Source organism: Methylobacterium sp. FW306-05-D (assembly GCF_058782155.1).
Genome location: NZ_JBYSXL010000015.1, coordinates 1 through 53,786, shown reverse-complemented (window position 1 = coordinate 53,786; position 53,786 = coordinate 1). Strand labels below are relative to the sequence as shown.

General features: G+C 69.9%; 57 protein-coding genes, 1 tRNA gene and 1 other RNA gene (1 of these 59 running past the window's edge). 27 read left to right on the top strand and 32 right to left on the bottom strand.

Annotation, left to right across the window (positions count from 1 at the left end; translation table 11 throughout):
- The 3 genes in view from AC3WLN_RS08125 to AC3WLN_RS08115 are tightly spaced (at most 55 nt apart) and all read right to left on the bottom strand, a layout consistent with a single transcriptional unit that may run on beyond the window.
- A protein-coding gene (locus tag AC3WLN_RS08125; RefSeq protein ID WP_492480514.1) for an ROK family protein crosses the window boundary here: on the bottom strand, positions 1-39 show its 5' portion. It extends 1,038 nt beyond the left edge of the window; only the first 39 of its 1,077 coding nucleotides appear in the window; it begins with the start codon at positions 37-39; its stop codon lies off the left edge, out of view.
- A gap of 55 nt (positions 40-94) precedes the next feature.
- The gene (locus AC3WLN_RS08120; RefSeq protein ID WP_492480513.1) at positions 95-481 is read right to left on the bottom strand and encodes a photosystem reaction center subunit H; all 387 of its coding nucleotides are present in this window, start codon (positions 479-481) and stop codon (positions 95-97) included.
- 51 nt (positions 482-532) lie between these two features.
- Positions 533-961 carry a response regulator gene (locus AC3WLN_RS08115; protein WP_492480512.1) on the bottom strand — a complete coding sequence of 143 codons (429 nt, stop codon included), beginning with the start codon at positions 959-961 and terminating at the stop codon, positions 533-535.
- Between the two features lie 168 nt (positions 962-1,129).
- Here AC3WLN_RS08115 and AC3WLN_RS08110 point away from each other — a divergent pair, with 168 nt between their 5' ends.
- From AC3WLN_RS08110 to AC3WLN_RS08090, 5 genes are all read left to right on the top strand, one after another.
- Positions 1,130-1,801 (top strand): YoaK family protein, encoded by a 672-nt coding sequence (locus AC3WLN_RS08110; RefSeq protein WP_492480511.1) that lies wholly within the window; start codon positions 1,130-1,132, stop codon positions 1,799-1,801.
- A 33-nt stretch (positions 1,802-1,834) separates the two neighbouring features.
- Entirely contained in the window at positions 1,835-2,836 is a 1,002-nt protein-coding gene (locus AC3WLN_RS08105) for a WD40 repeat domain-containing protein (protein ID WP_492480510.1), read from the top strand.
- A gap of 5 nt (positions 2,837-2,841) precedes the next feature.
- On the top strand, positions 2,842-3,126 hold the full coding sequence (locus tag AC3WLN_RS08100; RefSeq protein ID WP_492480509.1) for a hypothetical protein: 285 nt from the start codon (positions 2,842-2,844) through the stop codon (positions 3,124-3,126).
- Between the two features lie 92 nt (positions 3,127-3,218).
- On the top strand, positions 3,219-3,746 hold the full coding sequence (locus AC3WLN_RS08095) for a DUF2937 family protein (RefSeq protein WP_492480532.1): 528 nt from the start codon (positions 3,219-3,221) through the stop codon (positions 3,744-3,746).
- Positions 3,747-3,857: 111 nt separating this feature from the next.
- Positions 3,858-5,096, top strand: a complete 1,239-nt coding sequence (locus AC3WLN_RS08090) for a peptide ABC transporter permease (RefSeq protein WP_492480508.1) — start codon at positions 3,858-3,860, stop codon at positions 5,094-5,096.
- Positions 5,097-5,101: 5 nt separating this feature from the next.
- Here AC3WLN_RS08090 and AC3WLN_RS08085 read toward each other — a convergent pair whose 3' ends face one another.
- A complete protein-coding gene (locus AC3WLN_RS08085; protein WP_492480507.1) occupies positions 5,102-5,524 on the bottom strand; it encodes a metallopeptidase family protein in 423 nt (140 codons plus the stop codon).
- A complete protein-coding gene (locus AC3WLN_RS08080) occupies positions 5,521-6,249 on the bottom strand; it encodes a pyrimidine 5'-nucleotidase (RefSeq protein WP_492480506.1) in 729 nt (242 codons plus the stop codon). The genes AC3WLN_RS08085 and AC3WLN_RS08080 overlap by 4 nt, the downstream gene beginning before the upstream one ends.
- Positions 6,250-6,653: 404 nt before the next feature.
- Here AC3WLN_RS08080 and AC3WLN_RS08075 point away from each other — a divergent pair, with 404 nt between their 5' ends.
- From AC3WLN_RS08075 to AC3WLN_RS08060, 4 genes are all read left to right on the top strand, one after another.
- The gene (locus AC3WLN_RS08075) at positions 6,654-7,208 is read left to right on the top strand and encodes a SiaB family protein kinase (protein ID WP_492480505.1); all 555 of its coding nucleotides are present in this window, start codon (positions 6,654-6,656) and stop codon (positions 7,206-7,208) included.
- A gap of 14 nt (positions 7,209-7,222) precedes the next feature.
- Positions 7,223-7,609, top strand: a complete 387-nt coding sequence (locus AC3WLN_RS08070; protein WP_492480504.1) for a DUF1987 domain-containing protein — start codon at positions 7,223-7,225, stop codon at positions 7,607-7,609.
- Entirely contained in the window at positions 7,606-8,478 is an 873-nt protein-coding gene (locus AC3WLN_RS08065; protein ID WP_492480503.1) for a GGDEF domain-containing protein, read from the top strand. Before AC3WLN_RS08070 ends, AC3WLN_RS08065 begins: the two co-directional genes overlap by 4 nt.
- A 146-nt stretch (positions 8,479-8,624) precedes the next feature.
- The gene (locus AC3WLN_RS08060; protein ID WP_492480502.1) at positions 8,625-10,163 is read left to right on the top strand and encodes a SpoIIE family protein phosphatase; all 1,539 of its coding nucleotides are present in this window, start codon (positions 8,625-8,627) and stop codon (positions 10,161-10,163) included.
- Positions 10,164-10,182: 19 nt separating this feature from the next.
- Here AC3WLN_RS08060 and argB read toward each other — a convergent pair whose 3' ends face one another.
- The gene (gene argB / locus AC3WLN_RS08055) at positions 10,183-11,079 is read right to left on the bottom strand and encodes an acetylglutamate kinase (RefSeq protein WP_244013842.1); all 897 of its coding nucleotides are present in this window, start codon (positions 11,077-11,079) and stop codon (positions 10,183-10,185) included.
- 248 nt (positions 11,080-11,327) lie between these two features.
- Here argB and AC3WLN_RS08050 point away from each other — a divergent pair, with 248 nt between their 5' ends.
- Together AC3WLN_RS08050 and AC3WLN_RS08045 are read left to right on the top strand one after the other, a co-directional pair.
- Positions 11,328-11,537 (top strand): hypothetical protein, encoded by a 210-nt coding sequence (locus AC3WLN_RS08050; RefSeq protein WP_492480501.1) that lies wholly within the window; start codon positions 11,328-11,330, stop codon positions 11,535-11,537.
- A 169-nt stretch (positions 11,538-11,706) separates the two neighbouring features.
- Positions 11,707-11,982 carry a hypothetical protein gene (locus tag AC3WLN_RS08045; protein ID WP_492480500.1) on the top strand — a complete coding sequence of 92 codons (276 nt, stop codon included), beginning with the start codon at positions 11,707-11,709 and terminating at the stop codon, positions 11,980-11,982.
- Positions 11,983-12,011: 29 nt separating this feature from the next.
- On the opposite strand, the gene AC3WLN_RS08040 is transcribed toward AC3WLN_RS08045, so the two are convergent.
- Positions 12,012-12,788: an MOSC domain-containing protein gene (locus AC3WLN_RS08040; RefSeq protein ID WP_492480499.1), complete on the bottom strand. Its 777-nt coding sequence runs from the start codon at positions 12,786-12,788 to the stop codon at positions 12,012-12,014.
- Between the two features lie 229 nt (positions 12,789-13,017).
- Here AC3WLN_RS08040 and clpB point away from each other — a divergent pair, with 229 nt between their 5' ends.
- Positions 13,018-15,648, top strand: a complete 2,631-nt coding sequence (gene clpB / locus AC3WLN_RS08035; RefSeq protein WP_492480498.1) for an ATP-dependent chaperone ClpB — start codon at positions 13,018-13,020, stop codon at positions 15,646-15,648.
- Between the two features lie 72 nt (positions 15,649-15,720).
- Here clpB and AC3WLN_RS08030 read toward each other — a convergent pair whose 3' ends face one another.
- Positions 15,721-16,071 (bottom strand): hypothetical protein, encoded by a 351-nt coding sequence (locus tag AC3WLN_RS08030; RefSeq protein ID WP_492480497.1) that lies wholly within the window; start codon positions 16,069-16,071, stop codon positions 15,721-15,723.
- 196 nt (positions 16,072-16,267) lie between these two features.
- Here AC3WLN_RS08030 and AC3WLN_RS08025 point away from each other — a divergent pair, with 196 nt between their 5' ends.
- A complete protein-coding gene (locus AC3WLN_RS08025) occupies positions 16,268-17,713 on the top strand; it encodes a short-chain fatty acid transporter (protein WP_492480496.1) in 1,446 nt (481 codons plus the stop codon).
- A 35-nt stretch (positions 17,714-17,748) separates the two neighbouring features.
- On the top strand, positions 17,749-18,402 hold the full coding sequence (locus tag AC3WLN_RS08020; RefSeq protein ID WP_492480495.1) for a carboxymuconolactone decarboxylase family protein: 654 nt from the start codon (positions 17,749-17,751) through the stop codon (positions 18,400-18,402).
- A 109-nt stretch (positions 18,403-18,511) separates the two neighbouring features.
- Here the strand turns inward: AC3WLN_RS08020 and AC3WLN_RS08015 are convergent, their stop codons facing one another.
- The 5 genes from AC3WLN_RS08015 to rpmH all read right to left on the bottom strand — a co-directional run bounded on the left by AC3WLN_RS08015 (position 18,512) and on the right by rpmH (position 22,294).
- The gene (locus tag AC3WLN_RS08015) at positions 18,512-18,886 is read right to left on the bottom strand and encodes a DUF423 domain-containing protein (RefSeq protein ID WP_492480494.1); all 375 of its coding nucleotides are present in this window, start codon (positions 18,884-18,886) and stop codon (positions 18,512-18,514) included.
- On the bottom strand, positions 18,883-19,533 hold the full coding sequence (gene yihA / locus AC3WLN_RS08010; RefSeq protein ID WP_108038500.1) for a ribosome biogenesis GTP-binding protein YihA/YsxC: 651 nt from the start codon (positions 19,531-19,533) through the stop codon (positions 18,883-18,885). The genes AC3WLN_RS08015 and yihA overlap by 4 nt, the downstream gene beginning before the upstream one ends.
- 136 nt (positions 19,534-19,669) lie before the next feature.
- Positions 19,670-21,511, bottom strand: coding sequence for a membrane protein insertase YidC (gene yidC / locus AC3WLN_RS08005; protein ID WP_492480493.1), 1,842 nt, complete (start codon positions 21,509-21,511; stop codon positions 19,670-19,672).
- Entirely contained in the window at positions 21,504-22,076 is a 573-nt protein-coding gene (rnpA, locus tag AC3WLN_RS08000) for a ribonuclease P protein component (RefSeq protein WP_492480492.1), read from the bottom strand. Before rnpA ends, yidC begins: the two co-directional genes overlap by 8 nt.
- Before the next feature lie 83 nt (positions 22,077-22,159).
- Complete coding sequence (gene rpmH / locus AC3WLN_RS07995; RefSeq protein WP_055947927.1) at positions 22,160-22,294, bottom strand: 50S ribosomal protein L34; 135 nt, start codon at positions 22,292-22,294, stop codon at positions 22,160-22,162.
- Between the two features lie 551 nt (positions 22,295-22,845).
- On the opposite strand from rpmH, the gene rcdA reads away from it, so the two are divergent.
- Positions 22,846-23,376, top strand: coding sequence for a protease adaptor protein RcdA (gene rcdA / locus AC3WLN_RS07990; RefSeq protein ID WP_492480491.1), 531 nt, complete (start codon positions 22,846-22,848; stop codon positions 23,374-23,376).
- A gap of 135 nt (positions 23,377-23,511) precedes the next feature.
- Here the strand turns inward: rcdA and rpmE are convergent, their stop codons facing one another.
- Positions 23,512-23,766: a 50S ribosomal protein L31 gene (gene rpmE, locus AC3WLN_RS07985; protein WP_463770790.1), complete on the bottom strand. Its 255-nt coding sequence runs from the start codon at positions 23,764-23,766 to the stop codon at positions 23,512-23,514.
- Positions 23,767-23,960: 194 nt separating this feature from the next.
- Here rpmE and AC3WLN_RS07980 point away from each other — a divergent pair, with 194 nt between their 5' ends.
- On the top strand, positions 23,961-25,808 hold the full coding sequence (locus AC3WLN_RS07980) for an ABC transporter transmembrane domain-containing protein (protein WP_492480490.1): 1,848 nt from the start codon (positions 23,961-23,963) through the stop codon (positions 25,806-25,808).
- A gap of 34 nt (positions 25,809-25,842) precedes the next feature.
- Here the strand turns inward: AC3WLN_RS07980 and AC3WLN_RS07975 are convergent, their stop codons facing one another.
- Positions 25,843-26,625, bottom strand: coding sequence for a HesA/MoeB/ThiF family protein (locus tag AC3WLN_RS07975; RefSeq protein ID WP_492480489.1), 783 nt, complete (start codon positions 26,623-26,625; stop codon positions 25,843-25,845).
- Between the two features lie 95 nt (positions 26,626-26,720).
- Here AC3WLN_RS07975 and dapE point away from each other — a divergent pair, with 95 nt between their 5' ends.
- A complete protein-coding gene (dapE, locus tag AC3WLN_RS07970; protein ID WP_492480488.1) occupies positions 26,721-27,938 on the top strand; it encodes a succinyl-diaminopimelate desuccinylase in 1,218 nt (405 codons plus the stop codon).
- On the opposite strand, the gene truA is transcribed toward dapE, so the two are convergent.
- The 4 genes from truA to recR all read right to left on the bottom strand — a co-directional run bounded on the left by truA (position 27,878) and on the right by recR (position 30,896).
- Positions 27,878-28,681, bottom strand: a complete 804-nt coding sequence (truA, locus tag AC3WLN_RS07965; RefSeq protein ID WP_492480487.1) for a tRNA pseudouridine(38-40) synthase TruA — start codon at positions 28,679-28,681, stop codon at positions 27,878-27,880. The genes dapE and truA overlap by 61 nt on opposite strands.
- 19 nt (positions 28,682-28,700) lie before the next feature.
- Complete coding sequence (gene fmt / locus AC3WLN_RS07960) at positions 28,701-29,630, bottom strand: methionyl-tRNA formyltransferase (RefSeq protein WP_492480486.1); 930 nt, start codon at positions 29,628-29,630, stop codon at positions 28,701-28,703.
- Positions 29,631-29,655: 25 nt separating this feature from the next.
- A complete protein-coding gene (locus AC3WLN_RS07955; protein WP_492480485.1) occupies positions 29,656-30,171 on the bottom strand; it encodes a peptide deformylase in 516 nt (171 codons plus the stop codon).
- Between the two features lie 119 nt (positions 30,172-30,290).
- Entirely contained in the window at positions 30,291-30,896 is a 606-nt protein-coding gene (gene recR / locus AC3WLN_RS07950) for a recombination mediator RecR (protein ID WP_492480484.1), read from the bottom strand.
- A gap of 439 nt (positions 30,897-31,335) precedes the next feature.
- On the opposite strand from recR, the gene AC3WLN_RS07945 reads away from it, so the two are divergent.
- Complete coding sequence (locus AC3WLN_RS07945; RefSeq protein ID WP_492480531.1) at positions 31,336-32,952, top strand: phosphoenolpyruvate carboxykinase; 1,617 nt, start codon at positions 31,336-31,338, stop codon at positions 32,950-32,952.
- A gap of 66 nt (positions 32,953-33,018) precedes the next feature.
- Here the strand turns inward: AC3WLN_RS07945 and AC3WLN_RS07940 are convergent, their stop codons facing one another.
- The 5 genes from AC3WLN_RS07940 to ffs all read right to left on the bottom strand — a co-directional run bounded on the left by AC3WLN_RS07940 (position 33,019) and on the right by ffs (position 37,940).
- Positions 33,019-33,381, bottom strand: a complete 363-nt coding sequence (locus AC3WLN_RS07940) for a hypothetical protein (protein WP_492480483.1) — start codon at positions 33,379-33,381, stop codon at positions 33,019-33,021.
- A gap of 109 nt (positions 33,382-33,490) precedes the next feature.
- Complete coding sequence (locus AC3WLN_RS07935) at positions 33,491-35,263, bottom strand: CHASE3 domain-containing protein (RefSeq protein ID WP_492480482.1); 1,773 nt, start codon at positions 35,261-35,263, stop codon at positions 33,491-33,493.
- Between the two features lie 248 nt (positions 35,264-35,511).
- Complete coding sequence (locus AC3WLN_RS07930) at positions 35,512-35,832, bottom strand: YbaB/EbfC family nucleoid-associated protein (protein ID WP_463770759.1); 321 nt, start codon at positions 35,830-35,832, stop codon at positions 35,512-35,514.
- A gap of 68 nt (positions 35,833-35,900) precedes the next feature.
- Positions 35,901-37,775 (bottom strand): DNA polymerase III subunit gamma/tau, encoded by a 1,875-nt coding sequence (locus AC3WLN_RS07925; protein WP_492480481.1) that lies wholly within the window; start codon positions 37,773-37,775, stop codon positions 35,901-35,903.
- Positions 37,776-37,843: 68 nt separating this feature from the next.
- Positions 37,844-37,940, bottom strand: an RNA gene (ffs, locus tag AC3WLN_RS07920) — signal recognition particle sRNA small type.
- Between the two features lie 176 nt (positions 37,941-38,116).
- Between ffs and AC3WLN_RS07915 the strand changes: the two genes are divergently transcribed.
- Positions 38,117-38,590, top strand: coding sequence for a DUF5991 domain-containing protein (locus AC3WLN_RS07915; protein ID WP_492480480.1), 474 nt, complete (start codon positions 38,117-38,119; stop codon positions 38,588-38,590).
- Between the two features lie 55 nt (positions 38,591-38,645).
- On the opposite strand, the gene AC3WLN_RS07910 is transcribed toward AC3WLN_RS07915, so the two are convergent.
- Positions 38,646-38,909, bottom strand: coding sequence for a PepSY domain-containing protein (locus AC3WLN_RS07910; RefSeq protein WP_463770752.1), 264 nt, complete (start codon positions 38,907-38,909; stop codon positions 38,646-38,648).
- 162 nt (positions 38,910-39,071) lie between these two features.
- Here AC3WLN_RS07910 and AC3WLN_RS07905 point away from each other — a divergent pair, with 162 nt between their 5' ends.
- Positions 39,072-40,607, top strand: a complete 1,536-nt coding sequence (locus AC3WLN_RS07905; RefSeq protein ID WP_492480479.1) for a YifB family Mg chelatase-like AAA ATPase — start codon at positions 39,072-39,074, stop codon at positions 40,605-40,607.
- Positions 40,608-40,700: 93 nt separating this feature from the next.
- Here the strand turns inward: AC3WLN_RS07905 and scpA are convergent, their stop codons facing one another.
- Both scpA and AC3WLN_RS07895 read right to left on the bottom strand, forming a co-directional pair.
- Positions 40,701-42,866 carry a methylmalonyl-CoA mutase gene (scpA, locus tag AC3WLN_RS07900; RefSeq protein WP_492480478.1) on the bottom strand — a complete coding sequence of 722 codons (2,166 nt, stop codon included), beginning with the start codon at positions 42,864-42,866 and terminating at the stop codon, positions 40,701-40,703.
- Positions 42,867-43,036: 170 nt separating this feature from the next.
- Positions 43,037-43,945: an N-formylglutamate amidohydrolase gene (locus AC3WLN_RS07895; protein ID WP_492480477.1), complete on the bottom strand. Its 909-nt coding sequence runs from the start codon at positions 43,943-43,945 to the stop codon at positions 43,037-43,039.
- 207 nt (positions 43,946-44,152) lie between these two features.
- Between AC3WLN_RS07895 and cpdR the strand changes: the two genes are divergently transcribed.
- From cpdR to AC3WLN_RS07875, 4 genes are all read left to right on the top strand, one after another.
- The gene (gene cpdR, locus AC3WLN_RS07890) at positions 44,153-44,509 is read left to right on the top strand and encodes a cell cycle two-component system response regulator CpdR (protein WP_003603128.1); all 357 of its coding nucleotides are present in this window, start codon (positions 44,153-44,155) and stop codon (positions 44,507-44,509) included.
- A 94-nt stretch (positions 44,510-44,603) separates the two neighbouring features.
- Positions 44,604-44,861 (top strand): glutaredoxin 3, encoded by a 258-nt coding sequence (grxC, locus tag AC3WLN_RS07885; protein WP_492480476.1) that lies wholly within the window; start codon positions 44,604-44,606, stop codon positions 44,859-44,861.
- Complete coding sequence (locus AC3WLN_RS07880; RefSeq protein WP_492480475.1) at positions 44,858-45,706, top strand: carbon-nitrogen hydrolase family protein; 849 nt, start codon at positions 44,858-44,860, stop codon at positions 45,704-45,706. The genes grxC and AC3WLN_RS07880 overlap by 4 nt, the downstream gene beginning before the upstream one ends.
- Positions 45,707-45,742: 36 nt before the next feature.
- Positions 45,743-46,234 (top strand): DUF1178 family protein, encoded by a 492-nt coding sequence (locus AC3WLN_RS07875; RefSeq protein WP_492480474.1) that lies wholly within the window; start codon positions 45,743-45,745, stop codon positions 46,232-46,234.
- Positions 46,235-46,237: 3 nt separating this feature from the next.
- Here the strand turns inward: AC3WLN_RS07875 and AC3WLN_RS07870 are convergent, their stop codons facing one another.
- On the bottom strand, positions 46,238-46,726 hold the full coding sequence (locus AC3WLN_RS07870; protein WP_492480473.1) for a disulfide bond formation protein B: 489 nt from the start codon (positions 46,724-46,726) through the stop codon (positions 46,238-46,240).
- Positions 46,727-46,728: 2 nt separating this feature from the next.
- Positions 46,729-47,310, bottom strand: a complete 582-nt coding sequence (locus tag AC3WLN_RS07865) for a YqaA family protein (RefSeq protein WP_492480472.1) — start codon at positions 47,308-47,310, stop codon at positions 46,729-46,731.
- Positions 47,311-47,464: 154 nt separating this feature from the next.
- Here AC3WLN_RS07865 and AC3WLN_RS07860 point away from each other — a divergent pair.
- Positions 47,465-47,549 (top strand) — tRNA-Leu (locus tag AC3WLN_RS07860).
- A gap of 10 nt (positions 47,550-47,559) precedes the next feature.
- Here AC3WLN_RS07860 and AC3WLN_RS07855 read toward each other — a convergent pair.
- A complete protein-coding gene (locus tag AC3WLN_RS07855; protein ID WP_492480471.1) occupies positions 47,560-48,273 on the bottom strand; it encodes a glutamine amidotransferase-related protein in 714 nt (237 codons plus the stop codon).
- 369 nt (positions 48,274-48,642) lie between these two features.
- Here AC3WLN_RS07855 and AC3WLN_RS07850 point away from each other — a divergent pair, with 369 nt between their 5' ends.
- Positions 48,643-50,295 carry a sensor histidine kinase gene (locus AC3WLN_RS07850; RefSeq protein ID WP_492480470.1) on the top strand — a complete coding sequence of 551 codons (1,653 nt, stop codon included), beginning with the start codon at positions 48,643-48,645 and terminating at the stop codon, positions 50,293-50,295.
- Between the two features lie 112 nt (positions 50,296-50,407).
- The gene (locus AC3WLN_RS07845) at positions 50,408-50,839 is read left to right on the top strand and encodes a response regulator (RefSeq protein ID WP_492480469.1); all 432 of its coding nucleotides are present in this window, start codon (positions 50,408-50,410) and stop codon (positions 50,837-50,839) included.
- Between the two features lie 127 nt (positions 50,840-50,966).
- On the opposite strand, the gene eat is transcribed toward AC3WLN_RS07845, so the two are convergent.
- The gene (eat, locus tag AC3WLN_RS07840) at positions 50,967-52,343 is read right to left on the bottom strand and encodes an ethanolamine permease (protein ID WP_492480468.1); all 1,377 of its coding nucleotides are present in this window, start codon (positions 52,341-52,343) and stop codon (positions 50,967-50,969) included.
- 73 nt (positions 52,344-52,416) lie between these two features.
- Positions 52,417-53,616 (bottom strand): ceramide glucosyltransferase, encoded by a 1,200-nt coding sequence (locus tag AC3WLN_RS07835; RefSeq protein ID WP_492480467.1) that lies wholly within the window; start codon positions 53,614-53,616, stop codon positions 52,417-52,419.
- Between the last annotated feature and the right edge of the window lie 170 nt (positions 53,617-53,786).

The following is a 53,786-nucleotide window of genomic DNA, read 5'->3' as shown; positions in this document are numbered from 1 at the left end:
CGCGATGCCCGCCTCGCGGATCTGAGTGTCCTTCGCCATGCCGCTCCGCCTGCCCTCTGCCTCGTCTTTACGCGCAGCCCAACGCGCGGGACGCTCATTTGGGTTTAGCGGTTTCGCCCGGGGTCGGCGCTTTCGGTTCGCGGGCTTCCATCAGGTCCTCGGCCTTGTCCTCGTCGGTGTCGCCACCGCGCTCGATGGTCTTCTCGGGGTTGGCGGCCAGGGCCCGCACGATCTCGACCAGGCGCTCGCATTCGGCGGCGTACTTGTAGGTCTCCAGCACGATCGCCGCGTCGCGCAGGGTGCGCAGGTCGCGCACCGTCTGCTTGTTGGCGGTCTCGCGCAGCTCGGATTTGGCCGCGATTGCCTCCTCGAGCTTGGCGCCTTTCACGTCGCAGGCGGCCGAGGCCGTGGCGGTGCCGGCGAGGAGGACGAGGAGAGGGGCGAGGAGGGAGGCAACGCGAGGGGTAGACAGATTGCGCATCGGAAGGCTCCGGGCTCCGGCGACCGAACCCGCGCCGTGCGCGGTCCGGTCTCAACCGTGGTGGGGGTGGGAACGCAGGATCTCGTTGGCGAGCGCCACGAGATGGCTCAGGCGGTAGGGCTTCGGGACGAAGATGGACCGGGTGACGGCCTCGGCCTGGGAGAGATGGCCGCGCCCGCCCGAGGTGTAGACCACGGGCAGGTTCGGCAAGTGGCGGCGCGCGCGATGCGCGAGGGTGATCCCGTTCGTGTTGCGAGCCAGGTCGATATCGGTGAAGAGCAGGTCAACGCGCTCCCGCGCCAGGATATCCTCTGCCGCGTCGGCATCGGCGGCGGTGAGGACGCGGTAGCCCTCGTCGAGCAGCGCCTCGGCGGCGAGCTCGCAGACCATGGCCTCATCCTCGACAACCAGGACGGTCTCGGCGGCGGCGCGCGGGCTGAAGGCGGGATGGACGGGAAAGGCGCAGGCGAAGGAAATCATGACGCAACTCCTACTCACCCGGTGTGAGCCCCTGGGGGCCGGGCCGGATCGCAAGGCAAACGGGTCGCCGAGGCGCTTCGTTCGCCGCCGATCACTCCAATTGCGCCGACTTGGTAAGCGAAGCTTTAACCCTGTGGCGGCGGTGGTGAACGAGCGTGCTCCCCGTCCATGACCCGTCCCTGGCACCTCGGCTTCGGCCTCCTCCTCACGGCCCTGGCCGGCTACGTGGATGCCCTCGGCTTTATCCGGCTCGGCGGCCTCTACACCTCGTTCATGAGCGGGAACACGACCCAGTTCGCGGTCTCCCTGGGGCACGGCGACCCGCGCCACGCCATCCTGCCGGCCTTGCTGATCGCCGCCTTCCTCCTCGGAGGCCTTTGCGGTGGCGGCCTCTCGGCCCTGACGCCCACGCGCTGGGTCACGCCGGTCATTCTCGGCTTCGAGACCGCGATCGTCGGTGCCGCCTTCGAGGCCGCCACGGCCGCGCCGGATTCCGGTATCGCCTCGCTGATGCTAGCCCTGGCGATGGGGGCGCAGAATGCTGTCCTGTCCCACGTCCAGGGTTTCCGCGCCGGGACGACCTTCGTCACCGGCGCCCTGTTCGGCTTCGGCCAGAAGCTGGCCTTGGCCCTCGCCCGGCGCGGTGCGCGCACGGCCTGGATCGGCGACGCCGTCGTCTGGTTCGCGCTCCTCGTCGGATCGGTGGCCGGGACGGTCGCCTACGGGAAGCTGGCGTTGTATGCCCTCGCCATTCCCGCCGGCATCGCCGGCCTCCTCGCGCTCGTCGCGACGGTCCTGACGGCGCGCGCGGTGCCGGCGAAGGCCGCCGTTGCGAAGTGAGCCCGCGAGCCCCTGGTTGAGAGATCCGCTGCGATGAGTGCCCCCTCCCTCCTCGATCACGTGACGCCGCTGGCGGCCGGCGCCCATGTCACCGCCACGGTCTGGCTGAAGGACACTCTCGCCCTGGCGCTCGGCGACGGGGGCGTGCTCCTGGCCTCCGGCGCCGATATCCGCCGGGTCGAGGCGCATCCGGAGGCCGGCATTCTCGTGGCGGCCGGCGACGGGCGCCGCCTCGTCACCGGCGGCGACGACGGCCGGGTGGTGGCGACCTCCGACACGGGCGATGTCGTGGAGGTCGCGACCGCGAAGAACGGTGCCTGGATCGACGCCCTCGCGCTGCATCCTGAGGGCGGCCTCGCCTACGCGGCCGGGCGCAACGTCGTCGCCCGCGATGCCAAGGGGCGGGAGAAGGCCTTCGCCGCGCCCTCCACCGCCCGCGGCCTCGCCTTCGCGCCGAAGGGCTACCGCCTCGCGGTCTCCCACTACAACGGCGCCACCCTCTGGTACCCGAACCTCGACACCGCCCCCGACTTCATCGAGTGGAAGGGCTCGCATATCGACGTGACCTGGTCGCCGGACGGCCGGTTCGTGGTGACGACGATGCAGGAGAATTCGCTGCATGGCTGGCGCCTCCAACCCGATCGCGGCCATATGCGGATGTCGGGCTATCCGGCGAAGGTGCGCTCGGTTTCCTGGTCGGGCGACGGGCACTGGCTTGCCACCAGCGGTGCGGAGGCTGCCATCGTCTGGCCGTTCGACTCCAAGGAAGGCCCGACCGGCAAAGCGCCGCGCGAGTGCGGCGTACGTCCCGCGCGGGTCTCGCGCGTGGCGTTCCACCCCAAGGCCCTGGTCCTGGCCATCGGGTACGAGGACGGCTGCATCCTCCTCGTGCGCTTCTCCGATGCCTCGGAACTGCTGGTGCGCCACGCGGTGAAGGGCAGTGGCATCTCGGCCCTGGCCTGGGACGGCCGCGGCAGCCGCCTCGCCTTCGGCTGCACCGACGGTCAGGCCGGTCTCCTGACCCTGCCGGCCTGACCGCGATGGCGCTGTTCGGCTTCGGCAGCCGCCGGCCCCCGGCGGACCAGGGCACCCGGGAGGCGATCGCCGCCTGGGTCCGCCGCAATGGCGGGCTGGCGGAGAGCGTCGTCGTCAAGGCGAGCGAGATCGTCTGCGCCGACCCGGCCTGTCCGGGCACCGAGACCGTCATCCTGATCCTCGCGTCCGGGCGCCCGACCCGCGCCCTGAAGATCGCCCGGCCCATGCCCGAGGTCACCGAAGCCGACATCACCGCGGCGTTCGCACAGGAGAGGTCCGCTTCGGAGTGAAGAGAGCTCCGCTCCGGAGCCTCGAGTCTCCGGCCGGAACCCGCCGCGGCGTCGTGCCCTTGTCCCATAACGTCACGCTCGTGGAGAGGCCGGTGTTTCGCGTCCTACGCACCCTGGGGCTCGCCCTGGCACTCATCGGCGGTGCCGTCGCCGCGCAGGCGCCGGAATTCGCCCAGCAATATGCGCAGCGTCTCGGCGGCACCCTGGACGAACTGCGCCGGGTGGTCTCCGGCTTCGAGGCCGATGCCGCCGCCACCGGTCGCAGCCGCGAGGATGCGGTGGCACGCCTGCGCGGCGACGGCGACCCCCTGGTCGCCCGCCGCGGCGAGGCGGCCCGCCAGGACATCGCGCGTCTCGCCGCCCTGGATCGGCAGCGGCGGGACCTCTCGGAAGCCGGTGGACCCCTCGGTCGCGTCGTCGCCCTGGTGCGCGATCCGGACCTTTCCCTCGCTCGGGCCACCTACCAGGATTATACGCCCGCCATCCCCACCACCGCCGATGGCCTCACCGCGGGTCTCGTCGGATTTCTCGCGACCTGGGCGGGCTGGCGCATCCTCGCTGATCTCTGCCGGCGCTTGGTCGCGGGCCGAAGCCGGCGCTCTGTATCCCGGCCGGCGTGAGGGCCCGACTGTTGCACGACGTCTACAGCTTGGCCCTCCCGGCTGCACTAGGGTCTCGCCGTTAGCGCGCGGGCCTCATCCTGGCGCCGTTTCACGGCCTCCATCGAACCCATGGCGCGCGCTCCCTCCACCTCGGTCGATCCCGCTCTCGATGCCGCGGCGCTGCTGCGGCGGATCGGCTTCATCGGCCTGTTCGTGATCATGCCGGTGGCGGCACAGGTCGCCCGACGGGCCGTGGTCATCCTGGCGCCGATCTCCATCGCGCTCCTGCTTCTGGCCAGCGCCATCGACGGCCGGGCCCGCCCGGTCGGCATGGCCTCCACCCGCCTGCTGCGGTCGCCCGCCTTCCTGGCCGGTTGCCTCGTGATCCTATGGTCGGCACTGTCGCTGATCTGGACGCCGTTCCTCAGCCTGGCCACCGAACGGCTGCTCAACGTGGTCGCGACGCTTCTGATGACGATGGCGGGGTACCTCGCCCTGCCGGACCGCATGCGCTCGGCCAACCTCTACCTCCTGCCGGTGGGTGTGGCGGCGGCGGCCGTCTTCGCCATCGGCCTCGGGCTCACGGGGCAGGGACCGTTCGGCCAGGGCCTGCTCGGACCGGACGAGGACGCGATCCTCGATCGCGGCCTGATCCTCCTCGTCCTCTTCGTCTGGCCGGCCGTGTCCTGGCTCCGGTCGCGCGGGCGCAACGGCGAGGCCCTCGGACTCGCGCTGCTCGTCTCGGTCGCGCTGATCGTCTCACCCGGGCCGACCACCCTGGTCGGCCTGGCGATCGGCGCCGTCGCTTTTGCTCTCGCCGCGTTCCGGCCGATCCTGGCCCCGCGGCTCCTGGGCGTCACGGCGGCTGCCCTGCTGGTGCTCGGCCCGATCCTTCCCTTCGTCGCCCGACCGATCGGCGCGACGGTCTTCGGCGGCCGTGCGCCCAGCGTGCTCAGCCTGAAGGCCTGGCAGACCATCGTCACCAGCGAGCCGCTGCGTCTCGTCACCGGACACGGACTCGAGACGGCCCTGCGCGGGCGCTACGTCAACCTGCTGCCGATGAACGCGCCGCGCACCCTGCTGTTCGAGCTCTGGTACGAACTCGGTCTCGTGGGGGCCTTCGCGGCCGCCTTCGCTCTGCACGCTGCGATCCGCCGGGCCGGCCGCGAGGCGTCCGTGCTGGTGCCGGGTGCTATGGCGGCCTTCGCCTCGGCCTTCCTGATCGCCTGCATCGGCGTGGGTATGACGGTGATGTGGTGGCTCACCACCTTGGCTCTGGCCGTCCTGGTCTTCGTGGCGGTGGAGCGCGGGCAGTTCCGCACCCGCCGACCCAAGGCCAGCTTGCTTCCCTCCGCCCAGAAGGCCTGACCCCCTCAGGGATCCGCCGCCGCCTCGATCGCCTCCATGTCGGCATCCGACAGGCCGAAGTGGTGTCCGATCTCGTGGACGAGGACATGCGTGACGAGGTGCCCGAGGGACTCGTCGTGCTCGGCCCAGTCATCGAGCAGGGGTCGGCGATAGAGCCAGACCTGGTTCGGCATCTGGCCGGTCGCCGTCTCGCCGCCCTGCGCGAGGCCGATGCCCCGGAACAGGCCGAGGAGGTCGAACGGGCTCTCGCAATCCATCTCCCGCAAAGTCTCGTCGTCGGGAAAGTCCTCCACATGGATCACGAGCCCGGCGCAGAGGTTCCGGAATGCCAGCGGCAGATTGGCGAAGGCGGCATGGGCCAGATCCTCGATCGTGCCGAGGTCCGGCGCCCGGGCCGATGCCCAGTCCGGGCCGGTCCCGCCGCTCATGCGAGTTCCGGCAGCACGCGCTGCGCCAGGAATTCGGCGAGATCGCTGGTGATGTGGTCGATATGCGGCTCGCGCACCGCCTCCTGCTCGAAGGCCTCGCGGAAGGGGTCGATCGTCGGGGGGACCACCAGCACGGTGGACATGCCGATGTCGTGCGGCACGATGAGATTGCGGGCGATGTCCTCGAACAGGGCCGCACGGCGCGGCTCGACCCCGTGCCGCTTGAGAAAGCGCTCGTAGGTGGAGCGCTCGGGCTTCGGGATGAAATCGGCGTCGGCGATGTCGAACACGTCCTCGAAGTGGTCGAGGATGCCGAGCTTGGCCGCCACGCTCTCGGCATGCCGGCGCGATCCGTTGGTCAGGATCAGCTTGCGGCCGGGCAGGCGCTCGATGGCATCGCCCAGTGCCGCGTCGAGGCGGATCGACGAATGGTCGATGTCGTGGGCGAAGTCGAGGAAGTCGTGCGGGTCGATCGCTGCCTCCACCATTAGCGCCTTCAGCGTCGTCCCGTAGCGGTGGTAGAAATACTTCTGCAGAGCTCGGGCGGAGAGCCCATCGAGCCCGTAGAGCCGCATCACGTAAAGGGTGATGCGCTCGTCCACCTGCGGCCAGACGCGGGCATCGCTCGGGTACAGCGTGTTGTCGAGATCAAACACCCAGGTGTCGACGTGGCGAAAGCCGCGGGATTGCGCCGTGGTGAAGTGGGTTTCGCCGGGAAGGAACACGATAGGTCGATGTGGTTCGATGAGAGCCGCGAAGCCCGGCCGCAGAAGATGGGGACCGGGCGCCGCGATGGGAAGCGGAGCGCTACCTTTTCAGAGCATGGCCTTACGCCGCCCGCAAGCGGCCGAGCCGGCGCCGGTCCCTCGATCGGCCGGTCGACAGAGGGCGCGCAGACACACGGAATCTGTCCGGCCGAGATGCAATGACCTCTGTTTAGGCAAAACTGCTCGATCTGGATTCGAAATAGGCAGATTTACAGCGTTTTCAGTCCACATTTGCTTATATGCGTAAAGACGTTTCCCAGGTGGCACTTTAACCCGACATATACGAACGCGGCGCTATTTCTTCGAGACGGTACAGCGCGCGGCGCGGCCGCTGCCGGTGTCGAGAGGCAGGAGAAATTGCATTGCTCGCTCGCGATTTCATGAACTTCTTCGACGCCTCGCGGCGTCAGGGCGTGATCCTCTCCTTCGGCGGCGACATTTCCGAGAACGTCCTCTTCTCCCTCGGCGAGGTGCTCAAGCTGCGCATGAGCCAGGGCGAGACCGATGCTTCGGTCGCCAAGCGCGTCTTCGCGGTCTTCGTGGAGCAGGCCCAGAACGTGATCCGCTACTCGGCCGACAAGGTCGTGAAGCCGGGTGGCCCTCAAACGGGCCTCATTAGTCACGGCGTGATCGTCGTCGGGATGGAAGGGGGGCGCTTCTACGTCGTCTGCGGCAACGAACTGCCCGTTACCGACGTGTCGCCGCTGCGGGCCCGCCTCGATCACATCGCGAGTCTCAGCAGCGACGAACTCAAGGCGTTCTACCGGGAGAAGCTGCGCCAGCCGCCGGACGAGGGCAGCCTCGGCGGCAGCATCGGCCTGATCGAGATCGCCCGGCGCTCCAGTGCGCCGGTCGAATACGACTTCCAGGAGCTCGGCTCCGGACGCAGCTTCTTCTGCCTCAAAGCCTATATCTGACGGGCCGATTAACCATGGACCGAATTCAGCTAGCCGCTACGGAACGCTCGCCGCGGGTCGATTTCGACTTCGCGACCGGGCATCTCTCCCTGCACGGCGAATCCTACCCCGAGGATGCGGCGGCCTTCTTCGGGCCCCTGCTGCAGGCCCTGCGGGCCTACCTGACGGACGCGTCCGGGCCTGCGATCGTGTTCGAGGTGGGGCTCGCCTACTTCAACTCGTCCAGCGCAAAGGCGCTGATGAACCTGTTCATGCCCCTCGAAGACGCGGCCGAGGAGGGGCGTTCGGTGACGGTACGCTGGCGCTTCGCCGACGGCGACGAGACCATCGAGGAGGCGGGCGAGGACTTCGCCGCCGACTTCTCCTTCGCTCGCTTCGAAATGGTGAGGGAGGCCGCATGACCCACGCGATCAGAGCCGTTGCCAGCGCCGTCGAGACGGCTGCCGAGGCCGCCGCCGATTCCTTCAGCCTCTACGACGCCGAGGAAGCGGTCCTGACCCGCACCGAGGCGATGCTCTCCGGGCTCTCCGATGTGGCCGGTGGCGTCCAGGCGCTCGCCGACGCCTATCGCCGGGGCTACCGGGAGCAGCGGCGGCTGGTCCGGATGAGCGACCGGATGCAACTCGACCTTCAGAAGGCCAACAATTCCCTCGCCCAGCAGCGCCGCGACCTTCAGGTCCTGAACGCCGCCCTGTCGAGCGAGATCGAGCACCGGACCCGCCTCGAGGCCGAATTGCGGCGCCTCGCCGACACCGACGACCTCACGGGCGCCCTGGCACGGCGCCGGTTCATGGAGATCGCGGCGCGCGAGTGGCAGCGCCACGACCGCAGCGGTGCCCCGGTCTGCATCCTCATGCTCGACCTCGACCGGTTCAAGCTCCTCAACGACAGTTTCGGCCACGCCGCCGGCGACGCGGCACTGATGTCCTTCGTGGCGACCTGTCGGGCCAGCCTGCGCACTCTCGACTTCATCGGCCGTACCGGCGGCGAGGAATTCGCCATCGTTCTCTCGGATACGTATCTGGAGGCGGGCGTCGCCTTTGCCGAGCGCCTGCGTGAGGCGGTCGCCGCGACGCCGGTGCCGACGATGGACGCCGCCATACGGATCACCGTGAGCATCGGCGTCGCCCAGGCCCAGCCCGGCGAAAGCCTCGAGACCGCGATGCAACGGGCCGACGCGGCTCTCTACGTGGCCAAGAGAACTGGCCGCAACCGCGTCGCCATGAAGCCCGACGAGCCCAAGGCCCAGGGGGACGCGACCTGCCCATGATCGCCGACTCCGACGCCGCAGGCCTTGGGCCTTCCAAATCTGCCCGGATCCGGGGCGGTTCGCTGCGCGGGGCCGGGCCCCGGCGCAGCAGCGATTTCCTGTCCGCGGCGGGCTTCGTCGACGTCCCGGGCGCGGAACCGAGCTCGATGCGTCCGGGCGCCCTGCGCGGCTCGGCCCAGGGCCGCGACCTCGACAGCCTCGCCCACACGCTCTTTCTCCGGATCTACCCCGTCATCGCTGTCGTCGTGCTGGTGACGCAGATCGCCATCGCCTGGGTGAATTATCACGATCAGTTCCGCCTCTATACCGAGCGCGCGGGCCTGATGGCGTCGCTGACCGCCAAGGCGATCGCGAGCCCGGCCTGGAGCGCCAGCCCGGAGGTCTATCGTCGTCCGATGGAGGCGCTGACCCTCGACCCGGCCTTTCGCGCCGCGACCCTGCGCGATGCCGCCGGCACGGTGGTGATGACCCTCGGCGAACCGAAGCGCGGGCGATCGTTCGAGCAGATCACCACCCAGGCCGACCTCGTCGCTGCCCCCGGCGAGGCGTCCGCGGGACGGCTGACCCTGTCGATCTCCGCCGAGGACCTGCGCGGCAACGCCGAGAAGCAGGCCGTGCTGGCCGTCGGCACCAGCCTGATCCTGATGCTCGCTTTCGTGGTGACCCTGCACGCCAACGTGCGCCGCCACGTGCTGGCCCCCCTGAAGCGCCTGCTGGTGGCCATGCGCGAGGTCGAGCACAAGCGCTGGGTGACGGTGGAGCTCGACGGAGCCTTCCGCGCCAGCAACGAGATCGACGTCATCTCCCAGGCCTTCAACCGCATGGTCGACGGGCTGCGCTCCGGTGACGAGGCCAAGCAGTTGCTGCAGCAACTGGAACAGGCCCACCGGAAGCTGGAGCAGGCCAACCACCTCGTGATGGAGAGCATCGGCTACGCCCGGCGCATCCAGAGTTCGGTCCTGCCGGACCGCTCCGCCCTCGACGGCACGGGCCTCGACGTGGCGGTGCTCTGGGAGCCGCTGCACTTGGTCGGCGGCGACTACTTCTGGCTCGAGGAGATCGACGGCCTCGGGATTCTCCTGGTCGCCGATTGCACCGGGCACGGCGTGCCGGGCGCGTTCCTGACCCTGATCGTCGCCACCGCCCTCGACCGGCTGATCCACGAGCGCGGCCTGCGCGACCCGGCCGCCATCCTGGAAGCGCTGGACGGAATGGTCCGGACCCAGCTGCGTCAGGACGGACGCGGCGCGGAATCCGACGACGGGCTCGATTGCGGTCTCTGCATCTGGGATCCGGCCACGTCCGAGATCCGCTTCGCCGGCGCCGGTACGGCGCTGACCACCATCGACGGCGCGGCGGTGACCCGCATCCGGGGCGCCAAGCGCGGCCTCGGCTATCCGCAGCGTCCGGGCGAGCGCCAATCCGTCGAGGAGAGCCGCCTGCATGTCACGCCGGGCATGACCCTCTATCTCATGACCGACGGCATCACGGACCAGATGGGCGGCTCCGGGCCGGCGCGCCGCCTTCTCGGCCACCGCGGCGTCACCGAGATCCTGGCCAACCACCAGGCGGCTCCGCTGGCGGAGCAGGTAGCGATCCTCGACGCGGCGCTCGCCGACTATCGGGCCGGCGGGAGCCGGCGGGACGACATGACCCTGGTGGCCTTTCGGCCCCGCGCCGTGTGAGGGCGGGGCAGGGTACGCTTCAGCCCCGGCGGATCAGGGTGCCGGCACCGTAATCGGTGAACAGTTCCAGCAGCACCGCGTGGCTGACCTTGCCGTCGAGGATGACCACCGCCTCGACGCCCTGCTCCAGGGCGTAGATGCAAGTCTCTACCTTCGGGATCATGCCGCCCGTGATGGTGCCGTCCGCGATCAGGCGGCGGCAATCGTCGATCGACAGCTCCGGGATCAGCTTCTTGTCCTTGTCGAGGACGCCCGGAACGTCGGTGAGCAGCAGCAGGCGCTTGGCCCGGAGCGCGCCCGCGATCGCGCCCGCGAAGGTGTCGGCGTTGACGTTGTAGGTCTGCCCGTCGGCGCCGAACGCCACCGGCGCCAGGACCGGGATCAGCTCGGCCTTTAGCACCGCGTCGAGGACGCCGCGCTCGACATGCTCGGGCTCGCCGACGAGGCCGAGATCGACCTCCTGCTCGGTCTGGCTCTCCGGATCGATGATCGTGCGGGTGGCCTTGCGGGCCCGCACCATGTTGCCGTCCTTGCCGCAGAGGCCGACGGCCCGGCCGCCCTCGGCCGAGATCCAGCCGACGATCTGTTTGTTGATCGAGCCGGCCAGGACCATCTCGACTACCTCGACGGTGGCCTCGTCGGTGACGCGCAGGCCGCCGCGGAACTCCGATTCAATGCCGAGCCGGCCGAGCATCCGCCCGATCTGCGGGCCGCCGCCATGGACCACGATCGGCTTCAGGCCGGACTGCTCGAGGAGCACGATGTCCTCGGCGAAATCCTCCGCCGCCGCCCGGTCACCCATGGCATGGCCGCCATACTTGATGACCACGATCTCTTGGTCGTAGCGCTGCATGTGCGGCAGGGCCTGGACCAGGACCTCGGCGCGCACATGCACGTTGGGCAGCGGTTCTTTCATCGTGGGGCTCGTCCTCGATGGTGCGTCGGGCACCGCGCGCGACGCCGGGCTTCTAGCGCAGCAAGGCGACGCTGCGAAGCAGCGCGGAGACGAATTTCGCATCCGGGCAGGGAGTTTCGCCGGGGTTCGGCAGGGGGCGGGGCGCTGCCGGCCGCGGCGTCGGTGGTACCGCACTTGCAACCGCTTATTGTTAAGTGTTCCTTAAGGTTGATAAGTCATGATCATCCCATCGCCGGGGATTCTGCACCATGCTTAATGCCGATCCGTACCAGCCGCGTCCCACCCTGCTGAACCCGCACCACATCGCCAGCGCGGTCGATCAGCTCGGGCATCAGGCCGCCTCGCCGTCGGAGGTCTGGCGGCTCCTCACCGATCGCTTCACCGTCGATCTCGATGCCGTCGCGGCCGTTCTGCCGCGCTCGGAGCCCGAGCCGCACTGGCTGCAGACCCGCCGCTGAGCGCCCGACGGGCCGTCCGCTCCACCCGAGAAACCACCCTGGCACACGCCGTGCTTGGCAGCTTCCAACAACAACGACGCGGGGAACACCAAGGCAACGATCACGCGGCCGCTCGCACGCCGGAGCCACACCGCGGACCTTATTCGCCATCTCGAACAAGGGGTCCGTCATGTCCGAACTGCTTTCCGTCGCCCTCGTCTGCGCCGCGACGCTCCTCGCCAAGGATTGCTCGCGCGACACCGCCCTCGACGTCATCGTCGCGCCTGCCCGGACTCCGATGGAGTGCCTGATGCATGGGCAGGTGGCGGCGGTCTCCACCGGACTGACCGGGGGCGAAAACCGCTACCTCAAGGTCACCTGCGAGCGCCGCCACGCCGACCTGCGTCACCTGCGCCGGGCCGGTTACGCCGCCGCCATCGTCCTCGTACACCGCGACGCGATCTAGCCGCGGGCCCTGTCCAGGCGAGAACGGGTCTAGGCGAGGGCGAGCGCCTCACCCGCCGTCAGCACGCCACCCTCCAGCACCTCTGCGTAGACGCCGCAATCGGTGTGGCCGAGATGCTGGGAGAGGGTTCGCGGGATCGCGAGGTCGCGCTGGCCCGTGACCGGGTCGACATTCGTCGCCGCGCAACGCTGCGTCCGCTTGTGGATGCGCAGGTGCACACCGCCCGGCGCGGTGAGCGTGCGGCCGACGAGGTCGAGTTCGGCCCAGGGGGCGAGACCCGTGACGTGGAGGTTCGCCCGGAAGCGGAGCGGGTCCACCGCCGCACCGGTCAGGGTCTCCAGTGCGGCGACGCTGGCGAGGTTCAGGAGCGAGACGAAGCCGCGCGGCGAATCCGTGAAGCGGTACCCGGCGGGTGCCGCGAGAACGCGGGCAGGGCCCCGCAGGGAGCCCGGCATGAAGCCGGTGAGAAAGGCTTCGATCGCCGCGCGCCCTTCCGGCTGAGCGAGGTCGCCCCGAGCCACGATCGCGCCGCCTTGACGGATCGTCAGCGTCCCGTCCTCCGGATCGTAGCGCGTGTCGAGCTGCGCCAGCGCCTCGTCGCGCATCAGCATCAGGAACTTGATCTTGGGCTGATGCACCGGGGCAGCAGGGTCGTAGCCCGAGGGGCCGTTTTCCACCGCGAACAGCCGGTCCCCGGGAAAGTAGTCGCCCGTCGTGAGCGTCGCACGTGCCATCGGCTCGGGCGAAAGGCCCTTCACGGGGTAACGGTACAGGGCGTCGAGGTGGAGGCGGGGCGTATCGGTCATGCGTCGAGCGTGGCCCTGAAATGCGTCCTTGCGCAAGCCTTCGCGCATCCGCGCCCGATCGCGTCCCAGGCCCTTGTGGTGCTGATATGCAACACCACATCCCCATCACCGGCGGCCATGTGGCGCCGGGGTCTCCAGCGGCACCGGCCGAGGGGACGACGTTTCGGCGACCGTCCGTGCCGCGAAGAGCGGGCGGCGGGTCGAGCCGACTCGGGGAGGTGGGACACAGATGAATTTCGAGATCTATACCGAGCGCGCCCGCGGCTTCGTCCAGGCGGCTCAGAACCTCGCGATGCGCGAGGGTCATCCGCAGTTTCAGCCGGGCCACATCCTCAAGGTCCTGCTCGACGATCCCGAGGGCCTCTGCGCCGGCCTGATCGACCGGGCCGGCGGCCAGTCGCGGGTCGCCCTCGCGCAGACCGAGGCTTGGCTCGCCAAGCAGCCGAAGGTGTCCGGCAACGCGTCCCAGCCGCAGGCGACGCGCGAACTCGTGCGCCTGTTCGATACCGCCGAGAAGGCGGCCGAGAAGGCCGGCGACAGCTACGTCACCGTCGAGCGCCTGCTGCTCGCCCTCGCGGTGGAGAAGGACACCGAGGCCGGCCGTGCGCTGGCGGCGGCCGGCGTCACCGCCGCCTCGCTCAACGGGGCCATCAATGCCCTGCGCAAGGGCCGCACCGCCGACAACGCCACGGCCGAGAACGCCTACGACGCCCTCAAGAAGTACGCCCGCGACCTCACGGAGGCGGCGCGCGAGGGCAAGCTCGACCCGGTGATCGGCCGCGACGAAGAGATCCGCCGCACGATCCAGGTGCTGTCCCGGCGCACCAAGAACAACCCCGTCCTGATCGGCGAGCCCGGCGTCGGCAAGACCGCCATCGTGGAGGGTCTGGCGCTCCGCATCGTCGACGGCGACGTGCCGGAATCGCTTCGCGACAAGAGCCTGCTCGCCCTCGACATGGGATCGCTCATCGCCGGTGCCAAATACCGCGGAGAATTCGAGGAGCGGCTGAAGGGCGTGCTCTCCGAGGTCACGGCGGCCGAGGGCGGCATCATCCTGTTCATCGACGAGATGCATACCCTGGTCGGAGCCGGCAAGGCGGACGGGGCGATGGACGCCTCGAACCTCCTCAAGCCCGCGCTGGCCCGCGGCGAGCTGCACTGCGTCGGGGCGACCACCCTCGACGAGTACCGCAAGCACGTGGAGAAGGACGCGGCCCTGGCCCGGCGCTTCCAGCCCGTCTTCGTGTCGGAGCCCACCGTCGAGGACACGGTCTCGATCCTGCGCGGCATCAAGGAGAAGTACGAGCAGCACCACGGCGTGCGCATTCAGGATGCGGCGCTGGTGGCGGCCGCGACCCTGTCGAACCGCTACATCACTGACCGCTTCCTGCCCGACAAGGCGATCGACCTGATGGACGAGGCCGGCTCGCGCCTGCGCATGCAGGTCGATTCGAAGCCCGAGGAGCTCGACAACCTCGACCGCGAGATCGTGCGCCTGAAGATCGAGGGCGAGGCCCTGAAGAAGGAGACCGATACCGCCTCCCGCGACCGCCTGGTGCGGCTGGAGAAGGAACTGGCGGACCTTGAGGAGCAGTCCGCCGCGATCACCTCGCGCTGGAAGGCCGAGAAGGACAAGCTCGGGGCCGCGGCCGAACTCAAGCGCAAGCTCGACGAGGCCCGCAACGAGTTGGCCACGGCCCAGCGTCAGGGCCAGTACCAGCGCGCGGGCGAACTGGCCTACGGCGTGATCCCGGGGCTGGAGCGCCAGCTCGCCGAGATCGAGGCCCAGGCCGAGAGCGCCATCGTTCGTGACGGCATGGTCGAGGAGGCGGTGACGCCGGCCCACATCGCGGGCGTCGTCTCGCGCTGGACCGGGGTCCCCGTCGACAAGATGCTGGAGGGCGAGCGCGACAAGCTGCTGGCCATGGAGACGGCGCTGGGCGAGCGCGTCGTCGGGCAGCGTGAGGCGGTGGAGGCAGTGGCGACCGCCGTGCGCCGCGCTCGCGCCGGTCTCCAGGACCCGAACCGGCCGATCGGCTCGTTCATCTTCCTGGGGCCCACGGGTGTGGGCAAGACCGAGCTGACCAAGGCCCTGGCCGGCTTCCTGTTCGACGACGACACCGCCCTCGTGCGCCTCGACATGTCGGAATACATGGAGAAGCATTCCGTGGCCCGACTGATCGGAGCGCCTCCGGGCTATGTCGGATACGAGGAGGGGGGCGCGCTGACCGAGGCGGTCCGGCGCCGTCCCTACCAGGTCGTGCTGTTCGACGAGATCGAGAAGGCGCATCCGGACGTGTTCAACGTCCTGCTGCAGGTGCTCGACGACGGGCGACTGACGGACGGCCAGGGGCGCACGGTGGACTTCCGCAACACGCTCCTGATCATGACCTCGAACCTCGGCTCGGAATACCTCGTCAATCAGGGCGAGGGCGACGACACCGAGGCCGTGCGCGAGGAGGTGATGGGGGTGGTGCGCAGCCACTTCAGGCCGGAATTCCTCAACCGGATCGACGAGATCATCCTGTTCCACCGCCTCAAGCGGTCGGAGATGGGGGCGATCGTCGACATCCAGCTGAAGCGCCTGCAGAAGCTCCTCGACGAGCGCAAGATCACCCTCGACGTTGAGCCCGAAGCCCGCGACTGGCTCGCCGACAAGGGCTACGACCCGGCCTACGGCGCGCGCCCCCTGAAGCGGGTGATCCAGAAGGCGGTGCAGGACCGGCTGGCGGAGCAGCTCCTGTCGGGGCTGATCCACGACGGCGAGGCGGTGCCGGTGAAGGTCGGCCCCCTCGGGCTGAAGGTCGGCAAATCGGGCCTCAGCACCGAGCGCCGTCCGGAGAGCGTCACCCTGAACTGAGGTCGAGCGCCATCGGGAAACGATCGGGCCCGCGACGGCTGATGCCGTCACGGGCCTCGTCGTGTGAGCCCATCACTGCCCGGAATGCAGGATCATGCGCCGGAGGCGGCCGTCCAGGTCCCGGAACCGGACCGAGATGCCGCGCCCGACGCAGCCCTGGAAGCTGTCGCCGGCAAAGAAGCCGCGGGCATTCTGCTCGCGGCAGCTCATCAGCGGCGGCACCAGGACGGCGCCGAGGCCGATGGCCAACACGAGCGCGATGTTGAGGATCACCGCGATGAGCCAGCCGAGCGGCGAGAGGAACGGCTTCTCGAAGTCCGTCCGGCCCCGGTCCGGGCGGGTCAGGTCGCGGACGGACCCGGTTGCGCGCCGCCGCTCGGCCATCCGCGTATCGAGGTCCCGGAACTTCGAGATTTCGGCCACGGACACGGTCTCCCAGGCGAGGTCTGCGTCGATCCTACGGAGGAGCCCTCAAGGAACTCTGAAGCTCGGGCACTGACATTCACGCGGAACCGTCCGCACCAAGGCTGTGCACCGGCGCGAATACGTCTTGAGCCGAATCGGCATTTGCGGAGAATGCCGGCGCCAAGGCCACGTTTCTCGTTCCCAGGACCTCCCGATGTCGATCCCTACGCCGGAGCGTCGCGCCGATCCGGCCGCGACGGACAGTGCCCTGTCGCGAGCGGGTATCCGCTTCACCGCCTGGGCCGAGAAGTGGTTTCCCGACGCCTTCATCTTCGTGGCCATCGCGGTGGTCATCGTCGCCCTCGGCGCGCTCGCCAACGGCGCCCCGGCTCCGGCCATCGCCAAGAGCTTCGGCGACGGGTTCTGGAGCCTGATCCCCTTCACCATGCAGATGGCCTTCGTGACCATCGGCGGCTACGTCGTGGCCACGGCACCCCCGGTCCAGGTGCTGATCGACCGTCTGGCGGGCATCCCGAAGACCGGGCGCGGCGCCGTCGGCTTCGTCGCCGCCGCCACCATGCTGTCGTCCTTCCTGAGCTGGGGCCTCAGCCTGATCTTCGGCGGCCTCCTGGCGCGGGCGCTCGCCCGGCGGACGGAACTGCGCATGGATTATCGCGCCGCGGGAGCGGCTGCCTATCTCGGCCTCGGAGCGACCTGGGCCATGGGCCTCAGCTCCTCGGCGGCCCAGCTCCAGGCGAACCCGGCGAGCCTGCCGAAGGCACTCCTGCCGATCACCGGCGTGATCCCGTTCAGCGAGACCATCTTCCTCTGGCAGTCGATGCTGATCGCCCTGGTCCTCTTCGTGATGTCGGTGATCATCGCCTACGCCTCGGCGCCGCGCCCGAACACCGCGGTGACGGCGGAGGACCTCGGCGTCAGTGTCGCCCGCGAGAAGACCGATCTCGGTCGTCCCGAGCAGCCGGGCGAGTGGCTGGAACACTCGCCGATCCTGACGATCCTGCTCGTGGCGATTGCCGGCGCCTGGATCTACCAGGAATTCGCGCGCCAATCCTGGATCACCGCGATCTCGAACCTCAACACCTACAACCTGCTGTTCATCACCCTCGGCCTGCTGCTGCACTGGCGCCCGAAGCGCTTCCTCGTGGCGGTCTCCAAGGCCGTGCCGGCCACCGCCGGCATTCTGATCCAGTTTCCGCTCTACGCCGCCATCAGCGCCATGCTGACCGGGCCGAAGAACGCCGCCGGCATCTCGGTCTCCGAGGTGATCACCCACGCCTTCGTCAGCCTGAACACCACCGGCAGCTTCCCGATCTCGATGGGCGTCTACTCGGCGGTGCTCGGCTTCTTCGTGCCGTCGGGCGGCGGCAAGTGGCTGCTCGAGGCACCCTACGTGATGCAGGCCGCCAACGAGCTGCAGGTCCATCTCGGCTGGGCCGTGATGGTCTACAACGCGGCCGAAGCGCTGCCGAACCTGATCAACCCGTTCTGGATGCTGCCGCTGCTGGGCATCCTCGGACTGAAGGCGCGCGACATCGTCGGATTTAGCTTCCTGCAACTCCTCATCCACCTGCCGGTGGTGCTGTTCCTGCTCTGGGCACTGGCCTTCACGCTGACCTATCACCCGCCCGTGATGCCATAGCCGTCAGCGCAAGCCTGGCGTAGGGAAGGATCTGCATGCCTCTCGCCATCCTGACGATCCTGTCGACCCTGCTGCTCGGGAGCCTGTCCGCCGTGGCCCAAGATCGCCTGTCGGAAGATCGCCTGTCGGAAGATCGCCTGCCGGACATTCCGGCCGATGCCCTGACCGATGCCCAGAAGAAGGCATCGGCGGACTTCCTCGCCGCGCGTGGGACGCCGGTCTTCGGGCCGTTCGTGCCCCTCCTGCGCAGCCCTGAATTGATGACCAACGCCAGCACCATGGGGTTGCACCTGCGCTACCGCAGCGTGCTGCCCCTGCGGCTGAGCGAGTTCATCATCCTCATCACCGCGCGGGAATGGACCCAGCAGCTGGAATGGCACATCCATGCGCCGATCGCCCTGAAGGCCGGCCTCGATCCCGCCATCGTCGCGGCGATCCAGGAGGGCCGGCGGCCGGACGCGATGGGGCCCGAGGAGACGCTGGTCTATGCGTTCTCGACGGAACTCCACCACAACAAGGCGGTGAGCGACACAACCTACGCGCGTGCGGTGCAGACCTTCGGCGAGCAGGGCGCCGTCGAGATGGCGGGCATCAACGGCTACTACACACTGCTCGCCATGAGCATGAACATGGCGCGCACGGCTTTGCCGAAGGGCGCCACGCCGCAGCTGCCGCCGCTGGTGCGCTGAGCGCGGACGGTCGGTTCTTCTGCCGAGGTGCAGGCGGACCGGCACATCGCCGATGATCGTGACCATGGCCGGGGTCGTTCACGCCCAAACGGAACGGTACATCCAAAACTCAACCGCGCCGCGCCGGAACGAGGGCGCCGATGGCGGCGAGCAGCCAGCCGGCCATCAGCACCGTGCCGCCGATCGGCGCCGCCATGGGAAAGAGCGGGGCGCCGTGGAGCGCGCGCAGGGCCAAGTCGCCGGAGAACAGCACCAGCCCCACGACGAGAGCGCAGGCCGCGACGCGCGTGATCGGCCGGTGCGTCGTGCCGGTGGCGGCCAGGGCCACGAGCGCGAGGATCGCGGGGGCGTGGAACAGCAGGAATTGCGCGGCGGTCTTCAGGCTGTCGGCACCGCTGACATGGGCCGCCGCCGCACTCGCCGCCACGCCGAGAAGGCCGGCCAGCGCCCCGAGCGCCAGGAGAACGCGATCGACGCCGCTCACGCGCCGCGCTCCCGGAGCAACCTGGCGACGCTCGCCCGCAACTCGGGCACACCCCGGTCGTCGCGGCTGGAGGTGAGCAGGATCTCCGGATACGCCGCCGGACGCCGGGCGATGGCGGCCTGCACGCCGGCGATCCGCGCATCCATCTCGGACTTCTTCAGCGCGTCGCCCTTGGTCAGCACGATCTGGTAGCTGACGGCGGCCTTGTCGAGGCCGTCGAGGACGTCGGTGTCGATGCTCTTTAGGCCATGGCGCGAATCGATCAGCATGAACACCCGGGCGAGGTTCGAGCGGCCCTTGAGGTAGTCGTGGATCAGGTCGGTCCAGGCCTCCACCTTGGTCTTCTCCACCGCCGCGTAGCCGTAGCCCGGCATGTCGACCAGGGTCAGGCGCCCGCCGATGTCGAAGAAGTTGAGCTGCTGGGTCCGCCCCGGCGTGTGCGAGGTCCGCGCCAGGGTGTTGCGCCCGGTCAGCGCGTTGACGAGGCTCGACTTGCCCACGTTGGAGCGGCCCGCGAAGGCGATCTCGACGCCCTTCATCGGCGGCAGGGCGGGCACGTTCGGCGCTGAGGCGATGAAGTCCGCCGCCCCCGCGAACAGCAGGCGTCCCGCCTCCAGGAGGGCGGCATCGTCTTCGGCTTGGGACATCGGGCGGCTCCGGACGGATGAGGCGCATCCGCCGCCCTCGCGAGCCGACACACCGGAAACAGGAAGTCCTCCCCGTCGCCGGACGGGGAGGACTGGATCGGTTGGAGCCCATCCGGCCGCGAGGCCGGAGAGGGGCTCAGCTCTTGGCGACGGCGTTCTTGCGCTTGAACATCCCGCTCAGGTTGTCCCACAACTCCACCTTCACACCGTTGCGGCGCATGATGACGTATTGCTGGATAACCGACAGGGTGTTGTTCCAGGCCCAGTAGATCACCAGGCCGGCCGGGAACGAGCCGAGCATGAAGGTGAACACGATCGGCATGAAGGTGAAGATCTGCGCCTGGACCGGGTCCGGCGGCGCGGGGTTCATCTTCATCTGGATGAACATCGTGATGCCCATGATGATGGGCCAGATGCCGAGGTGGATGAAGTCGGGCGCCGCGAAGGGCAGCAGGCCGAACAGGTTGAGGATGTTCGTCGGGTCCGGCGCGGCAAGATCCTGGATCCACCCGAAGAACGGCGCGTGCCGCATCTCGATGGTGATGAACAGGACCTTGTACAGCGCGAAGAAGACCGGGATCTGGATTAGCACCGGCCAGCAGCCGGCGACCGGATTGATCTTCTCCTTCTTGTAGAGCTCCATCATCGCCTGCTGCTGCTTCATCTTGTCGTCAGCATAGCGCTCGCGGATCGACGCCATCTCAGGCTGTACGGCCTTCATCTTGGCCATGGACTGGTAGGACTTGTTGGCGATCGGCAGGAACAGCAGCTTCAGGCAGAAGGTCACCACCAGGATCGACACGCCGAAATTGCCGAACAGGTGGAAGAAGAAGTCCAGCGCCCGGAACATCGGCTTGGTGATGAAGTGGAACCAGCCCCAGTCGATCAGCAGGTCGAACTGCTTGATGTTCTGGTTCGCCTGGTAGGCGTTGATGGTGTTCACCTCCTTGGCGCCGGCGAACAGTTGCTGCGTCGCCGCTGCCGAGGCGCCGGGCTGCACCACCTGCACGTTGCCGAGGACGTTGGCCTGGTACACCTTGGTGGCGCCGTCCGTCCGCTCCGTGAAGCTGCCGGTATAGGGCGCGGACTGGTCGGGGATCGCGGCGGCGGCCCAGTACTTGTCGGTGATACCGACGAAGCCGCCGGTCACGCCCGTCCAGGTCTTGCCCTTGGTGCTGGCATTGCCGAGGGCCGGCTCCTTCGCGAGGTGGTCGTAGGTGTATTCCTGCAGGCCGTCGGCGCCGAGGATGCCGATCAGGCCCTCGTGCAGCACGTAGTAGCCTTGGGTGTGTGGCTTACCCCAGCGCGAGACGAGGCTGTAGGGGTACAGGCTGACCGCGTTGCCGCCCTTGTTCTCGACCTCGTCGCGAACCGTGAACAGGAACTTGTCGTCCACCGCGACGATGCGCTTGAAGAGCAGGCCGGCGCCGTTGTCGTAGCTCAGCGTCACGGGCTTGCCCGGCGCCAGGGTGGTGGCGTCGGCCGTCCACAGGGTGTCGCCGGTGGGCAGCGGGCCAGCATTCTGGCCAACCCAGCCGAACTCGGCGTAGTACGGGTTCTCGGTGCCGGTGGGCGAGAGCAGCACGATGCGCGGGCTCTTGTCGTCGACGGTCTCGTGATAGTTCTTCAGCGAGACGTCGTCGATGCGGCCGCCCTTGAGGGCGATCGAGCCGGCGAGCGCCGGGGTGTCGATGGTCACGCGCGGCGAGCGCGCGATCGCCGCCTCGCGGGGCACGATGCCGCCGCCGGCGCCGGTGGCACCCGGCAGGGTTCCGGGGACGGGATTGGCCGGACCACCTTCCTTGGGAGCGGCGCTCGGCACGCCGTCCGGGCCGGCGGCCTGGGTCGCCGCCTTGTTCTGCAGGGCGGCCTGGCGCTGCTGCTCCACGCGCGGGGCGGCGACGAAGTAGTTCCAGCCGAGCAGGACCGCCAGCGACAAGGCGATCGCGACGATCATGTTCGTCTTGTCATTACCCATCGGTCGGTCCGTCGCATGCGTTGGAAAGAGGGGAGGGCGCGTTCGCGCGGGCCGGTCCCGGACCGGACGCCGCAGCGGAGGCCGTCGCGCCCGAGGCCAATACCGGAGCCGCCGCCGATGCGCCAGACGCGGGCGCTCCTTTGCCGCGTCCGCGGCGGGTGGGCCGCACGGGGGACGAGTCGGATTTCGGGCCTTGCGGCTTCGTCACCACGGCGACGGCACGGCGCAGGTCGTCGATGAGGGTCTCGAAGGGGGCGTGCAGGGCCGGACGTCGTGCCACCAGCACCACGTCGGCCCGGCGCACCGGCAGGTCGCCGGCGGCCTGCGCCACCGCGGCACGCAGCCGCCGCCGGATGCGATTGCGCTCCGTGGCGTGGCCGACCCGCTTGGTGATGGTGAAGCCGATGCGCAGGCCGTCTCCGGCCAGATCGTCCGAGGCACCGTCCGCGGGCGCCTCGACGGTACGGACGAGGCCCTGCGCCGACAGGCGTTCGTTGTGGAAGCGGCGCCCCCCGGCCGCGGCCAGAAACTCGGAGCGTCGCGTAAGCCGTCCGATCGTCGACATGGCCGATCCGATCTCGCAGCCGGTCTCTTGGCCCGAGGCCGAACGCATGATGTGGCGCGCCGCCCGTGACGGCGCCGCCGATCTCAGGCCGAGAGCTTCTTGCGACCGTGGGCGCGGCGGGCCGCGATGACCTTGCGGCCGCCGGCGGTGGCCATGCGGGCGCGGAAGCCGTGACGACGCTTACGCACGAGCTTGCTGGGCTGGTAGGTTCTCTTCATGGCGCGATCTCCGAATGGCCGAGGATCGATCCGGGCCGCACCGAAGGCCGCGCCGGATATTCACTCGCCCTGAAATGTGTCTGCAAGCGCGAACAGCGCCCCTCAAGGGCGCCGCGTCGCGATGGCGCGGCTTATGGGGCAAGGTCCCGCGCAAGTCAATTCCGGAGCGTGCCGAAACGGCATGGTTCGCCCTCCCGTTTCCCTCGCGGCGACACGGACTCCGCGAACCCTTCGTTAACCAATCCGCGCGATCCTGTGATCCTGTTCGGTCCTCCCGAACAGCGCGCGGACCTCCGGTTCGCTCGCTTGGACTGCTCCCGAAACTCACCTCCCAGGCCGCCCCGCAACGGGCGGCCTTTTTTCGTCTCCGGAACTCCGCGGCCCGCCGACGGGATCAGGAGCCAGGGCACCGATCCGTCCCGGTAACGTTAACGATCGGTAAAGGCCGCGGACCGGGGCGTTCGGCGCTAGAGTTGCGCAGACAGGTGCAAACGCACCGCCTTTGTCCCATCTCGGGACGCAATCGGTCCGGTAGCGGCACAGGAGGCACCATGAGCGGGTTCGACGTCATGTTCCGGGACGAGCGCGACTGGGTGAATTTCGGTGATACCTACGTCACCTCTGAATCCTTCAAGGTGCTCTTTCGCGAGGGCATGAACCTCGTCGAGGAGGCTGCGGCCTACCTCGACGGCACGGGGCGCGAGGAATCCCGGCTGATGTCCCGCGACGGCACGCTGAGCTATGCCAGCGAGAGCATGCGCCTCACCACGCGGCTGATGCAGATCGCTTCATGGCTCCTGGTGCAGCGCGCGGTCTCCGAGGGCGAGCTGACACCCGCCGAGGCGATGCAGGAGAAGACCCGGGTGCGGCTCACCACGCCCGAGACCTTCCGCAGCGACGTGTTCGGCGTTCTGCCCCCGACCTTGCAGGACCTGATCGTGCGCTCGCGCCGGCTCCACAGCCGGATCCTGCACCTCGACGGTCTGATCGCGGACGAGCGCCCGACCCCGCAGCCGCAGGAGAGCCCGGTGGTCGCGCAGCTCAGCCTGCTGCGCTCCGCTTTCGGTGCAGCCTCCGCTTGACGCACGAGCCGCGCGCCCGGCCTTGTACCGGGCGAGGGGACCCTGAACGCAGAACGGGCGGCACCGTGGGTGCCGCCCGTTCTGCGTTGTCCCGAGGGCGCCGCCACGTCGTCGCGGCGGCGGACCGAAGTGTTCTTACTTCTTGCCGAAGGAGAGAGCGCCGAAACGCGTGTTGAAGCGCGACACGCGGCCACCGCGATCGAGCATCTTCTGCTCGCCGCCGGTCCAGGCCGGGTGCGTGTTCGGGTCGATGTCGAGGTTGAGGGTGTCGCCCTCCTTGCCGTAGGTCGACCGGGTCATGTACTCGGACCCGTCGGTCATCACGACCTTGATGAAGTGGTAGTCGGGATGCTCGGTACCCTTGGCCTTGTCGGCCGCGCTCTTTGCCATGACGAAATCCTTGAATAGCCAAGCCGACCGGCCCGTCTGGCGGCCCGCGGCCATAGATCACGCGCAATCGGATGAAGGCGCGCCTATACCTCACGCACCTTCGCCCGACAAGCGTGCGCCGATCGAAGAGGCCGATTGCCGGTCGCTTTTTCTGCAAGTCGCTCTTCCTGCAAGACCAATGATGACGAGGCACCATGGCGCGCGGCCGTGACAAGAAAATCCCCGGGGAGGCCCGGCCGAAGGCACCGCTCGGCTCGCTGCGCCCGCTGATCCCCTTCGCGATGGTCTATCGCGGTCGGATGCTCGCGGCCTTCCTGGCGCTCCTGGCCGCCTCGGGCGCGACCCTGGTGGTTCCGATCGCCCTGCGCCGGGTCATCGATCACGGCTTCTCGCCCGAGGGCCACGGCTTCATCGACACCTATTTCGCCGCGCTGATCGTGGTCGTGGCGGTCCTCGCCCTGTCGAGCGGCGCGCGCTACTACACCGTCGCGACGCTGGGCGAGCGCGTCGTGGCGGATCTGCGCACCGCCGTGTTCCGGCGCCTGACCCAGCTCGACCCCGCCTTCTTCGACCGTTCGCTGTCGGGCGAGATCATCTCGCGCCTCACGGCGGACGCGACCCAGGTCAAGGCGGTGTTCGGCGTCTCGATCTCGATCCTCCTGCGCAACGCGTTCCTGTTCACCGGTGCGGTGGTGATGATGGTGATCACCAGCCCGAAGCTCTCCGTCCTCGTGCTCGCGGCGATCCCCCTCATCGTGTTCCCGCTGATCCTCTCCGGGCGCGGCGTGCGCCGCCGCTCCCGGGCGGCACAGGACCGCCTCGCCGACGCCTCGGCCTATGCCGCCGAGGCGGTGAACGCGATCCGCACGATGCAGGCCTTCGGAATGGGCCGGACCACGGCCGCCCGCTTCGCCGGCGCCGCCGAGAATGCCTACGGCGCGGCCCGCGATTCGATCCAGGCGCGGGCGCTCCTCACCGGGGTCGCCATCTTCCTCATCTCGGCGAGCGTCGTCGGGGTGATGTGGTACGGCGCGCAAGGCGTCCTGGCCGGCACCATGACGGCCGGGCAACTCTCGCAGTTCGTGCTCTACGCCGTGTTTGGGGCCAGCGCCCTCGGCCAGCTCTCGGAGGTCTACGGCGAACTCGCCCAGGCCGCCGGCGCCGCCGAGCGCCTCGGCGAGATCCTGGCCGCCGAATCGACCATCCGGGTTCCTTTCGAGCCGCTCACCCTGCCGGTTCCGGCCAGGGGCGCCGTCGCCTTCGAGGCCGTGCGCTTCCACTACCCCACGCGGCCGGACCACCCCTCCCTCGACGGCATCAGCTTCACCATCGCGCCGGGCGAGCGCGTCGCCCTGGTGGGACCCTCCGGCGCCGGCAAGACCACGGTGCTGCAGCTGCTGCTGCGCTTCTACGACCCGCAATCCGGCTTCGTCCGGGTCGACGGCATCGACATCGCCCGGGTCGATCCGGACTCCTTGCGCGAGCGCCTCGCCCTGGTGCCGCAGGACCCGACGGTGTTCTCCGGCTCCGTGCTCGAGAATATCCGCTACGGCCGCCCCGAGGCGACCGAGGCGCAGGTCCAGCGCGCCGCCGAGCTCGCCCATGCCGACGGCTTCATCCGGGCCCTGCCGCAGGGCTACGCCACCACCGTGGGCGAGCGCGGCGTCACCCTGTCCGGCGGCCAACGTCAGCGGGTGGCGATCGCCCGCGCCATCCTCAAGGATGCGCCGATCCTGCTCCTCGACGAGGCGACCTCGGCCCTCGACGCCGAGAGCGAGCGCGCGGTGCAGACTGCACTGGACACCCTGATGCGCGGGCGCACCACCCTGGTCATCGCACACCGCCTCGCCACGATCCGCAAGGCCGACCGCATCCTCGTCCTCGACGGCGGCCGCATCGTTGAGAGCGGCACCCACGAGAGCCTGCTGGCGCAGGGCGCTCTCTACGCGCAGCTGGCGGCGCTGCAGTTCACCGACGCCCACGACGACGGGATGCGCTCCCGCGAGCCGCGTCCGCTGCTCGACGCCCTGCCGGCCGAGTAGGGCGGCCCGGGGTGGAACCGGTCCGGAACGGGGGTCAGGCCTCCGCGCCGGTCCCGTTCAGGGGGTTGGCCTCGTCCCAGCCGTAGCCGAGGGTCTCGAAGCGCATCGCGCGGGTGTCCACCATGAGCAGGCGGCCGACAAGGGGCTCCCCGAATGCCGTCACCGTGCGGATCACCTCCAGGGCCATCAGCGAGCCCATGATGCCCGCCAGCGCGCCGAGGACGCCGGCCTCGGCACAGGGCGCGACGCTGCCGGGCGGCGGCGGATTCGGGAACAGGCAGCGATAGGTCGGGTTCGGGCGACCGCGCGCGTCGGTCTCATAGGGCCGCAGGGTGGTGAGCGAGCCGTCGAAGCGCCCCAGCGCCGCCGTCACCAGGGGGCGTCGGGCGTGGAAGCAGGCATCCGAGACCGCATAGCGCGTCGCGAAATTGTCGGACCCGTCCGCGACCACGTCGTAGGCGCCGATAAGCGCCTGCGCGTTCTCCGGCGTCAGTCGCGACGGATGCGCCTTCACCGCCACGTGTGGGTTGAGGCGCGCGACGGACTCGGCCGCGCTCTCGACCTTGAGGCGGCCGATATCCGGGGTTGCGTGGATCACCTGGCGCTGCAGGTTCGACAGGGAGACGGTGTCGTCGTCGACGATGCCGATCGTCCCGATCCCGGCGGCGGCGAGGTACTGGATCAGGGGGGCGCCGAGCCCGCCCGCGCCGATGACGAGGACCCGGGCGGCCTTCAGCCGGGCCTGGCCCGGGCCGCCGACCTCCGGCAGCACGAGGTGGCGGGCGTAGCGTTCGACTTCGTCGGGAGAGAAGGCCATGGCCCGCAGATAAGCTCCACCGGCGCGCGGTGAAAGCCCAGCCGCGAATTGCACCCCCGCGCACCGGCGCTTATGGCCGTGCGCACAAGGACATCATGCGAAGAGTCCCGCCCGTGCCGAACGCGCCCCTCGACCGCTCCCCCGTCGCCCTCGCCCAGAGCCTGATCCGCTGCCCGTCGGTGACCCCGGAGGAGGGGGGTGCGCTCGCCTGGCTCGCCGAAATCCTCGAGGGCGCCGGGTTCACCGTCGAGCGCCCGCGCTTCTCGGAACCGGGGACCCCCGACATCGACAATCTCTACGCCCGCATCGGCACGCGGGCGCCCTACCTGCTGTTCGCCGGCCATACCGACGTGGTGCCCCCCGGCGACCTCGCCCGCTGGCGCCACGGCCCCTTCGCCGGAACCGTGGAGAACGGGGTGCTGTACGGGCGCGGGGCCGTCGACATGAAGGGCGGCATCGCCTGCATGCTCGCCGCCGCCCTCGACTATCTCGACGTGGCGGGCCCGGACTTCCCCGGTTCGATCGGCTTCCTCGTCACCGGTGACGAGGAAGGGCCGGCGATCAACGGCACGGTGAAGCTCCTCGACTGGGCCAGGGCCCGGGGCGAGCGCTTCGACCATTGCCTCCTCGGGGAGCCGACCAACCCGGATTCCCTCGGCGACATGATCAAGATCGGCCGGCGCGGCTCCCTCACCGGACGGCTGACCGTGCACGGCCGCCAGGGCCACGTCGCCTATCCGGACCTCGCCGAGAATCCGATTCCCGGCCTGCTGCGCCTCGTCTCGGCGCTTCTCGCCGCGCCCCTCGACGCCGGAACCCAGCATTTCGGCGCCTCGAACCTCGAATTCACCACCATCGACGTCGGCAACACGGCCACCAACGTCATTCCGGCCGAGGCGCACGGCACCTTCAATATCCGCTTCAACGACCGCTGGACCGCCGAGACCCTCGGCGCCGAGATCCGGGGCCGCCTCGCGGCCGCCGCCGGGCGCAGCGTGCGCTACACCCTCGACCTCCTGCCGTCGAACGCGCCGGCCTTCCTCACCGAGCCCGACGCCTTCACCGAGCTCGTGGCCGGCGCCATCGCCACCGAGACCGGCCGCCGCCCGGTGCTCTCGACCACGGGGGGCACCTCGGATGCGCGCTTCATCAAGGATGCCTGCCCGGTCATCGAGTTCGGCCTCGTCGGCCAGACCATGCACCAGACCGACGAATGCGTGCCGGTGGCCGACCTCAACCGCCTGACGGCGATCTACACCCGGGTGCTGGCGGCGTATTTCGGGGCCTCGAACCCAGTTGGATCGACGGTGTAATCCACCCCCACCAGCGTCAGCCCGCAGGCGGGCGCCAGCGGACCGCAGCGGCTGCGGTCGCGGCTGGCCAGGATGTCGGCGACGTCGTCGGCGGTGATGCGGCCGCTGCCGGCGAGCATCAGCGTGCCGACCATCGAGCGGACCTGATGGTGCAGGAAGGCGCGGGCCGAGGTCGCCACCACGATCTCGTCGTGCAGGCCCATGGGCATCGCCGCCACGTCGAGCTGGTCGAGGGTTCGAAGAGGGCTCCTGGCCTGGCATTCGGCGGCGCGGAAGGCCGTGAAGTCGTGCAGGCCGAGGAGGCGGGTGGCGGCCTCTCGCATCCGCGCGACGTCGAGGGGCCAGGGCACCTGCCAGACATGGGCGCGGTTGAGCACCGGCGGGCTGCGCCGGTTGAGGATGCGGTAGCGGTAATGTCGGCGGGTAGCGGAGTGGCGGGCGTTGAACGCGGCGCCGACGATCTCCGCGCTGAGGACCGCCACCGGATTCGGACGCAGATGCGCGTTGAGCGCGTCGCGCACCACGTCGGTGCGCCAGTCCCGTTCGAGGTCGAGATGCGCCACCTGATGCGTGGCGTGGACGCCCGTATCCGTGCGGCCGGCGCAGGTCAGGCCGGTGGTCTCGCCGGAGAAGCGCTTGACCGCCGACTCGATCGCTCCCTGGACGGAGGGCTGTGAGGTCTGGCGCTGCCAGCCGCAGAACGGGCTGCCGTCGTACTCGATGACGAGCTTGTAGCGCGGCATCAGGTTCGGCCCGGTTCGGTCATGCGAGCCGCATTCCGGGCGTCCGGTGGGTGCCGCGCAGGAATTCGGCCCCGGTGCTGGTGCCGCCCTTGCCGGCGCGGCGCAGGGCATTGAGGCGGACGGCGCCCTCGCCGCACGCGACGGTACCGTCCGCGTCGAGGAGCATGCCGGGAGCGCCGGTACCGGGAACGGCGTCGGCCGCGAGGACCTTCACACGCTCCGGTCCCTTGCCGAAATCCGCCTCGAAGAAGGCGCCAGGGAAGGGCGACAGGCCGTTGATGTGGTCGGCGACCGCGCGGGCCGGTCGGCTCCAGTCGATGCACGCCTCGTCGTTGGTGATCTTGTGGGCGTAGACGACGCCCTCCTCGGCCTGGGGCCGGAAGGTCAGGTCGCCCCGCTCCAGCGCGTGCAGCGCCTGCGCCATCAGGTCGGCCCCGAGCGGCATCAGCGCGTCGTGGAGTTGGCCCGCCGTCATGCCGGGGGTGATCGGACGCCGGGCCTCCAGCGCCACGGGCCCGGTGTCGAGGCCGGCCTCCATCCGCATGATGCCGACGCCGCTCTCCGCATCCCCGGCCATCACCGCCCGCTGGATCGGCGCGGCGCCGCGCCAGCGGGGCAGCAGCGAGCCGTGCAGGTTAAGGCAGCCGTGGCGCGGCAGGTCGAGGATCGTCTGCGGCAGGAGCAGGCCATAGGCCACCACCACGGCGACATCGGCTCCGTGGCCGGCGAAGGTCGCGGCGGCCTCGGGCCCATTGAGGCTGGCGGGTGTCAGCACGGGCGCGCCGAGGCTTTCGGCCATCGCCTGCACGGGGGAGGGCTTGAGGGCCATGCCGCGCCCGGCCTTGGCCGGCGCACGGGTGTAGACGGCGGCGATCGCGTGGCCGTCGGCGGCGACGCGCGCCAGGGTCGGCACGGCGAAATCCGGCGTACCCATGAAGACGACGCGCATGGCTCTTGAACCCTCGAAGCCGGTCTCAGACGTCGCCGCGCTTGGCTGCCTTGGCGAATTTCTTCACCACCCGGTCGCGCTTCAGCTTCGACAGGTGGTCGATGAACAGCACGCCGTCGAGGTGGTCGATCTCATGCTGGATGCAGGTGGCGAGCAGGCCATCCGCCTCGATCTCCTGCTCCTCGCCCTGGAGGTCGCGGAACCGCACGCGCACCCGGTCGGGCCGCTCGACCTCGCCGTAGAATTCCGGGATCGACAGGCAGCCCTCGTCGTAGATCCGCTTCTCCTCAGAGGCCCAGACGATCTCGGGATTGAGGAAGACCTGCGGGTGGCGGTCGTTCTCGTCCTTCGAGGTGTCGATGGTGACGACGCGCTTCGGCACGCCGATCTGGATCGCGGCGAGCCCGACGCCGGGGGCGTCGTACATGGTCTCCAGCATGTCGGCGGCGAGCGTCCGGATCTCGTCGGTCACGGGGCCGACCGGCTCGGAGGCAAGGCGCAGGCGCGCGTCGGGCAGGATCACGAGGGGGCGGATGGTCATGGGGCGATCGGACTTGAAACGGGGGCGGGGCGGGCGGCGCCGGGAATCCCCCGCAGATACGGATGTGCCGGAGGCCGGTCAAATACCGGGCCCAGATACAGGGTCCTTGGGCAGAGGTCTCAGAACGGCGTCCGGCTCCGGATCGCTGCGGTCAGCGTGCCCTCGTCGAGGTAGTCGAGTTCGCCGCCGACCGGGACACCGTGGGCGAGGCGGGTGACCTTGAGGCCATGCGCCTTCAGGGATTCGGTGACGTAATGGGCCGTGGTCTGCCCATCGACGGTGGCGTTCAGCGCCAGGATGATCTCGCGCATGGCCGGATCGGCGGCACGGGCCACGAGGCTGTGGAGGTTGAGATGCTCGGGTCGCACGCCGTCGAGGGCCGAGAGGACGCCGCCGAGCACGTGGTAGCGGGCCGTCACCGCACCCGAGCGCTCCAGGGCCCAGAGGTCCGAGACGTCCTCCACCACCACCAGGGTCGCCGGGTCGCGGCTCTCGTCGCAGCAGATCGTGCAGGGGTCGCGGGTGTCGACGTTGCCGCAGGTCTGGCAGACGACGATCCGCTCGGAGGCCACCCGCATCGCCTCCGCCAGCGGTGCCAGCAGCGTCTCCCGCTTCTTGATCAGCTGCAGGGCGGCGCGGCGGGCGGAGCGGGGCCCCAGGCCCGGCATGCGGGCCAGAAGCTGGATGAGGCGCTCGATCTCGGGACCGGCGACGGCTTGTGCCATGGACGAATATACTCGTGACGGTTGAGACACCCACACGGCGCACTGCGTAGGAAGCGGGCGGGTGAAGCGCGGCGGCGGCCCGGGCCCGGCGCGTCCGATCGCGCCCGACCCGTTTCACGGTCCCCTAATTAGTGTCTCCAGGCCGATTTTTCGCCCCCGTCGACGCCGAATCGCACCAAAAAGCGGCCCGGTTCGGTCGCCTGCGAACGAATCTTCGACGGTAATCCTGATCATGTAAGTTTTTTTGTCGGCCAACAGGCGGATTGACGGCAAATGATCCGTGTCTATGCAGGAGAAGCGCGGTCTCGGAGCGGTGAACCTGCGCGCGGTGGCCCTGACCAACCGCGCGGACACTCCGAGAACCGGCGGATATGGAGAGCCGGTACGGCTCCCTGTCTATGGGGCGGCGACGCGATCAGGGGCCGGAGGAGAGATGAGCGTGACCAATATCGGCGAGTTCAACGCAGCGCACGGGTCCGAGGCCATCGGCCTGCGCAACCTGAAGGCGGTTCACTGGAACCTCGACGTTCCCCGCCTCTACGAGGAGGCCCTGGCCCGCGGCGAGGGGCAGCTGGCCCGCGGCGGCGCCTTCGTGGCGACCACCGGCTCCCATACCGGCCGCTCGCCCAAGGACAAGTTCGTGGTGCGCGACGCCGCCACCGAGAACGAGATCTGGTGGGACAACAACGGTGCGATCACGCCCGAGCAGTTCGAGACCCTGTATGCCGACTTCCTCGCCCATGCCGAGGGCCGCGAGCTCTTCGCCCAGGACCTGCGCGGCGGCGCCGATCCGTCCCACGGGGTCAATGCCCGGGTGTTCACCGAGTTCGCCTGGCACTCGCTGTTCATCCGCAACCTGCTGATCCGGCCGGACCGCGCCACCCTCGCGCACTACGTGCCCGAACTCACGATCATCGACCTGCCGAGCTTCCAGGCCGAGCCGCACCGGCACGGCTGCCGCTCGAAGACCGTGATCGCCATCGACTTCGCGCGCAAGCTCGTCCTCATCGGGGGCTCGGCCTATGCCGGCGAGATGAAGAAGTCGGTCTTCACCTACCTCAATTACATCCTGCCGAAGTCGGGCGTGATGCCGATGCACTGCTCGGCCAACGCGGCCCTCGACGAGGCCGGTGACTCGGCCCTATTCTTCGGCCTGTCCGGCACCGGCAAGACCACTCTCTCCAACGATTCCTCGCGCCAGCTTCTCGGCGACGACGAGCACGGCTGGAGCCGGGACGGCATCTTCAATTTCGAGGGGGGCTGCTACGCCAAGACCATCCGGCTCTCGCGCAACGCCGAGCCGGAGATTTACGCCACCACCGAGCGCTTCGGTACGGTGATGGAGAACGTGGTGATCGATCCCGAGACCCGGATCCCGGATTTCGACGACGCCTCGCTCACCGAGAACACCCGCTGCGCCTATCCCCTCGACTTCATCGCCAATGCCAGCGCCACGGGGCGGGCCGCGCATCCCAAGAACATCGTCATGCTGACCTGCGATGCCTTCGGCGTGATGCCGCCGATCGCCAAGCTGACCGGCGCCGAGGCGATGTACCACTTCCTCTCCGGCTACACCGCCAAGGTCGCCGGTACGGAGCGCGGCCTCACCGCACCCGAGGCGACGTTCTCGACCTGTTTCGGCGCGCCGTTCATGCCGCGCCACCCGAGCGTCTACGGCAACCTGCTGCGGGACCTGATCGCCCATCACGAGGTGGATTGCTGGCTCGTCAACACCGGCTGGACTGGCGGCGGCGTCGGCACCGGTCGCCGCATGCCGATCCGGGTCACCCGCCGCCTGCTCAGCGCCGCCCTCGACGGCTCGCTCGCCCATGTCGAGTTCCGCCGAGACCCCTATTTCGGCTTCCAGGTGCCCGTCGCGGTGCCGGGCGTCGAAACCGAGGTTCTGTCCCCGATCGACACCTGGACCAACAAGGCGGCCTTCCACGAGACCGCGACGCGCCTCGTCACGATGTTCCAGGAGAACTTCAAGCGCTTCGCCGCCCACGTCGACGCGGATGTCCGCGCCGCCGAGCCGGTGCTCTCCGCAGCCGCCTAAGCGCCGCGCGAGTCGGGACGCGGAGCGTGGCCTCCGCGTTCCGGGCCGAATCCCGAGGCCGCGCCGCTAGGATTTCGGCGCGGCGTCGGCATCTGGATCGTCGTCCCCGGAATCGTCACACCCCAGGTCTTCGTCGCTCGGGGCTGCATCGCACAAGACATCCGGCGCGTCCCTGCGGGCTTCGCTAAAGAGAACGCCGACCTCGTTCTGTGCAGACCAGATCCGACGCACCCGGTAGGCAGTCTTGCCCGGTCCGAGGAACAGATCGAAGCTGTCCGGTATCTCGACTTCCGCGCAGAAGACCACACGGGCTCCGATCGGAGACAGGTTCCGCACCAGACAAGGCAATGTTTCCGGTGATGTCCCGTCGAGGGAAACACGACCGGCAAGATGTGTCAGGGCGCGAACGGCCTTGCGATGCTCATTCATGTCTTCGAGAAACGCCGATATCCGTTAAGATACCGACACGCCGATCGTCGGAAAACCGATCCATCCTCACGGCGCCGGGTCGCGCGGCGGCTTCCCCCCAGTCGCGAACTCAGGCGGCTTCCCGCACCATGGCCTGGCGCACCTTCAGGGCGAGCTGCTCCAGGGTATAGGGCTTGGCCAGCAGCTGCACATCGGCGTCGACGAGGCCGTTATGCACGATGGCGTTGCGCGTGTAGCCGGTGGTGAACAGCACCGGCAGGTCCGGCCGGCGCGCATGCACGGCATCGGCCAGTTCGCGCCCGTTGACCTCGGGCATGACCACGTCGGTGAACAGCAGCGCGATCTCGGGATGCGCGTCGAGCTTCTTCAGGGCATCCCCGGCCCCGTCCGCATGGATGACGGTGTAGCGCAGGTCGCGCAGGGCCTCGACGGCGAGGTGGCGCACGCCGTCCTCGTCCTCGACCACGAGGATCACCTCGCGCGGCGAGCCCTCGGGGAGCATGGTCGGCGTGATAGGCTCCAGCTCCGCGGCGTCGCCGAAATGACGCGGCAGGTAGAGGCGCACCGTCGTCCCCCGGTCGGGCTCGGAATAGATCGCCACGTGGCCCCCGGACTGGCGGGCGAAGCCGTAGACCTGGCTGAGGCCGAGGCCGGTGCCCTGGCCCACCGGCTTGGTGGTGAAGAACGGGTCGAAGGCCTTGGCGGCGACGTCCGGCAGCATGCCGCTGCCGCTGTCGGTCAGGGCCACCAGGACGTACTGCCCGGCCGGAACGCCCGGATTCTGCGCGGCATAGGCCGCATCGAGATGGACGTTGTCGGTCTCGATGATCAGCCGTCCGCCCTTCGGCATCGCGTCGCGGGCATTCACCGCGAGGTTGAGGATCGCGTTCTCGAGCTGGTTGGCGTCGGCCTTCGTGGTCCAGAGGTCGGGCGCCGTGACGGTCTCGATCCGGATCGCCTCGCCGAGGCTGCGGCGCAGCAGGTCGGACATGGCGGCGATGAGGCGATTGCAGGCGATGGCCTCCGGGGCCAGGGGCTGCTTGCGGGCGAAGGCCAGGAGCCGATGCGTCAGCGTCGCGGCTCGGTCGGCCCCCTTGAGCGCCTGCTCGGCATAGCGCTCCACCGCGCGGTCGCCGCGCTCCAGCCGCCGCTTGAGCAGACTGAGATTGCCGATGATGATCGCCAGCATGTTGTTGAAGTCGTGCGCGAGGCCGCCGGTGAGCTGGCCGAGGGCCTCCATCTTCTGGGATTGACGCAGGCGGTCCTCCAGCATGTCGCGGGTGGCGGCCGCCTCGATCAGGGAGGCGTTCGCCGCCTGCAGCGCGGCATGGGCGCGAAGGGTGCGCTGGTGGCGCCGGCCGGCGTCGATCACTACGTAGCCGCCCAGCACGACCACCAGGACGACGGCCGCCGCCACCGCGACCTGGACCTGGCGGGCCGCCTCGCCCGCCTGTTCCTGGCGGCTGATCAGGCGGCTGTAATTGTCGGCCTGCGCCTCCTCGAACAGGGAGCGGACCTCGTCCATGAGATGCTTGCCCTCGCCGGTGCGCATCCGGGCCAGGGCCGCCTCGGTCTGGCCGGCGCGGCGCAGGGCGATAGTCTCCCGCAATTCGCCGAGCTTGGCCTCCGCGGCGCGGCTGAGGCGGGCGATGATCGCCGCCATGCTGGGGTTGCGCGCCACCGCCTCGGCGATGGTTGCCAGCCGGCCGGGCGTGTTCGCGATCGCCGCCTCGGAGAGCTTGAGGTAGGTCTCGTCGCCCGAGAGGAGGTAGCCACGCTGTCCGGCCTCCGCATCCTGGATGCCGGAATACAGGGTGAAGATCGCGTCGCGGATTCGGACGCTCCGGCGCAGCTCCGCCCGGTTCTCGTCCTGCTGCGCCACGAGGCCGGCCGTCGCAGCAACCGTTGCGATCAGGAGAAGAAATCCGATGACGAGGGGAGCGATGTCCCCGAGACGTCCATAAACAACCTGGGGCTGTGCCTGTATCGCCCGAGGAGAATGCGAATCAAATGTCATGATCCGGCCGCAGGGAGGACGTCGGATACGCAACGTTCCACTCTGGCGGCCCCATGGCAACGCTTAACCGACCAAATTGTGATCGATGTTGCCGAATTGCGAGGTTGACGCGCCTAGAAGAGCTTCATGCCCGGCGGGATCGGCAGACCCTTGGTGAGCTCCGCCATCCGTTCGGCTGCAACCTGCTCGGCCTTGCCGCGGGCATCGTTCACGGCTGCCACGATGAGATCCTCGAGGATCTCGCGCTCGTCGGGCACGAGCATGGCCGGGTCGAGCTGAACACCCTTCACCAGGCCCTTGGCCGTCATCGTCACCCGAACGGCGCCGCCGCCGGAGGCGCCGGACACCTCGACGGTGTCGAGTTCGTCCTGCAGGGAGGCCATCTTCTCCTGCATGGCCTGGGCCTGCTTCATGATGCCCATGAGGTCGCGCATCGGGGTCTGCCCTCTCTGTCGTTTCGGAACCGGACTGGGTCACATCTGGGGCGGGGGAGCCCCGGAGGCTATGCCTCGTCCTCGGGCTCGTCGGTCTCGGCCTCGCCGGTGGGCGGGGCCTCGATCGCCGGCGAGGTCTCGGGGGCCTTGTCGCGCACGTCGACGATCTGCGCCCCCGGGAACCGGGCCAGGACCTCGCGGACCAGCGGGTGCGCGGCGGCGTTCTGGTGACGGGTCTCGGTGGCGGCCCGCGCGGTGGCGTCGAGGGTCGGCTCGCCCGCCTCCTTCGACAGGGCGACGATCCAGCGCCGGCCGGTCCAGGCATCGAGGGCACGGGCGAGATCGTTGGCGATGCTCTGGCGCCCGCCCTCGGCAAGGCGGAACTCGATGCGGCCCTCCTCGAAGCGCACGAGATGGACCTCGCGCTCCAGCGCCATCTTCAGGCCGATGTCGCGCTTGGCATCCGCCAGGGCGACGACGTCGGTGAAGCGCGCGAGCCGCGGACCTTCCGGCTGCGGAGCGGGAGCCGGAGCCGGGCTCGCCAGGGCGGGGCGTGAAGCGCCGCCGTTCACCGCCATCGCGAGAGCGGGCCGCGGCGGGGGCGCCTCGGCGGAGAAGGTGGGGATCGGCGGCAGGGCCGGGCGGGCCTCGGCCATCGCCGCTCCCGGGGCTGGGGGCTGGGCCGCGGCGCCGGAAGCCGACCCGGGGCCGCCCAGCGCCTGGGCCTTCATCTGGCGCAGGGCCTCGTCGGGGGTCGGGAGATCGGCCGCGTAGGCGAGGCGCACCAGGGCCATCTCGGCCGCCGCCAGGGGGCGGGTCGCCGTCTGTACCTCGGGGATCGCCTTCAGGAGGATCTGCCAGGCCCGCGACAGCACCCGGACCGAGAGGGTCTTCGCGAAATCGCCCCCGCGCGAACGCTCCGCTTCGCTCAGGGTCGGATCGGCGGCGGCCTCCTCCGGCACCAGCTTCAGGCGGGTGACGAGGTGGGTGAAGCTCGCGAGGTCGGAGAGGATCACGGCCGGGTCCGCGCCGGCCTCGTACTGCCCGCGCACCTCGGCGAAGGAGGCCGGGATGTCGCCGCGCATCACCGCCTCGAACAGGTCGACGATGCGGCCGCGATCGGCCAGCCCCAGCATGTCGCGCACGCTCTGGGCGCTGACGAGGCCGGCCCCGTGGGCGATCGCCTGATCGAGGAGGGAGAGCGCGTCGCGCACGGAGCCCTCGGCCGCCCGGGTGATGGCGGCCAGCGCCTCGGCGTCGGCCTCGACGGCCTCGGCGGCGCAGATGCGGGCGAGGTGACCGACCAGGGTCTCGGCCTCGACGCGGCGCAGGTCGAAGCGCTGGCACCGGGACAGGATGGTCACCGGCACCTTGCGGATCTCGGTGGTGGCGAAGACGAACTTGGCGTGCGGCGGCGGCTCCTCCAGCGTCTTCAGGAAGGCGTTGAACGCCTTCTCCGAGAGCATGTGGACCTCGTCGACGATGTAGACCTTGTAGCGGGCCGAGACCGGCGAATAGCGGATGCCGTCGATGATGCCGCGCACGTCGTCGATGCCGGTATGCGAGGCCGCATCCATCTCGAGCACGTCCATGTGCCGGGATTCCATGATGGCCTGGCAGTGCCGGCCGAGCTCCGGCATCGCGATGGTGGGACCGGTGTCGGGCTGGCCGTCGCGGACGTAATTGAGGCCGCGGGCGAGAATCCGGGCGGTGGTGGTCTTGCCGACGCCGCGCACGCCGGTGAGCATCCAGGCCTGCGGGATGCGGTTGGCCGCGAAGGCGTTGGCCAGAGTCCGCACCATGGCGCCCTGGCCGATCAGGTCGTCGAAGTTCTGAGGGCGGTACTTGCGGGCCAGCACCCGATAGGGCGTGGCGGCCGGGGTCGGCTCGGGAAGGCCGGGCAGAAGCCCGGCGTCGCTCAGAGGACCGGAAGTCGCGTCCATGCCGCCTTGCTGGGTTGGTGCGGCTCCGGTCGGAGGGTGCCGCCACGCGAGCCCGAGGCATCGATCGAGGTGGGAGGCTGGACGAAGACCCGCTCGGTCTCGTTAGGGCTGCTTCCTTCCGGACCTGACCCGGTTGGCGAGTGAAACGTCCCTCGCCAACCTCCCGAGCGCTATATGGCCGCCGCGCGCGACGGATGCAAGCGGACATCGGACCTCGGTGGGCCACATCGCGGCGGGACGGGGCGGACCGACCGGGAGGCCGGGCTCGGCGTGCCCGCAAATCGCCCGATCCGTGCGCCAGCCTCCGCCTCCTGTCTGTGTCGACGAAGAGGGAGACGCCGATGACGCGGCGGTTCGGTCCGAGCCTGACGGCCTCGACCTGTCTGATGGCGGGGCTCACGGCAGCGTCCGCAGCCGCCGCTCCGGAAGCTCCGAGCGCCTGGGCGGGCCGCTATCTCTACGAGCATGACGGGGGTCGCACCGTCGGCGGATCGCCGATCGTCGTCACCTACCAGCTCGACATCGCCCCGGGCCGCGGCAACCGCGACTGCCTGCTGCGGATCGAGGGCTTCCAGACCGACGAGACCATCGTCTGCAGGGCGCGCGGTACCGCCGAGAGCGTGGCCGTCACGTTCCACACCTTCGGCGACGGCCGCACCATCAATGCCTACGGCACGCGGCTCTACGATGTCGGGGCGAACCTGTTCGAGATGCGCCGGGGCGGCGATGCCGTGCTGACCCAGTGGCGGGCGCTCAATCCGAGCGGCGCCGGCTCGGCAGCGCCCGCCGGCACCTACTTCACCCGCAAGGGCTGAAGCCGACAGCGTCGGCCCTCCGGCGAGGCGTCCGCCCCGCCGGAGGGCCGTGGGACTACTCGGCCTTGCGCTTCACGATGGCGAAGGTCTTGGGATCGAGCTCCAGGTCGAACTGCTTGCCGTTGGCGTCGATGGCGTCGTCGACCTCGATCTCGTCGTCCTCGACCTCGATCTTCTTCCACTTGGTGAAGCCTTCCTGCTTCAGCACGGCCTCGATCTTGGTCTGCTCGTCCGGGGTGGGCGCCCGATCGGCGAAGGCGGAGCCCGTGAATGCGAGGCCGAGACCGAGGGCCGCGAGGCCCGTGAACTTGATCGACATGACGTCTCCCTGATGTCCGGAGGTTTGTTTCTGACCCCTCCGGAACCGCTGAGCGGGAACGAGGTTCCTGGCGAAAATCCGGGACGGCTGCGCGCTCTGGTTGTGCAGCGGCGCGCCGCCCCCTAGGGTCGTCGAATCTGCGAACCCCGGGGTCGGTCCAGCATGGTCACGCGCGTCGCCACCCTGGCGTTCGAGGGCATCGAAGCGCGGGCCGTCGATGTCCAGGTCCAGATCGCCCCGGGCCTCGTCGCCTTCACGGTGGTGGGTCTCGCCGACAAGGCGGTGGCGGAATCCCGTGAGCGGGTGCGCTCCGCGCTGATCGCCTCCGGCCTCGCCCTGCCGGCCAAGCGCATCACCGTGAACCTCGCCCCGGCCGACCTGCCGAAGGAGGGGTCCCACTACGACCTGCCGATCGCCCTGGCGGTGATGGGCGCCATCGGCGCGCTGCCGGCGGATGCCCTGGCGGGCTACTGCGTCCTGGGCGAACTCGCCCTCGACGGCACGATCACCGCCGTCTCCGGTGTCCTGCCCGCCGCCATGGCGGCCAACGCCCTCGGCCTCGGCCTGATCTGCCCGGCCGCGACCGGGCCCGAAGCCGCCTGGGCCGGCGGCGACCTCGACGTGCTGGCGCCGCGCTCGCTCATCCAGCTCGCCAATCACTTCAAGGGGACGCAGGTGATGGCCCGGCCCGAGCCGGCGGTGGCCGCGCCGGGCGCGACGCTGCCGGACCTGCGCGACATCAAGGGCCAGGAGGGGGCCAAGCGCGCCCTGGAGATCGCCGCGGCCGGCGGCCACAACCTCCTGATGAACGGCCCCCCGGGGGCCGGCAAGTCGATGCTCGCCGCGCGCCTGCCCTCGATCCTGCCGCCGCTGGCCCCGCGCGAGCTCCTCGAGGTCTCGATGATCCAGTCGGTGGCGGGCGAACTCAAGGGCGGCGCGCTCTCGAACCGGCGTCCGTTCCGGCAGCCGCACCATTCCGCCTCCATGGCGGCCCTCGTCGGCGGCGGCATCAACGCCCGTCCGGGGGAGGCCTCGCTGGCCCATGGCGGCGTGCTGTTCCTCGACGAATTGCCCGAATTCACGCCCCAGGTGCTCGATTCCCTGCGCCAGCCGATGGAGACCGGGACGATCATGATCGCGCGGGCCAACCACCGGGTGACCTACCCGGCGCGTTTCCAACTCGTCGCCGCGATGAATCCCTGCCGCTGCGGACAGGCGCTGGAGCCGGGCTATGCCTGCCGACGCGGCCCCAACGAGCGCTGCGTGGCCCAGTACGGCGCCCGCATCTCCGGCCCGCTCCTCGATCGCATCGATCTGCGCATTGAGGTCGGCGCGGTGACGGCCGCCGACCTGATCCTGCCGCCGCCGCTGGAGGGCTCGGCCGAGATGGCGGCTCGCGTCGCGGCCGCCCGCGCCCTGCAGGCCGCGCGCTATGCCGCCCACGATCCCGAGAGGTCGTATACCAACGCGACCTGTCCGCCGCCGGTGATCGAGGCGGTGGCGGCGCCGGACCCGGAGGGCGCCGCCCTGATCCGCACGGCCGCCGAGACCATGCGGCTCTCGGCGCGCGGGTTCCACCGCACCTTGCGGGTCGCCCGCACCCTGGCCGATCTCGACGGCGAGGCGCGGGTCCGCCGCATCCACCTCGCCGAGGCCCTTTCCTATCGCGGACGGGCGGAGCAGCCCGCCGCGGCCTGACTCCGTGCGCGAACGCCTGTCCCGGCGCGGTCGCGGCCTCGCGCTTGCCGGAGTGGCGGCAGCGGGCCCCGGAGGCGCGGGCGACCGGATGCTCTATTCGGCGGCCTGGCGGGCGGCGTAGCCGAGGCGGCCGTTGAGTTCCTCGATCAGCTTCACGGCGGCCTCCGCGATGACGGTTCCGGGCGGGAAGATCGCCGAGGCGCCGGCGGCGTAGAGCGCGTCGTAGTCGCCGGGCGGGATCACGCCGCCGATGACGATCATCACGTCGCCGCGGCCCTGCTCGGTCAGCGCCGCCTTCAGCTCGGGCACCAGCGTCAGGTGGCCGGCGGCCAGCGACGACACGCCGACGATGTGGACGTCGTTCTCCACCGCCTGGCGCGCGGCCTCGGCGGGGGTCGCGAAGAGCGGCCCGATATCCACGTCGAATCCGAGATCGGCGAAGGCCGAGGCGATGACCTTCTGGCCGCGGTCGTGCCCGTCCTGGCCCATCTTGGCGACGAGGATGCGCGGGCGGCGCCCGTCGTTCTCCTCGAAGGTCTCCACGAGCTTGCGAACGGTCTCGACCACCGGCGACATGCCACCCACCTCCCGCTTGTAGACGCCCGAGATCGAGCGGATCTCGGCCCGGTGACGGCCCCAGGCCTTCTCCAGGGCGTCCGAGATCTCGCCCACCGTGGCCTTGGCCCGCGCCGCGTTCACGGCGAGTTCGAGGAGGTTGCCCGTCCCCTGCGCCGCCGCCGTCAGCGCGGCGAGCGCCGCGTCGACGTCGGCCTGGCTGCGCTCGGCCCGCAGGCGCTTCAGCTTGTCGATCTGCAGGGTGCGGACATTGCCGTTGTCGACGCGCATCAGCTCGATGGCGCGGTCGTCGTCCGGCTTGAACTTGTTGACGCCCACGATGGTCTGGCGGCCGGAATCGATCCGGGCCTGGGCCCGGGCCGCCGCCTCCTCGATGCGCAGCTTCGGGATGCCGGCCTCGATGGCCTTGGCCATGCCCCCCAGCTCGTCGACCTCTCGCAGGTGCTCCCAGGCGCGGGAGACGATGTCCTGGGTCAGCTTCTCGACGTAGTAGGAGCCGCCCCACGGGTCGACGATGCGCGTGGTGCCGCTTTCCTGCTGCAGGAAGAGCTGGGTGTTGCGGGCGATGCGGGCCGAGAAGTCGGTGGGCAGCGCCAGCGCCTCGTCGAGCGCGTTGGTGTGCAGGGACTGGGTCCCCCCTTGCGTCGCCGCCATCGCCTCGATGCAGGTGCGGGTGACGTTGTTGAACACGTCCTGCGCGGTCAGCGACCAGCCCGAGGTCTGGCTGTGGGTGCGCAGGGGCAGCGACTTGTCGCTCTTCGGCTCGAATTCCTTGACGAGCTTGGCCCAGATCAGGCGCGCGGCCCGCATCTTGGCGATCTCCATGAAGAAGTTCGTCGAGATCGCCCAGAAGAACGACAGGCGCGGGGCGAACTGGTCGATGGTCAGGCCGGCGGCCAGGCCCGCCCTGATGTACTCGACCCCGTCGGCCAGCGTGTAGGCCAGCTCGAGGTCGTTCGTCGCCCCGGCTTCCTGCATGTGATAGCCGGAGATCGAAATGGAGTTGAACTTCGGCATGTTCTTCGACGTATAGGCGAAGATGTCGCCGATGATCCGCATCGAACCCGCCGGCGGGTAGATGTAGGTGTTGCGGACCATGAACTCCTTGAGGATGTCGTTCTGGATCGTGCCAGCGAGCTTCTCCGGCGGCACGCCCTGCTCCTCGGCCGCGACGATGTAGAGGGCGAGGATCGGCAGCACCGCGCCGTTCATCGTCATCGAGACGGTCATCTCGTCCAGCGGAATGCCGGAGAACAGGGTGCGCATGTCGTAGATCGAATCGATCGCGACGCCCGCCATGCCGACATCGCCCGAGACGCGCGGGTGGTCGGAATCGTAGCCCCGGTGGGTGGCGAGGTCGAAGGCCACCGACAGGCCCTTCTGGCCGGCGGCCAGATTGCGCCGGTAGAACGCGTTCGAATCCTCGGCCGTGGAGAAGCCGGCATATTGCCGGATCGTCCAGGGCTGGGTCACGTACATCGTCGGGTAGGGGCCGCGCAGGTAGGGCGCCACGCCCGGATAGGTGTCGAGGAACTCGATGCCCTCGCGATCCTCGGGGCCGTAGACGCCCTTCACCGGAATGCCCTCGGGCGTCATCCAGGGCTCGCCCGTGGGCGGCACCGGAGCCGGGACGGCATCGGCCGCGTAGGGAACGGTCGCGAAGTCGGGGATGCGAGACGTCATGGGCTCTGGCTCGTGCGGCGGCGGCGGCGTTCCGGCATTATAGGTACGCGCGCAATCTGGGCTACTCCTAACCGGACTTGCGCCGGATGGGGCCGGCAAAACCGTCACTTTCGCGCAAGCGGCCGGCAAATCTTTTCGGGCCGTTGCCAAATCTTTCTTGTCGGAGGCGCCTATTCGGCGGCCATCCGGGAGGGGGCGAGGCCCTGGACCTCGGCGGCGACGGCCGCCACGACGCCGCGCAGGTGCCAGACCAGTTCCGAGAACCCTGGGGTGATCGCGAGGGTGGCCTCGTTCATGTAGAGGCTCCGGTTGATCTCGATCTGCAGGGCGTGCCGCTCGACGTTCGGCTCGCCGTAATGCTCGGTGATGAAGCCGCCCGCATAGGGCTTGTTGCGCAGGACGCGGTAGCCGCGGGCGCGCAGGTGGTGCTCGAAGGCGTCGATCAGGATCGGCGCACAGGCGGTGCCGAAGCGGTCGCCCAGGATGATGTCGGCCCGTGCCGCCTCGTCGCGCCCGAGGCTTGACGAGGGCATCGAGTGGCAGTCGATCAGGATGGCGTGGCCGAACTGGCGCGCCGTACGCTGGATCAGCGCGCGCAGGGTGCGGTGATAGGGCTTGTAGAGGCTCTCGATCCGCTCGACCGCCGCCTCGACGGGCAGACGCCCGCGATAGATCTCCTGCCCGTCCGCCACGAGGCGCGGGATGGTGCCGAGGCCGCCCGCCACCCGCATGGAGCGGGTGTTGGCGAAGGCCGGGAGGCGGCCGTCGAACATGCGCGGGTCGAGTTCGTAGGGCTCCCGGTTCACGTCGAGGAAGGCCCGCGGGAAATGCGCCCGCATCAGGGGCGCGCCGAGGTCGACCACCGGGGCGAAAAGCCGGTCCACATGCGCGTCCTCCGAGCGGCGGAGCGCCAGGCCGTCGAGGCGCGAGGCGGCGAGGAAGGCGGGCGGATAGACCGCCCCGGAATGGGGCGTGTTGAACACGAAGGGCAGGGTGTGCGCGGTCGGTTCGTCCACCGTGAAGGGGGGATCGAAGGCGGCCGTTCCGGACGGATCGGGGGTCTGGGACGGCTCTGTCATCGTGGCGCGGGCGCCTCGGTGCGGACGGGACAACGCATGCCCGCACTGTGCGGTTTGCCGGCTGGCCTGTCCAGCAGGACGGGCGCGCCGAAAGGACCCTGCGGGTGCCGTTGGACACCCCGTCCGGACGGCATGGCAACGTTCTGTTTACCAAGCCGGTGCTTTGTGAAAAGAACACATCGAATCAAAGGTACGGGACGCTGCTCGATGAAGATCCTCCTGGCGGAAGACGACAACGACATGCGCCGCTTCCTGGCCAAGGCGCTGCAGAACGCCGGCTACGACGTTCTGTCGTTCGACAACGGCCTCTCGGCCTATAACCGCCTACGCGAGGAGCCGTTCGAGCTGCTCCTCACCGACATCGTGATGCCGGAGATGGACGGGATCGAGCTGGCGCGCCGCGCCACCGAACTCGACCCCGACATCAAGGTCATGTTCATCACGGGCTTCGCCGCCGTGGCCCTGAACCCGGATTCGAAGGCCCCGAAGGACGCCAAGGTCCTGTCGAAGCCCTTCCACCTGCGCGATCTCGTGAACGAGGTCGAGAAGCTGCTCGCCGCCTGAGCGTATCCGCCGGCGTCCCCACCGGATCGAGGCAGTAGGAAGAGCCCGCCGGCTCGCCTATATGCTGTTGGGATTGGGATGGGGCGTTTCGACGATGAAGCCGGTCACGATCTACACAACCGCGTGGTGCCCGTACTGCTCGGCGGCCAAGAGCCTGCTGCGCGACAAGGGCATCGCGTTCACCGAGATCGACGTCGAGAAGACGGCCGGCTCGCGTGCGACCATGGTCCAGCGCGCCGGCGGCCGCACCAGCGTCCCGCAGATCTTCGTGGGCGACACCCATGTGGGCGGCTGCGACGACCTCTACGCCCTGAACGGGGCCGGCCGGCTCGACGCCCTGGTGGCCGCGTGAGCGCGGCGCCGACCTTCACCGCCGCCTGCGTGCAGATGCGCTCGGGCCGCGATCCCCTCGCCAACCGCGACGCCGCCGTGGCCCTGGTGCGCGAGGCCGCCGGCGCCGGGGCGCATTACGTGCAGACGCCCGAGATGACCTCCCTGGTGGAGCGCAGCAAGGCGAGCCTGTTCGAGAAGGTGACGTCCCAGGACGACGATCCGACCCTAGCGGCCCTGCGCGAGGTGGCCCGCGAGCGCGGCATCGTGATCCAGATCGGGTCCCTCGCCGTGCGCAACGGCGACAAGGTCGCCAACCGCGCCTTCCTGATCGACGCCGAGGGCGCGATCACCGCCTCCTACGACAAGCTGCACCTCTACGACGTGGACCTGCCGAACGGCGAGCGCTGGCGTGAATCCGCGACCTATACCGGCGGCGCCTGCGCCGTCGTCGCCGACACGCCGTGGGCGCCGATCGGCCTCGCCATCTGCTACGACATCCGCTTCCCGGCCCTGTACCGGGCGCTGGCCGAGGCGGGCGCCACCATCCTGACCGCGCCGGCCTGCTTCACGAAGCAGACGGGCGAGGCCCATTGGCACGTGCTGCACCGGGCCCGAGCCATCGAGACCGGCTCGTTCATGATCTCGGCGGCGCAGGGCGGCCACCACGAGGACGGGCGCGACACCTACGGCCATTCCCTCATCGTCGATCCCTGGGGGCGGGTCCTGGCCGATGCGGACGGGGCCGAGCCGGGGGTGATCCTGGCCGAGATCGACCTCTCCCGGGTCGCCGATGCCCGCGCCCGCATCCCGACCCTGCAGCACGCCCGGCCCTTCACCATCGAGCGCGTGGGCCGCCCCGCCTGATCCCGCACGCGCAACCCTCCCCAAACCCCTGATCCCATGATCCGCTACACCCTCGTCTGCGAGGCCGGGCACAGCTTCGAGAGCTGGTTCCCATCGAGCGATTCCTTCGACGCGCAGGCCGCGCAGGGGCTCGTGGCCTGTCCGGTCTGCGGGTCGGCCCAGGTCGGCAAGAGCATGATGGCGCCCTCCGTCGCCCGCACGGATCGCGGGAACCGTGCCGGGCCGCCGCCGGCCGAGGCGTCGTCGGACCCGGGTCCGCCCGCCATCGCGCCGCCGGCCGCGCCGCAATTGACGGCCACGGAGCCCGAGCAGCGCCTGCGCGCCCTGATGCGCGCCCTGCGCGAGGAGGCGACGCGCAACGCCGACGATGTCGGCGCGCGCTTCCCCGAGGAGGCCCGCCGGATCCACTATGGGGACGTCGAGACCCGCGCGATCTACGGCGAGGCGAGCCTGGCGGAGGCGCGCGCCCTCATCGACGAGGGCATCGCGGTGGCGCCCCTGCCGCCGGCCTCCGACGACCGGCACTGAGCCTCAGCGCTTCACCGCCGCGGTGCCGGCGACCGACGCGAGGACGAAGGCGATGAGGGCGTTCCAGCCCGCCAGGGAGATGCCGGCCAGGCGCCACGCCGCGGTGGAGCAATCGGCGACCCGCGTGCTCTGGATGGTGTTCAGGAAGTCGCCGACATCGGCCGGGTTGGCGCCCGCGCCGCCGCCGCAATCGGTGGGCCCGGCCCACAGGCTCCATTCCGCGCCGGCGTGGTAGACGCTGAGGCCGGCGCCGTAGAGCAGGCCGAGGGCGGCGAGGCCGAGGACGAGCCGCGCGGCCCAGGCCGGCAGGAACAGGCCGAGGAGCGCCAGCGGGACCGCCGCGTAGTAGGGGATTCGCTCCTGCAGGCAGAGCTTGCACGGCACGTAGCCGAGCCCCCACTGGAAGTACCAGGCCCCCGCGAGCGTCAGCACGGACCCGGCGAGGACGAGGAGCGCGGCGCGGCGCAGGCGCAGGAGCGAGGCGTAGTCCATCTCTACAGGAGCACCTTGAACAGAACGAAGCCCAGGATGATCACCGCGACGGAGATCGCCGCCACGACGTTGAGGTGCCGGTCGAGCACGCCCCGGATCTGAACGCCGTAGCGGCCCAGAAGTCCCGCGAGCAGGAAAAATCGTGCGCCGCGCGTCAGCAGGGACAGCACCACGAACCAGAACAGATCGTAGTGCGCGAAGCCCGACGTGATGGTCACGAGCTTGAACGGGATCGGCGTCAGGCCCTTCAGCAGGATCACCCAGTGTCCGTACTGCGCGTAGGAGGCCTGGAAGGTCTCGGCCTTGTCCGAGAGGCCGTAGACCCGGAACACCCATTGCCCGACCGAGTCGAACAGCAGGGCGCCGATGGCGTAGCCGAGGAGGCCGCCGGCCACGGAGGCCAGCGTGGTGATGAGGGCGTAGAGCCAGACCCGGTCCGGCCGGCTCACCGCCATCGGCACCAGCATCACGTCCGGCGGCACCGGGAAGAACGAGCTCTCGGCGAACGCCACGGCGCCGAGGGCGTAGGGCGCGGTGGGCTTGCCCGCGAGCGCGAGGATCCACTCGTAGAGGCGACGGATCATGAAGGGTCCGGGAAGGCTGGAAGGCGGGGAGGCTGCGAGCCCGAGGCTGCGCCCTTTGACCACACGCCGCCCCGTCTGGCGAGCGTCGCCATACCGCAGCGTGAAGAAAACGCCACTGGCCGAATCCGGGAAGGTGTGCGATGAGGCGAGCGTTGCGGGCGTGGTGGAACTGGTAGACGCGCCGGACTCAAAATCCGGTTCCGCAAGGAGTGTCGGTTCGATTCCGACCGCCCGCACCATTCTTCTCGCTCAGGCTCGTCCTGGGGCGCCTGCGCTCATGAGGAAGCGCCGGATCCACCCGCCGACCCGTGCGCCGTCGCCGGGCGCCTCCAGGGACGCCAGGGCCCGGGCCCGCAAGGCTTCGTCGAGTTCGCCCGGGCGCAGGCCCGCGATGAGGGCGCGGGCATAGTCCGACGTGAATTCCGGATGGAACTGGAACGAGACGGCGCGCCGGTCGGAATAGGCGAGGATGCCGTGCGGCGTGAAGGCGTTGCCGGCCAGCGTCCGGCTCGCGGGCGGCGCCGCGACCACCTGGTCCTGATGGATGGCCGGGACCGCCACCTGCGGGTCCGCGTCCATCCAGTCCGCCGCCTCGTGGATGCGGTAGGCGTGCAGGCCGATCCCCCAGCCCTTGGCCGACTTCTCCACCCGCCCGCCGAAGGCGGCCGCCATGGCCTGATGCCCGAAGCAGATTCCCGCGAGGGGCATTCGCGGATCGAGGGCGCGCAGGTAGGCGAGCAGCGTGTCGATCCAGGGCAGCGGATCGTAGACGCCCGCGGGCGAGCCGGTGACGAGGGTGGCCTCGTAGGCCCCCGGATCGGCGGGCCATTCACCCCGATTGATGCGGAAGATCGTCGCGTCGTGACCGGGACCGAGCCGCTCGGCCGTCATCTGCCCATAGCCCGGATAGCGGTCGGACAGCCGCTCCGGCGGAGCGCCGGCTTCGAGGATCGCGATCTTCATGGGCCTGACCTACACGAAGGGCGCTGCCTGGGGCAGGCGGACATTCGCATCGGCGATGCCGGACGGTGTCCGGATCGATCGTCCGGCGGGATCAGGCCGGGGTCCCGGGTACCGGCGGCGGAACCCGGGCGGTCGTCAGGGGACATGCCGCCGCGTCTGAGAGCGATCGGGCGCCGACCGCATTGCCGACCGCATTGTTGTCATGGGGCAATCCGGCCCATCCGTTGGTAGCAGCCACGTAAGCTTGGCCCTGCTCCAAATGGACATCATCCGATGGGGGCTTCGAACTCTGCCGCCACGCTCATGCGAGTCAAGTGACATCGGACGAAACGGACGCTACAACGCCTGAACGCCGGGAAAGTTCCTTTCATGAGCTACCACCGCGATCACGGTATCAGGCCGGATACATCCGACCCGTCGCGGCTTGCTGAACTCAAGGCACTCGACATCCTCGACACGCCCGCCGAGCAGGCCTTCGACGACGTCGTCCAGCTGGCGCGGCTGCTGTGCGCGACGCCCGTCGCGCTGATCAGCCTCGTCGACGGCGACCGGCAGTGGTTCAAGGCGCGCACCGGCTTCCCGCCCTGCGAGACCGATCTCAACTCCTCCGTCTGCGTCTATGCCCTGAGCGAGCCCGACTTGCTCGTGATCCCCGATCTGGCGACCGATCCGCGGACCCACCGGAACCCGCTCGTCACCGGGGAGCCGCATATCCGCTTCTACGCCGGGGCTCCCCTGCGGATGCCGAGCGGGCATGTGCTCGGCACCCTGTGCGTGCTCGATCACGAGGCCCGAGAAGAAGGCCTGACGCACGATCAGGCCGACGGGCTGCGGCGCCTCGCCCGCCAGGTGACGACCCTGATCCACGAGCGCCGGCAGATCGCCCTGGTCAAGGCCGAGGAGATCTTCGCCCGGGCCGCCTCGCTCCGGCGCGCGGCGCTGATCGAACTCGGGGACTTCCTGCGCAACGAGGCCTCCATTCCGGCCATGACCCACCGGGCGGCCGAGATCGTCGGCCGCACGCTGGACGCGAGCCGGACCGGATACGGCGAGCTCGACGCGGCCGGCGAGGTCGTCACCGTCCATCGCGACTGGACGATGCCGGGCTCTGACAGCCTCGTCGGCCAGCATCCCCTCGTGAACCACGAGAGGCTCGGCCCCTGCCTCGCCCGGGGCGAAACCCTCGTGGTCGACGCCGTGGCGACGGATTCGCGGACCCTCGAGACGGCCGGCCTCCTCGCCCGGATCAATGTCGGCGCCCTGCTCAACGTGCCGGTGCGCGAGCGCGGCCGCAGCGTCGGGCTGTTCTTCGTCCACAGCGCCGAGCCCCGCACGTGGCAGCCCGAGGAAGTCGCCTTCGTCCGCAACGTGGCGGACCGCATCCAGGTGGGAATCGCGCGCCTGCGCGCCGAGGAACAGCAGGCGGTGCTCAACCGCGAACTCAGCCATCGCATGAAGAACATGCTGGCCATGGTCCAGGCCATCGCCACCCAGACCCTGCGCAGCGCCCCCGATCTCGAGACGGCGCGGGACGTCCTGGCCGACCGGCTGATCGCGATGAGCAAGGCCCACGACCTGCTCCTCAGCGGCACCCGCGAGAGCGCCAGCATCGAGGCGGTCGTGCGCGGGGCGCTCGAGATCCACGACGATGCCCGGTCGGACCGGCTGCAGCTCGCCGGTCCGTTCGTGCAGGTCGGCTCGAAGGCCGCCCTGTCCCTGGCGCTGATGGTCCACGAACTCGGGACGAACGCGGCCAAGTACGGAGCCCTCTCCTGCCAGGACGGCACCGTCTCGGTGGTCTGGTCCGTCGCGGTCGACGGTCCGGAGCCGATGCTGTCCCTGTGCTGGACGGAACGCGGAGGCCCCGCGGTCGTGGCTCCGACGCGCCGCGGGTTCGGAAGCCGGCTGATCGAACGGGGGCTCGCGGGCGCCGTGGGCGGCGACGTGCGCACCACCTACGCGGCCACGGGCCTGATCTGCGCGCTGACGGCGCCCCTGCGTGGGATTGAAGCCGAGGAATAAGCCGCGTACGGTTCGCCGGCTTGGAGCGCTGGACTTGAGGGTCGCTTGGGGCAAGTCGCGGAATTCGGGTCGCGACGCCGGACCTTTACTGGACAGTGAAGCATTGAGGTTCATGGACAACGCGATCGCGCTCAAAGGCACCCACGCTCTCGTGGTGGACGACGACGGACTGATCCGCATGGACGCCGTCGATATTCTCGAGCGGGCCGGATACGCGACCCTCGAGGCCCAGACGGGGGATCAGGCCCTGGACCTGCTGCGACGCTGTCACCAGGACGTCTCCGTCCTGTTCACCGACGTCCGGATGCCCGGCGCGCATGACGGCTTCTCCCTCGCCCGGGAGACCGCACGCGCCTATCCGCACATCGCGATTCTGGTCTCGTCCGGCATCGCCAGGCCCGATCTCGGCGACCTGCCAGAGCTGGCCCACTTCATCGAGAAGCCCTTCAGTGCCCGCATCGTCCGGCGCCACCTGCGGCAGATGATCGACGGCCAGGGGCCGGAGGTTTGTGAGTCGGAGGTTTCCGGCCCGAAGATCCAGTGATTCGAGGCTCCTTCCTCGCCCGCGCGTCCCGCTCGCCGGGGCGGTCCGCCGAGCATCCCGGACGACGCGATGGCGGGCCGGATGCCGAGCCGCCGGCACGGGCGGCTCCACGCGCCCGGCGATGCCCTCACAGCACCGGATCGTAGGCCGGCTTGCCCGCCACCGCGCCCGGGGTCGCCAGCCACTTCGAGGCGAGCACGGCCAGGACCATGACGGCGAGGAAGATCGCGAAGATCGCCGGGTTGTAGATCACCAGGGCGACGAAGCAGATCGCCGCCATCAGCAGGGCGAAGGCGGGCGCGGCGGGGTAGAGCGGCGCGCGGTACGGCCGGGCGAGGTCCGGCTCGGCCCGGCGGAGCCGGAACAGGCTCGCCATGCTCATGCCGTACATCACCAGCGCGCCGAACACTGCCATGGTGACGATGCTGGCGGTGAGGGATTGCCCGGCGATGGTGATGAGGTTGTCGCTGTAGATCGCCGCGATCCCGACCACGCCCCCGGCGAGGGTGGCAATGTGGGGCGTGCGGAAGCGCGGATGCACCCTGGCGAGGCCGCGCGGCAGGAAGCCGGCCCGGGCGAGCGCGAAGATCTGGCGCGAATACCCCATGATGATGCCGTGGAACGAGGCGACGAGGCCGAACAGGCCGAGCCAGACCAGCATGTGCAGCCAGCCGCTGGATTCGCCGACGACGCCCTTCATCGCCTGGGGCAGGGGGTCGTTGAGGTTGCTCAGGGTCCGCCAGTCGCCCGCACCGCCGGCGAAGATCATCACCCCGAAGGCCAGGGCCGTCAGGGTCAGCACGCCGGTGATGTAGGCGACTGGGATGGTGCGCTTCGGGTCCTTGGCTTCCTCGGCGGCCATCGCCACGCCCTCGATGGCGAGGAAGAACCAGATCGCGAACGGGATCGCGGCGAACATGCCGCCGATGGCCGGCAGGCCGAACGTGTCGGTGCCGGCCCAGCCGTTGGCGGCGAAGTTCGACCAGGCGAAGGCCGGGGCGACGACGCCCATGAAGACGAGGAGTTCGGCCACCGCCAGGATCGTCACGAACAGCTCGAAGGTCGCGGCGATCTGCACGCCGACGATGTTCAGGGTCATGAAGACGAGGTAGGCGCCCAGAGCCGCGTGCTTCGGGTCGAGGCTCGGGAACTGCACGTTGAGATAGGCGCCGATCGCCAGGGCGATGGCGGGCGGGGCGAAGACGAATTCGATCAGCGTCGCGTAGCCGGCGATGCAGCCGCCCACCGGCCCGAAGGCCCGCCGGCTGTAGGCGAAGGGTCCGCCGGCCTGCGGGATCGCGGTGGTGAGTTCGGTGAAGCTGAAGATGAAGGCGACGTACATCGCCGCCACCGCCGTGGTGGTGATCAGGAAGCCGAGGGTGCCGGCCGACGCCCAGCCGTAGCTCCAGCCGAAATACTCCCCCGAAATCACGAGCCCGACCGCGATGCCCCAGAGGTGGAAGGCGTTCAGGCCCTTGTGGAGTCCCTCGGTCTCGGTCTGCATGGCCCTGGCCCCCTCCGTCCGCCCGCTGCGGGCGGTGGACCGCGAAGCAAGAGCGCTGCCGTCGCGGCCGCGCTCAGGCCGCGCTGGCGCCGGGCCGCAGCCGCCGCCACGGTTTGCGGCCCGAGGGTTCGGGCGCCTTCGCCCGGATGTCCATGGGGTTGCCGCGCCAGACGATGGCTCCGCGCATCCAGGCGCCGGTCCAGAGGAACGGGATCAGGGCGTCGCGGATCAGGAAGGCGAGGAGGAGCCGGGGGTGCCGGTACCAGCCCGCCCGGGCCGCCAGGGCGATCTCGGCCCCGTACCAGAGCCCGATCAGCCCGAGGAGGAGGGTCGCCAGCGCGAGGGACGGCACGGCCGCCAGGGCGATGACGGAGGGCAGGAGCGGGCCGCAGCCGATCTCGGGGGCGAAGAACAGCGGGAACGTCACCCGGCGCAGGCGGGCCCAGCGCAGCTGCCGCGACCAGATTTCCGCGAGGGTGCGGTGCCCGAGAGGCTGGTCGAAGGGGTCGGCCACGAGGTGGACCCGGGCGCCCGCCGCGCGCACGAGCTTCGTCGCCGCCGCATCCTCGGCGATCTCGGCCGCCAGCGCCCGGATGCCGCCGCGCGCCTCGAGGAACGGCTTGTGCCAGAGCATGCTCTTGCCCTGGGCGAAGCCGAGGCCGAGGGCTTCCCCGGTATATTGCCAGCGCGCCTGCAGGGTGTTGAGGAAGGCGCATTCCACCGCGGCGAACAGGCCGGCGGGGCGGGCGCCGATCGGCGTCGAGCAGACGAGGCCGGTATCGGGGCGCCAGGCCGCCTGCAGCTGCTGCAGGTAGTCCGGCGGCATCGCAACGTTCGAATCGGCGAGCACGACCCAGTCGTGGCGGGCCGCCTCCCAGCCGCGCACGCAGTTGTTGAGCTTCGGGTTGTCGCTGATCCGCTCGTCGCCGACGATCAGGCGCGCGGGCACCTGCGGATGGGCCGCCATCAGGCGCTTCAGGAGCAGGACGATGGGGTCGGCGCCGTTGGCGACGCAGAAGATCAGCTCGTAGGCGGGATGGGCGAGGCGGAAGCCGCGGGTCAGCAGTTCCTCGCTGAAGGGCTCGACGCCGCAGACCGGCCGGACCAGGGAGACCGGGGCTCCGGCCGGGAACACCGACGCGCCGTTGCGCCGTCCGATCCGCAGGGCCGCCACCGCGATGCCCACGAGATTGATCAGCGTCAGGGCGACGCACAACCCGAGCGCGACGGCGGCGCCCGGCTCCGACACGTCCCGCAGCCCCTGATCCCACATCCGCGACGTCTCCCGTTATCGCGGCCGGTCGCGGATCGGACACCGCGTCGCGTCCCCGGCTGCACAGCGCCCCTAACAGCCGCGATGCTTCAGTCGTATGACAGCCCGGGACGACGACGGGAGACACGGGTGGCAGAACCGGCGCGGGTGGCGATCGTGGGGGCCGGGAT

What these genes read in the sequence shown, in the direction of transcription:
- AC3WLN_RS08120 (WP_492480513.1), bottom strand. Translation starts at nt 481, where the DNA reads ATGCGCAATCTGTCTACCCCTCGCGTTGCCTCCCTCCTCGCCCCTCTC.
- AC3WLN_RS08115 (WP_492480512.1), bottom strand. Translation starts at nt 961, where the DNA reads ATGATTTCCTTCGCCTGCGCCTTTCCCGTCCATCCCGCCTTCAGCCCG.
- AC3WLN_RS08110 (WP_492480511.1), top strand. Translation starts at nt 1,130, where the DNA reads ATGACCCGTCCCTGGCACCTCGGCTTCGGCCTCCTCCTCACGGCCCTG.
- AC3WLN_RS08105 (WP_492480510.1), top strand. Translation starts at nt 1,835, where the DNA reads ATGAGTGCCCCCTCCCTCCTCGATCACGTGACGCCGCTGGCGGCCGGC.
- AC3WLN_RS08100 (WP_492480509.1), top strand. Translation starts at nt 2,842, where the DNA reads ATGGCGCTGTTCGGCTTCGGCAGCCGCCGGCCCCCGGCGGACCAGGGC.
- AC3WLN_RS08090 (WP_492480508.1), top strand. Translation starts at nt 3,858, where the DNA reads ATGGCGCGCGCTCCCTCCACCTCGGTCGATCCCGCTCTCGATGCCGCG.
- AC3WLN_RS08085 (WP_492480507.1), bottom strand. Translation starts at nt 5,524, where the DNA reads ATGAGCGGCGGGACCGGCCCGGACTGGGCATCGGCCCGGGCGCCGGAC.
- AC3WLN_RS08070 (WP_492480504.1), top strand. Translation starts at nt 7,223, where the DNA reads ATGGACCGAATTCAGCTAGCCGCTACGGAACGCTCGCCGCGGGTCGAT.
- AC3WLN_RS08065 (WP_492480503.1), top strand. Translation starts at nt 7,606, where the DNA reads ATGACCCACGCGATCAGAGCCGTTGCCAGCGCCGTCGAGACGGCTGCC.
- AC3WLN_RS08060 (WP_492480502.1), top strand. Translation starts at nt 8,625, where the DNA reads ATGCGTCCGGGCGCCCTGCGCGGCTCGGCCCAGGGCCGCGACCTCGAC.
- argB (WP_244013842.1), bottom strand. Translation starts at nt 11,079, where the DNA reads ATGAAAGAACCGCTGCCCAACGTGCATGTGCGCGCCGAGGTCCTGGTC.
- AC3WLN_RS08050 (WP_492480501.1), top strand. Translation starts at nt 11,328, where the DNA reads ATGCTTAATGCCGATCCGTACCAGCCGCGTCCCACCCTGCTGAACCCG.
- AC3WLN_RS08045 (WP_492480500.1), top strand. Translation starts at nt 11,707, where the DNA reads ATGTCCGAACTGCTTTCCGTCGCCCTCGTCTGCGCCGCGACGCTCCTC.
- AC3WLN_RS08040 (WP_492480499.1), bottom strand. Translation starts at nt 12,788, where the DNA reads ATGACCGATACGCCCCGCCTCCACCTCGACGCCCTGTACCGTTACCCC.
- clpB (WP_492480498.1), top strand. Translation starts at nt 13,018, where the DNA reads ATGAATTTCGAGATCTATACCGAGCGCGCCCGCGGCTTCGTCCAGGCG.
- AC3WLN_RS08025 (WP_492480496.1), top strand. Translation starts at nt 16,268, where the DNA reads ATGTCGATCCCTACGCCGGAGCGTCGCGCCGATCCGGCCGCGACGGAC.
- AC3WLN_RS08020 (WP_492480495.1), top strand. Translation starts at nt 17,749, where the DNA reads ATGCCTCTCGCCATCCTGACGATCCTGTCGACCCTGCTGCTCGGGAGC.
- yihA (WP_108038500.1), bottom strand. Translation starts at nt 19,533, where the DNA reads ATGTCCCAAGCCGAAGACGATGCCGCCCTCCTGGAGGCGGGACGCCTG.
- yidC (WP_492480493.1), bottom strand. Translation starts at nt 21,511, where the DNA reads ATGGGTAATGACAAGACGAACATGATCGTCGCGATCGCCTTGTCGCTG.
- rnpA (WP_492480492.1), bottom strand. Translation starts at nt 22,076, where the DNA reads ATGTCGACGATCGGACGGCTTACGCGACGCTCCGAGTTTCTGGCCGCG.
- rpmH (WP_055947927.1), bottom strand. Translation starts at nt 22,294, where the DNA reads ATGAAGAGAACCTACCAGCCCAGCAAGCTCGTGCGTAAGCGTCGTCAC.
- rcdA (WP_492480491.1), top strand. Translation starts at nt 22,846, where the DNA reads ATGAGCGGGTTCGACGTCATGTTCCGGGACGAGCGCGACTGGGTGAAT.
- rpmE (WP_463770790.1), bottom strand. Translation starts at nt 23,766, where the DNA reads ATGGCAAAGAGCGCGGCCGACAAGGCCAAGGGTACCGAGCATCCCGAC.
- AC3WLN_RS07980 (WP_492480490.1), top strand. Translation starts at nt 23,961, where the DNA reads ATGGCGCGCGGCCGTGACAAGAAAATCCCCGGGGAGGCCCGGCCGAAG.
- AC3WLN_RS07975 (WP_492480489.1), bottom strand. Translation starts at nt 26,625, where the DNA reads ATGGCCTTCTCTCCCGACGAAGTCGAACGCTACGCCCGCCACCTCGTG.
- dapE (WP_492480488.1), top strand. Translation starts at nt 26,721, where the DNA reads ATGCGAAGAGTCCCGCCCGTGCCGAACGCGCCCCTCGACCGCTCCCCC.
- truA (WP_492480487.1), bottom strand. Translation starts at nt 28,681, where the DNA reads ATGCCGCGCTACAAGCTCGTCATCGAGTACGACGGCAGCCCGTTCTGC.
- fmt (WP_492480486.1), bottom strand. Translation starts at nt 29,630, where the DNA reads ATGCGCGTCGTCTTCATGGGTACGCCGGATTTCGCCGTGCCGACCCTG.
- AC3WLN_RS07955 (WP_492480485.1), bottom strand. Translation starts at nt 30,171, where the DNA reads ATGACCATCCGCCCCCTCGTGATCCTGCCCGACGCGCGCCTGCGCCTT.
- recR (WP_492480484.1), bottom strand. Translation starts at nt 30,896, where the DNA reads ATGGCACAAGCCGTCGCCGGTCCCGAGATCGAGCGCCTCATCCAGCTT.
- AC3WLN_RS07940 (WP_492480483.1), bottom strand. Translation starts at nt 33,381, where the DNA reads ATGAATGAGCATCGCAAGGCCGTTCGCGCCCTGACACATCTTGCCGGT.
- AC3WLN_RS07930 (WP_463770759.1), bottom strand. Translation starts at nt 35,832, where the DNA reads ATGCGCGACCTCATGGGCATCATGAAGCAGGCCCAGGCCATGCAGGAG.
- AC3WLN_RS07925 (WP_492480481.1), bottom strand. Translation starts at nt 37,775, where the DNA reads ATGGACGCGACTTCCGGTCCTCTGAGCGACGCCGGGCTTCTGCCCGGC.
- AC3WLN_RS07915 (WP_492480480.1), top strand. Translation starts at nt 38,117, where the DNA reads ATGACGCGGCGGTTCGGTCCGAGCCTGACGGCCTCGACCTGTCTGATG.
- AC3WLN_RS07910 (WP_463770752.1), bottom strand. Translation starts at nt 38,909, where the DNA reads ATGTCGATCAAGTTCACGGGCCTCGCGGCCCTCGGTCTCGGCCTCGCA.
- AC3WLN_RS07905 (WP_492480479.1), top strand. Translation starts at nt 39,072, where the DNA reads ATGGTCACGCGCGTCGCCACCCTGGCGTTCGAGGGCATCGAAGCGCGG.
- scpA (WP_492480478.1), bottom strand. Translation starts at nt 42,866, where the DNA reads ATGACGTCTCGCATCCCCGACTTCGCGACCGTTCCCTACGCGGCCGAT.
- AC3WLN_RS07895 (WP_492480477.1), bottom strand. Translation starts at nt 43,945, where the DNA reads ATGACAGAGCCGTCCCAGACCCCCGATCCGTCCGGAACGGCCGCCTTC.
- cpdR (WP_003603128.1), top strand. Translation starts at nt 44,153, where the DNA reads ATGAAGATCCTCCTGGCGGAAGACGACAACGACATGCGCCGCTTCCTG.
- grxC (WP_492480476.1), top strand. Translation starts at nt 44,604, where the DNA reads ATGAAGCCGGTCACGATCTACACAACCGCGTGGTGCCCGTACTGCTCG.
- AC3WLN_RS07875 (WP_492480474.1), top strand. Translation starts at nt 45,743, where the DNA reads ATGATCCGCTACACCCTCGTCTGCGAGGCCGGGCACAGCTTCGAGAGC.
- AC3WLN_RS07870 (WP_492480473.1), bottom strand. Translation starts at nt 46,726, where the DNA reads ATGGACTACGCCTCGCTCCTGCGCCTGCGCCGCGCCGCGCTCCTCGTC.
- AC3WLN_RS07865 (WP_492480472.1), bottom strand. Translation starts at nt 47,310, where the DNA reads ATGATCCGTCGCCTCTACGAGTGGATCCTCGCGCTCGCGGGCAAGCCC.
- AC3WLN_RS07855 (WP_492480471.1), bottom strand. Translation starts at nt 48,273, where the DNA reads ATGAAGATCGCGATCCTCGAAGCCGGCGCTCCGCCGGAGCGGCTGTCC.
- AC3WLN_RS07850 (WP_492480470.1), top strand. Translation starts at nt 48,643, where the DNA reads ATGAGCTACCACCGCGATCACGGTATCAGGCCGGATACATCCGACCCG.
- AC3WLN_RS07845 (WP_492480469.1), top strand. Translation starts at nt 50,408, where the DNA reads ATGGACAACGCGATCGCGCTCAAAGGCACCCACGCTCTCGTGGTGGAC.
- eat (WP_492480468.1), bottom strand. Translation starts at nt 52,343, where the DNA reads ATGCAGACCGAGACCGAGGGACTCCACAAGGGCCTGAACGCCTTCCAC.
- AC3WLN_RS07835 (WP_492480467.1), bottom strand. Translation starts at nt 53,616, where the DNA reads ATGTGGGATCAGGGGCTGCGGGACGTGTCGGAGCCGGGCGCCGCCGTC.